We start from the raw sequence: 56909 nt of genomic DNA on the forward strand, positions 1-56909 counted from the left end.
CCTTCTCGCCGCTCGTGGCCCTGCACTTCACGACCGCGTCGTGGCCGGACGAGGACGGCGCGCTGCTCGCGGTGGACTGCTCGGGCGCCCACCGGCTACTGCCGGAGCCGCTGCGCGCGTCGCTCGACGCCGAGGGCGCCCTGCTCTTCACCACGGAGATGCTCGCGGAGGTCGCCGCCGACCTGCCCTGCTTCGACCGGCTGGGCGGTGGCGGCCGCCCGTTCCTGGCGTTCTTCGAGCCGCCGTCGCTGGACGAGCGGGTGATCAACCAGTCGTCGGTGCTGTCGGTGTTCTCGGACCCGACGTTCCAGCTCGAGGAGTGGCTGGAGGAGCATCAGGAGCTCGGCCACCGATGGGTGATCCCGGCCGGGGTCAAGGCCGAGATCAGGCAGAAGCTGGACCAGGCGAACGTCACGGAGCGCGTCCTGCTCCCCGGGCTCGACGGGCTGGCCGACTGGCTGCGCCGCTACTACTCGCCGGACTCCATCGACGACGGGCAGGGCGGCGGCTCGATGACCGGCCGGTAGCCGTCGTAGTCGTCCCACGCGGAGTTCCCGGTCAGCTCCCGCCAGGTGGGCCAGGTACGGCGGGTCGCCTGGCGGACGAGCTCGCCGGGCACGCTGAACGGCGGCGCCTTCCGCGGCTTGACGAGCGCCTGGCCGACGATCGCGTCATGGAGCACGGCGGCGGCGTGCAGGCGGGGCAGCACCGCGTGGATCTCGTCGGCGTACCCGGGCGGGAGGGCGGGTTCGGCGGCCCCCAGGTCGAAGCCGGCGCCGGCCGTCACGAGCGCGATCTCGGGCCGCTTGCGCAGGGCGATCTCGGGGGACAGGTGCAGGGCGATCGCGTCCCAGACGACCTCCACCTTCTCGGGCGGCACGCCCTCGGCGGTGAGGAAGTCGGCGGCCAGGTCGGCGCCGTCGAGGTCGAAGCGCTGGTCGCCGTCGCCCGGCTCGCTGAGCCCGGTGTCGTGCAACACGCAGGCCAGGAACAGCAGCTCGTCGTCGTAGTCACGGCCGGGCCGCAGGTCCTGCCGCTCGCCGATCAGGCGCCCGTAGAGATAGGTGCGCATGCTGTGGTTGAAGATCGCGGGCTCTTCCAGGTCGCGGGCGAAGCGCGTCGCGTTCCGGGTCAGGTCGTTCCAGGGGAACGGGAGGCTGCCGTACAACGCCGTCACGCCCCTTCCGCCGCGCCGGGGCGGACGATCATCAGCACGACGACCACCGTCCACACCACGTTGTAGCCGCCCGCGAGCATGGACAGGGTGCGCAGCGGCGCGCGGTCGCCGGGCGTGGCGAGGGCGTCGCGCTGGCGCGGGTGGATCTGCACCGCCAGCAGCAGGCCCGCCGCCGCGGTGAGGACCATGGCGAGGACGACCCAGATCTCACCGGTACGGCCCTGCGCGAAGGCCAGCACGATCCCGGCGGCGGGCACGACGAGCCCGGCCAGGCTGTAGCCACGCGTGATGCGGTGCAACGCCACGGCCACGGCCCGGCTACGCCCTTCCTGGGCGGCCGCGTCCCCGTCCGCGCCCGCGGCGATCGGCACGTATCGCGGGAACAGGCTCGTGGCGACGGCCGAGCCGCCCACGAACACGATGCCGGCGACCACGTGGATCGACAGCAGCAAGTGCTCCATGTGTTCCTCCTCCAACCTTCAGGTGGCCTGAAGCGTAGCACGCACCTTCAGGCATGCTGAAGGCATGGCGCGATCTGTGGGGTAGCGGTCGTTGACGCCATCGCCCGGCGGCCAGCAGGGTGAAGGGGTGAACCAGCGCCGCGTCGTCTTCGTCGTCTTCGAGGGCTTCCAGTCCCTCGACCTGACCGGCCCGTACGAGGTGTTCCAGCAGGCCGGCAGGCTGGCGGGCGGCTACGCCTGCGAGATCGTGGCCCCGTCCCCGGGCCTCGTCCACACGGGCAGCGGCCTGCCCGTGCACGCCGGTCACGGCATCGCCACGCTGTCCCCGGAGGGCGTGGACACGCTGGTCGTCGCCGGCGGCACCGGCGTCTACGAGGCCAGGAACGACCCCAGGCTGACCGCCTGGGTCGCCGCCGCCGGCGCCGGGGCCCGCCGGGTCACCTCCGTCTGCAGCGGGGCCTTCCTGCTGGCCGCGGCCGGGCTGCTCGACGGCCGCCGGGTCACCACGCACTGGGCGCGCGTCGACCAGCTCGCCCGGGAGCACCCCGGCGTGACGGTCGACGGCGATCCGATCTTCGTCAGGGACGGGCGCGTGTGGACGTCGGCCGGGGTGACCGCCGGCATGGACCTCGCCCTCGCGCTGGTCGAGGACGACCTCGGCGGCGACGTCGCGCTCGAGGTGGCCCGCCGGCTGGTCATGTACCTGCGCAGGCCGGGCAGCCAGTCGCAGTTCAGCGTGGCGCTGTGGTCGGCGCAGCCGTCCACCGACCCCGTCCGCGCCGCCGTGTCGGCCATCCACGCCGACCCCGGCGCCCGGCACGACATCCAGGAGCTCGCCGCGCACGCCGGGCTCAGCCCGCGCCACCTGCAACGGCGCTTCACCGCCGAGCTCGGCGTCCCACCCGGCTCGTACGTCGAGCGGGTACGCGTCGAGGCGGCCCGCCGCGCCCTGGCGGAGAGCGACGACCCGGTCGAGGTCATCGCCCGCCGCTGCGGCTTCGGCACCGCCGAGACCCTGCGCCGCACGTTCCACCGCCGCGTGGGCGTCGCGCCCTCCGACTACCGCGACCGATTCCACTCCATCGCCAAGGGAGGCGACCTGTGACCACGTACGGACTGCTCATCTTCGACCAGGCCGAGGAGCTCGATTTCGTGGGCCCCTGGGAGGTCTTCACCGTGTCCGCGGCCCGGCGCGACGGCCAGGACGCCGCCGTGCTCATCGCCGAGGGCCCCGGCCCCGTGCGCTGCGCCAAGGGCATGCGCGTGCTGCCCGACCACACCCTCGACGACCACCCGCCCCTGGACGTGCTGCTCGTCCCGGGCGGCCGGGGCGCCCGGGTGGTCGAGCCGCACAACCCCGTCGTCACCGGCTGGATCGCCAAGACGGCCGCCCAGGCCACCTGGGTGTGCTCCGTCTGCACCGGCACGTTCCTGCTGCACGCCGCCGGCCCGGCGCGCGGGCGGCGGGTGGCCACGCACCGGGACCACGAGGACGAGCTCGAAGCGCTGGGGGACGTCACCGTCGTGCGGGACGCCCGTTACGTCGCGGACGGCGGCCTGCTGACCAGCCAGGGCGTCTCGGCCGGGATCGACAGCGCGTTGTGGCTCGTCGGCCGCCTGCACGGCCGCGACCACGCCCGGGCCGTGCGGCGGGCGCTGCAGTACGACCCCGCACCGCCGTACCTCGCGGACGAGCCCGTCCCGGACGCCTGACCGCCGGCGCCGGCGCCGGGGCTCAGGGGGCGAACGCGGACCGCACGGCGTCGCCCACCTGCCGCTGGATCGGGTCGGCGCCCGGCCCGAACATCCGCTCGTCCACCCCGGCCACCGCCGCCCGGGCCTCCTGGAGCAGGCGCTCGCCGTCGGGCGTGAGCTCGATCGTGGAGGCGGACCCGGCGCGGGCGGTGTGATCGCGCACCAGCCCGGCCCCGGCGAGCGCCTTCACCGCCGCGTGCACGCTCTGCACCGTGATGCCGGACATCCGCGCGAGCTCGCTGAACGAGATCCCGGGCACGGCCGCGACGTGACCGAGCAGCCCGAGCCGGCTCACGGTGAGGTCGAGCGGCGCGAGGGCGGCGTTGAGCTCGGTCTCGATCCGGCGCGCGAGCGTCAGCACCACGATGGAGGTGCTGGTCACCGGGGCGGCGGGGCGGTCGTTCTCGGCACTCACCCGCCAAGTCTCCCGTACTTCCCCGCCAGGGTGCCGAGCCATGGCGGATGATGACGGCGTGAACGATGACGGCGTGCCGGAGAAGGTGGCCTGGGTCCTCGTACGCGACCACCAGGTGCTGATGACGCGCAGCCACGGCCGCGACGTGTTCTACTTCCCGGGCGGGATGCGCGAGCCCGGCGAGTCCGACCGCCAGACCCTCGTCAGGGAGATCGACGAGGAGCTGCTGACGGCCATCGACGGGGACACCATGGTGCATTTCGGCACCTTCGAGATCCCGGCCGGCCACCCGGAGCGCGGGCCGTTCCGGATGATCTGCTACACCGCCGACCACCAGGGGCCGCTCACCCCGTCCATGGAGATCGCGGAGAAGGCCTGGTTCGGGTACGCCGACCGGCACCGGGTGTCGTACGTCGACTCCCTGGTCCTGGAGGCCCTGCACGGAAGCGGCCTGCTGCACTGACCGCGCAGGGGGTTCACCCCGTACGGGGTGATCGCTACGCTGGCGCTAGCCCCAGCGCAGGGAGACGACACGTGAGTGCTGCTGAGCCGGACGTGCCCGGTGTTGACCCGACGGTTCCCAGCGTGGCCCGCATGTACGACTACTACCTGGGCGGGAAGGACAACTTCCCCTCCGACCGCGAGGCCGCCGAGAAGATCATCGCGATCGTCCCGGAGGTGCGTGAGACGGCCCGCGACAACCGGGCCTTCATCGGCAAGGCCGTGCGGCTCATGGCCGAGCAGGGCGTGCGCCAGTTCCTCGACATCGGCGCCGGCCTGCCCACCCAGGAGAACGTCCACCAGGTCGCGCAGCGGGTCGCCCCCGACACGCGGGTGGTCTACGTCGACAACGACCCGATCGTCCTGGCGCACGCCCGGGCCCTGCTCGCCGACACCCCCGACACCGTCGCGGTCTGGGGCGACGTCACCGACCCGGCGGCCATCCTGAGCGACCCCCAGATCACCGGGCATCTCGATCTCGGCCTGCCCACGGCGGTGCTGATGTCGGCGGTGCTGCACTTCGTGCCGGGCGACCGGCAGGCGAGCGACATCGTCGCGACCCTGCGCGCGCCGCTCGTGCCGGGCAGCCACCTGCTGATCTCCCACTTCTACACGCCCGACGCGGACGACCCCAAGGTCAAGGCGGGGCAGCAGGTGTACAGGGCGACGAAGCCGGGGGCGCTGGCCGCCCGCTCGCTGCGGCAGATCACCGACTTCTTCGACGGCATGAAGCTGCTGGAGCCCGGGCTCGTACCGGTCAAGTCCTGGCGGCCGGAGTCCGAGCTCGACCGGCTGGCGGAGGCCGACCTGACCGTCCCCGGGCTCCTGGGCGCGGTCGGCCGCCTGTCTTAGGGACTTCCCTAGGTCCTCCCCTGAGGACGGAGCGTGGCCATCGGCATAGTGTCGGCAGCTCTCATCCCCTTTTCTGAAGAAGGTGCCGAACATGGCCACTCCCCGTTCGGAAGAGAGCGAATACAGCTACGTCGACAAGACCAACGGCCATCTCACCGCGTTCGCCCCCAAGCCCGACGAGGCCATGGTGACGTTCGGGCGCCAGGGGGAGATCGACACGCTCAACCGGATCGTCTCCGCCCCCGCGCTCCTGTCGGTCAGCCAGGGCTACAACTTGGAGCGGGGCTTCGCGGCCGTGTACGTCAGCCCCACGAGCATGGGCGAGGTGACCGCGCAGGACGAGGTGACGGACTCGCTCCCGGTGATGATCGACGAGCACGGCGCGTCCCGGTACTTCCTGCCGGACGAGCTCACCGTCCAGTTCCGGGGGGACGTCGACGCGGCCCGCGCCGAGGAGATCATCCGGGAGCACGGCAGCCGCATCCTGGTCCGGCAGCGCACGCCCGGCTACTACACCGTGGCCGTGCCCGAGGGGCGGGGCCTGTTCGCGGCGATCCGCGAGCTGTCGCAGCCGGCGGAGGTGGTCTTCGCCGAGCCCAGCGAGGTGGGCTTCAACAGCGCCCTGCTGTTCGTCCCGGACGACGGCGACTTCGGCCTGCTCTGGGGCATGCGCAACACCGGCCAGGCGGTCAACGGCGCGACCGGCGTCACGGGCGCGGACATCCACGCCTCCGAGGCCTGGGAGCTCACCCGCGGCGACCCCGAGGTGATCATCGCGGTGATCGACACCGGGGCGTCCATGAACCACCCCGACCTGAAGGCCAACTTCCTGCCGCGCGGCACGGAGGACTGGGACTTCGCCGACGGGAACGACCCCGTACCGGAGGACGGGAACGGGCACGGCTCGCACGTCTGCGGCACCTGCGCCGCGGTCAACGACACGAACGGGGTCATCGGGGTGGCGCCGCTCTGCCGTCTGATGCCGCTGCGCGTGGACCTCACGACCGGCATGAACCAGAACCGGGCGGACGCCATCAGGTACGTGGCCGGCCACGCGAACGCCCACCCCGACCGCCGCTACGTCGTCAACTGCAGCTGGCGCATGAACGGCGACCACGCGGGCGTGCGTACCGCCATCCAGGACGCGGTCGCCGCGAACGTGGTCGTGGTCTTCGCCGCCGGCAACAACGGCACCAACACCGACGTCACCCCGCAGTACCCCGGCGTCTACCCCGAGGTGATCGCCGTCGCCGCGCTCGACCAGTCCGACCGCAAGGCGTCGTTCTCGAACTTCGGCACGAACGTCGACGTGTCCGCGCCCGGCGTCAACACCTGGTCCACCTTCCGGGACGGCGGCTACGCCTTCAGCGACGGCACGTCGATGGCCTCGCCGCACGTGGCCGGGGTCGCCGCGCTGGTCTGGTCGCGCAACCGCAACCTCACCAACCACCAGGTACGGCTGATCGTCGAGAGCACGTGCGACAACATCGACGCGACGAACGCCGGTCTCGCCGGCATGCTGGGCGGCGGCCGCGTCAACGCGATGAACGCGGTCACCTCGCCGCTGATCTTCCCGGCGGACGTGGCCTTCACCGCCGACCTGACCGGGGACAGGAAGGCCGACGTCGTCGGGTTCGGCGACGCCGGCATGTACGTCTCCAGGAACCAGGGGAACGGCAACTTCACCGCGCCCCAGCTCGCCGTCGGCAACTTCGGCTACGAGGCGGGCGGCTGGCGGGTGGAGCGGCATCCGCGCTACCTGGCGGATCTGACCGGTGACGGCCGGGCGGACGTCGTCGGGTTCGGCGACGCGGGCGTCTACGTCGCGCTCAACAGCGGCAACGCCACCTTCCAGGCGTTGCAGCTCGCGGTCCCCAACTTCGGCCACGCGGCCGGGGGCTGGCGGGTGGAGCGCCACCCGCGCTTCGCGGTGGACCTCACCGGCGACCGCCGCGCCGACATCGTCGGGTTCGGCAACGCGGGCGTCTACGTCGCGCTCAACAGCGGCAACGGCACGTTCCAGGGGCCGCAGCTCGCGCTCGGGAACTTCGGGTACGACGCGGGCGGCTGGCGGGTGGAGCGCCACCCGCGCTTCCTGGCGGACGTGACCGGCGACCACCGGGCCGACATCGTCGGGTTCGGCAACGCCGGTGTCTGGGTGTCCCGCAACATGGGCGCGGGCCATTTCGACACGCCGCAGCTCGCGCTCGGGAACTTCGGGTACGACGCGGGCGGCTGGCGGGTGGAGCGCCATCCGCGCTTCCTGGCGGATCTGACGGGTGACGGCCGGGCGGACATCGTGGGGTTCGGCGACGCGGGGGTGTGGGTCTCGCTCAACAACGGCAACGGGACGTTCCAGGCGCCGCAGCTCGCGCTCGGCAGCTTCGGTCACGTGGCGGGCGGCTGGCGGGTGGAGCGGCATCCGCGCTTCCTGGCGGATCTGACGGGTGACGGCCGGGCGGACATCGTGGGGTTCGGCGACGCGGGGGTGTGGGTTTCCCTCAACAACGGCAACGGGACGTTCCAGGCGCCGCAGCTCGCGCTCGGGAACTTCGGGTACGTGGCGGGCGGCTGGCGGGTGGAGCGCCATCCGCGCTTCGTCGCCGACCTCACCGGCGACCGCCAGGCCGACATCCTCGGCTTCGGCCACGCGGGCGCGTGGGTCTCGTTCAACAACGGCAAGGGCGCGTTCGGGAGCCTGGACCTGAAGATCGGCAACTTCGGGTACGGCGCGGGCGGCTGGCGCGTGTACAAGCACCCGCGCCTGGTCGTCGGACCCCGCTGACCGGCGGCGGCGCGCCGGCCGGGTCCGCGCGGGGCTCCCGGAGCCCCGCTACGACGCGGCCGGCGTGTCGCAGGGAGAGAACCGCCGGTCCAGCCCGGTCAGGCGCAGCAGCCGCGTCACCCGGGGACCCGCGCCGCTCAGCTGGAGCCGCCCACCCGCGGCCTCCACGGTGTTGGCGGCCCAGATCAGCGTGTTCAGCCCCGAGGAGTCGCAGAAGCCGACCCCCTGGAGGTCGACGACGACGAGCGGCGGCCTGTGGCATTTCATCGCCTGGGCCAGCCCGTTGCGGAACTCCTCCATCGTGGCCAGGTCCAGATCCCCTTCGGGACTCAGGACAGCCGCACCGTCACGCTGAGTGACGATCCAGGTGAAGCCGGTACACTGCGCGTTTGCCATTCCACCCCTCCGCTCCAACGGTTCGCCGTCCTTATATTTGCATAGTGCAATAAAAGGCGTAACCCGCTCCCAGGACAGGATTGGCATACTGGCGACCCGCCGATCACGCCCCTCCCGCCCTCGTGGTGGGAATCAACGCTCCCCGGCGGGGTAGCCGAGGGCGGATGCGCATCGAGGAAGGGCGGCCGATCACGGTCGTGGCGTCCGTGGCGTCCGTGGCGTCCGTGGCGTCCGTGGCGGCGGGACGGGGACCGCGGGCCCGCCTCGCCGGTGAGCGAGGGAGTGATCGGTGATCAGGTCCGAGGACGTCAGGTACTACGCGTTATCGATCTTGACGCCGATGCTGCTGCTGGCGGCGGCCACGTACGGCGCGGGCATGGTGGTCATGGGCCGGCCCACCGGCGAGGCGGCCGTCAACCGGGCCCTGGCCGCCGGCCGCACCTCGCTGGGGAACACCCTCACCGACCTCGGCAGCAGCCTGTCGGACACCCCGTACATCGTGGCGCTCACCGTGGCGGCGGTGATCGCCCTCAGGCTCCGGCACGCCGCCTGGCGCGAGCCGATCTTCCTGATCGCGGCAGTATGGAGCCAGTCGCTGATCTTCCTGGCCACCACCGAGCTCGTCGGCCGCCACCGCCCGCCCGTCCGGCACCTCGACGAGGCCCCGCCCACCTCCAGCTTCCCGTCCGGCCACGTCAGCGCCGCCGTCGCGTTCTACTGCGGGCTCGCGCTCATCGTGGCCACGCGCGCCCGCGGCCGGCCGGCCCGGGTGGCGATCTGGGTGCTCGCGGTCGCCGCGGTGCTCGTGGTGAGCTTCTCCCGGCTCTACCGGGGCCTGCACTTCGTCACCGACGTCGTCTGGGGGCTGCTGCTCGGCGCCGGCTGTCTCGTCATGGCCGCCCGCGCGATCCTCCACCGGCCGCGGGTCGCGGCCGAGCCGGGGGTCAGAGCAGGTCCTCGATGAGGATCGGCAGGCGGCGCAGGCGGCGGCCGGTGGCGTGGAAGACGGCGTTGGCGATGGCGGGCGCGACCCCGACCACGGCCACCTCGCCGAGGTTCTTGACCCCCATCGGGTTGAGCACGAAGTCCGGCTCGTCGATGAAGCCGACCTCGATCCGGCCGATGTCGGCGTTGACCGGGATCACGTAGTCCGCCAGGTCGTTGTTGACGAAGCCGCCGTAGCGCGGATCGACCTCGCTGCGCTCGCGCAGTGCCGCGCCGATGCCCCACACCACCCCGCCGCGCACCTGCGCGTCGGCGGTCACCGGGCTGGCCACCCGGCCGCAGTCGGCCACGCTGACCACCCGGGGCACGCGTACGCGCCGCGTGGCGGGCTCCACCCGCACCTCGGCGAAGTGGGCGATGAAGCTGAAGGAGACGTGGGCGGGGTACTCGGGGCCGGCCGGCGCGACCAGGCCCGCCCGCATCCGGTCGATCATCTCCGGCGGCTGGCCGGGCGCCTGGGTGACGGCCTCGACCACGACTTCCTCCCCGCCGGTCGCCCTGACGGCCGCCGCCAGGTCCACCGGCCCCTCGGGCCCGGCGCCCACCTTCCGCCGCAGGTCGCGCAGCGCGGCGTGCACCGCCAGCAGGGTGCTGTTCGTCCCCCACGCGCCCGCGGTCAGGTGATGCGGCACGGACCGGGTGTCGCCGACGTCGACGCGCACGGCGTCGGGGGCCAGGCCGAGATCGCCCGCGACGGCGGCGACGAGGGTGGTCGTGATGCCCTGGCCGAACTCGTGCCCGCCCACCTGGACCAGGACGTGGCCGGCCGCGTCGGCGCGCAGCCGGGCCAGGGTCGGCACCGTGAGCGACGGGTACGCGCCCGCCGCCACCCCCCACCCGACCAGCGTCCCGTCGTCCTCGCGCATGGAGCAGGGGTCCGGCGCGCGCTCCGCCCAGCCGAACAGCTCCGCGCCCCGGCGCAGGCACGCGGTCAGATGCCGGGAGGAGAACGGCTTGCCCGTCACCGGGTCCGCGCGGGCGTCGTTGGACAGGCGCAGCTCGACCGGATCGCGGCCGGTGGCGTGGGCGATCTCGTCGACGGCCGACTCCAGCGCGAACACGGCCGGATGCTCGAACGGCGCGCGCATGTAACCCGGGGTCTGCGCGTCGGTCCGGACGTGCCGCTGCCGGCCCCGGAAGTTGCGGATGTCGTACAGGCGCGAGGTGATCTCGGTGTAGGTCGCGGGGAGCAGGTCGTACCGGGAGGCCTGCTGGTCCACCTCGTGGATCGCGGCGAGCAGCCGGCCCGAGCGGTCGGCGCCGAGGCGTACGCGGTGGCGGCTGGCGGGGCGGAAGCTGGCCGCGTGGAAGGTGTGGGCCCGGGGCAGCACGAGCTTGACCGGGCGGCCGAGCCGGCGGGCGGCGACCGCCAGCGGCGCGATGTGCGGCTGCAGCGAGTTCTTCTGCCCGAACGCGCCCCCCACGTACGGCGCCATGACCCGGACGTCGTCGGGGTCGATGCCGAGCTGCCTGGCCAGGCCGCCGCGCAGCGCCCCCACGCTCTGCGTGCCCTCGTGCACGACCACGGTGTCCCCGCGCCAGTCGACCACGCCGCCGATCAGCTCCATCGGCACCTGGTGCTGCGGGCCGGCCTCGTAGACCTCGTCCACCCGGACGGGGCTGCGGTCGTACTCGCCGTCGGCGTCGCCCACCACGACGTCGGCGAGGAACGGCAGCGGGAGCGCCTCCTGCTGGAGCACGGTCTCGGTGCCTTCGGCGGCCAGCTCCACCGCGAACGGCTCCGTGTCGTACTCCGCCCGCACCAGCCCGGCCGCCTCCGTGGCGGCGACCAGCGTGTCGGCCACGACCAGCGCGATCGGCTGTCCCCGGTAGGCGATGCGGTCGTCCAGCAGCGGCTGCAGGCTCTGGAAGGCGTAGCCGTCGTGCATGATGTAGCCCGCCGGGGTGATGCCCAGGTCGTCGAGGTGCGACAGGATCAGCAGCACGCCGGGGACGGCCGCGGCCCGCGCCGTGTCGAGGCGCGTGATGCGGCCCTTGCCGACGGTGGCGACGACGGGCATGGCGTACGCGAGGCCGGGCGGGGTGCGGTCGGTGCCGTAGCGCGCCGCCCCGGTGACCTTCTCCCTGGCGCCGACGCGCCGGATGCCGTCTCCGATCATGGTACGGCCCTCTCCCCGGCGATCCGCAGCGCCTCGGCCACGGTGCGGGCCCCCAGCTCGACCCGGAAGGCGTTGTGCGTGCCCGGACGGGCGCCCGCGAACGCGGCCTCGCCGGCCCGGCGCGCGCTCCGCCGGTCCAGCACCGCGCCGGCCAGCTCGCGCTCCGCGTCGTGGCAGCGCCAGGGGCGGGTGGCGACGCCGCCCACCGCGATGCGGCACTCCTCGACGGCGCCGCCGCCGTCCAGCGTCACCGCCACGGCCGCCGAGGCCAGCGCGAACGCGTACGACTCCCGGTCCCGGACCTTGTGGTAGGTCGAGCCGCGCCCGGCGGCCGTCACCGGCACGCGGATGCGCGTGACGATCTCGTCCCAGTCCAGCGTGTGCTCCCTGGCCGGCGTGTCCCCCGGCTCCACGTGCAGGTCGGCCAGCGCGAGCGTGCGCTTGCCGCGCGGCCCCGCCACGTCCAGGACCGCGTCGAACGCGATCAGCGCGACCGCCCAGTCCCCGGGATAGGTGGCGATGCAGGCGTCGCTGCCACCGAGCAGGGCGTGCCCCCGGTCCAGGCCGCCGATCGCCGCGCAGCCGCTGCCCGGTTGCCGCTTGTTGCACGGGAAGGCCGGGCCGCCCCGGAAGTACGCGCACCGGGTGCGCTGGAGCAGGTTCCCGCCGATCGTCGCCATGTTGCGCAGCTGCTGCGAGGCGGCCTTGGACAGGGACTCCGCCAGCGCCGGATAGTCGCGCCGCAGCACCGGGTCCGCCGCCACGTCGGCCATCAGCGCCCCGGCGCCGAACGACAGCTCCTGCCCGGCGGTGTCGATGCCGGCCAGCTCGCGTAGGGCGCGGACGTCCACGACGGCGGGCGGGGTCTCGATGTCCAGCTTCATCAGGTCGTACAGCGTGGTCCCGCCGGCCAGCACCTTCGCGCCCGGCCCCGCCTCCGTGAGGGCGCGCACGGCCTCGTCGAGGGTGGCCGGGGCGGCGTAGGAGAACGAGCGCACGGCCTCAGCCCTCCCGCCGGCCGGCGGCCGCGCGCACCGCCGCCAGGATGCCGGTGTACGCACCGCACCGGCACAGGTTGCCGCTCATGTACTCGCGGATCTCGTCGTCGTCGCCGGCGTGCCCTTCGGCGATGCAGGCCAGCCCGGACATCACCTGGCCAGGCGTGCAGTAGCCGCACTGCAGGGCGTCGTGGTCCACGAACGCCTGCTGCAGCGGGTGCAGCTCGCCGCCGGGGCCGGTCACGCCCTCGATCGTGGTCACCGATCCGCCGTTCACCTGTACGGCCGGCAGCAGGCAGGGCACGACGCGGCGCCCGTCCACGTGCACCGTGCAGGCGCCGCACTGCCCGTGATCGCAGCCCTTCTTCGACCCGGTCAGTCCAAGCCGCTCCCGAAGGACGTCGAGCAGCGACTCTCTCGGGTCGAGGTCCAGGCGGACGGCCCGGCCGTTCACCGTGAACCCGGTCGTCACCTCCGAGGTCATAGGCGCCACGCTAATCCGCCACGTCACACCGATCCCCATATGGCATGACAAATGCGAGTCAAGATTCCCGGCGGTTCGCGGAGCTCAGCGCTGGGCGGGCAGCGCCGATCCGGTGAGGCGGCCGGTGCGGCGGTAGACGGCGCACATCACGTCGCGGTCGCCGTCGGCCCAGGTCTCGGCGGTCGGCATGATCGGGTAGTGGTCGAGGCCGTCGACGCGGGTGGCGCCCCACAGCTCGGTGTAGAGCTCGCCGCAGCTCTTCCAGGCGAACGAGGTCAGCGCCGCCCGGTCGTACGGGCCGTCGGGGGCGTGGGTGAAGCCGTACGACTGGTTGTCCGCGCCGCCGGCGCAGGGCGTGTAGAGCACGATCCGCTCGCCCGCCCCCGGCGAGTACGTCGGATCGCTGAAGCACTCGCCGCCCTCGATCAGCAGGAGCCCGGTCGTCTCCGCCGTCATGAAGGTCTCCGTCTTGACGACCGGCTGCGCGGGCGGCACCACGAACAGCGTCCCGAGCGCCGCCACGGCGGGCAGCAGGCCCCACCGGCGGGTCACCGCCATCCGTCCACCTCCCGGCCCGCGCGCATGATCGATCCGATCGCCGATCGTAGGACGCGCCTGGGAAACAACGGACAAACAACCGATTACCGCCATATTTCCGATCATGAATTCATCTGCCGGACAAGCGCGGGACAGATGATCGTCAGAGATGCCTGGGTGAATGCGCTGGCGTCCATCCCGCAACTCGCGGATGGGCGAGTCCGCTTCTCGATGGAGTGAACCAGAAGTGAATCAGCCCACGAAGTCGCGGCCGTTCGGGTCCCGGCAGGCGAAGCTCGCGGCCGTCGGCACCGGCGTGCTGCTGGTCAGCGCGTTAGCCTTCGGCCCGGCGGCGATCGGCGCGGCGGCACCGCCCGTCTATCCCGCGGCCGAGGTGCACAAGCCCACCCCGATCCCGGACCGCATCATCCTCATCCCCACCACCACGCCGGCCACCACCCAGCGCGTGACGTGGCGCGCCGAGGCCACCGCCGACACCGCCATGGCCCAGATCCTCCAGGCGCCGCGCGCGCTCGGCCAGGTCCAGCCGGCCGCGGGCGCGGTGACCGACGTCAGGGCCAGCGCCAGCACCCCGGTCAACACCACGCTCGGGTACGCCTCCACGTACCACACCGTCGAGTTCACCGGCCTGCAGCCGAACACCCGCTACACCTACCGCGTCGGTGACGGCACCAACTGGAGCGCCTGGACCGACTTCACCACCGCCGCCGCCGGCTTCGAGCCGTTCTCGTTCATCTACTACGGTGACGCGCAGAACTACATCGACTCCGCCGTGCCGCGCGTGTTCCGCCAGGCGTTCGCCGACCGGCCGCAGGCCAAGGCGATCGTCAACGCCGGCGACCTCATCGACTCCGCCAACAGCGAGGAGCAGTGGGGCCAGTGGTTCAAGGCCGGCGGCTTCATCGACGGCCAGGTCAACAACATTTCGATCCCGGGCAACCACGAGTACAGCGGCGGCCTGTCGACGTTCTGGCGGCCGCAGTTCCCGTACCCGGACAACGGGCCGGGCAACGCCGAGCTCAAGCAGACCGTCTACACCCTTGACTACCAGGGCGTACGGTTCATCGGCCTGGACACCAACTACCAGAGCAACGCCACGCTGATGGCGGCCCAGACCGCCTGGCTGGAGAGCCTGCTCAAGGACAACCCGAACAAGTGGACCGTGGTGACCTTCCACCACCCCGTCTACTCCACCACGGGCACCCGCAACAACCCGAACGTCCGCGCGCAGTGGGCGCCGCTGCTGGAGAAGTACGGCGTGGACCTGGTGCTTCAGGGCCACGACCACTCGTACGGGCGCGGCAACCAGGTCGTGGCGCGCAAGTCGGCCACCGTGCACAACGGCGTCCCGTACGTGGTGTCGGTCTCCGGCGGCAAGATGTACGCGCTCAACGGCGGCGAGAACTGGACCGGCAACGGCGCCGAGGTGCGCAGCACCAGCCAGAACACGCAGCTGTACCAGCTCATCGACGTCGCCAAGGACACCATCACCTTCGAGGCCCGCTACGCCAACGGCGAGCACCACGACGGGTTCGTGATCCGCAAGAACGACAAGGGCGAGCGCACCGTCAACGACATCCGCACCCCCGAGAACACCGTCGGCGAGCAGGTCATCGTCGACAAGACCTCGGTGCGGCGCCTGGAGACGCTCAAGGTCTCGGCCTTCGGCTACGACCCGGGCGAGAAGGTGGCCATCTGGTGGCGCGAGCAGGACGACGAGGCGCGCCGCGGCGGTGCCTGGAACGGCCGCAACGGCACGCTGATCGGCTACGAGAAGGCCGATGAGCTGGGCCGGATCGAGCAGACCGTCCGGGTGCCCGTCACCGCGAAGCGGGACGCCACGTACGTGGTCTACCTGGACAGCCAGCACCAGAAGATCACCAGCCCCGCCATCACCGTGACCAAGTGATCCACCCCGGGTGGGGCCGTGCCGTCCGTACGGCGGGGTCACGCCGCGCACCTGCGGTTGCCGTGCTCGCCGGTACGGCTCCATCCGGGTTCCGTACAGGAGCTTCCCCTTGACCCTTCCCCTGATCACCCGCCTGCGCGCGCCCCTCACCGCCCTCGCCACGGCGCTCGCCCTCGTCCCCGCGATGGTCCCCGCGATGGTCCCCGTGATGGTCCCCGCGATGGTGGCGCCCGCGCACGCTGCGGCGGTGGCGCACCCGTTCGGGCCGCCGTCCACGGCCAGGATCGCCGCCGACGGCTCCCGGGTGACGCTCACCTGGTTGCCGGCCGAGGACGACTGGGTGGCGCTCGGCCGCTCGGTCGGCGCGTTCGAGGACCCGGCGGCGGGCGCCGACACCACCCTGACCGGCGAGCAGAAGCTGGCCCGCTCCGCCGCCGTACGCGACTACCTGCTCGCCCGCGTCGGGGTGACCCAGGACGGCCGGCCCTGCGCGGGGGAGCTGGCCCCGCTGGAGCGGTTGCTCGCCCAGGGTGCCAGGTTCGGCTTCGAGTGCCCGGAGCCGGTGGTGGCGGTCGACGTCCGGATCGGGGCGCTGACCGATCTGCACGAGGCGTACCGCACCATGCTCACCGCCGAGACGCCCGCCGAGCCGGCGCAGGCGCTGCTCACGGCGGCGGCCGACACGCGGCGGCTGCGGTTCGACCCGGCGGCGGCAGGTGGCGTGCCCCTCGCGGTGCCGGTCATCGCGCTGGTGGCCGCGCTCGGGGCGCTGGCGGCGTTCCTGCTGCGCCGGCGGCGGCGCGGGCCGGACCCGCTCCCCGGATCCGCTCGGGGGCACGCGGACGTGCGCGGATGAACGGCACCACCGGTCCCGAGAACTACCTGATCGCGCTGTTCGACGGCGCGGGCGCGTTCTGGACGGCGCTGGTCGTCGCGCTGGGGGTGGGGGCCTTGCACGCGGTCGCGCCGGGGCACGGCAAGAGCGTGACGGCGGCGTACCTGATCGGCACGCACGGCCGGTACCGCGACGCCCTGCGGCTCGGGGTGGTCGTGGCGCTGATGCACACCGTGTCCGTGCTGGCGCTGGCGCTGGCCTGGGTGGGGCTGAGCAGCGCCGCCGCCGTCGGCACCAAGGCCGTCACCGCGTGGCTGCAGGTGGTCGCGGGCTTGGTCGTCATCGGTGTCGGGGCGCACCTGACGTACCGCCACCTCCGTCACCGGAAGGCCCACCAGCACGGGCACGGGCATGGGCACGGGCATGGGCACGGGCATGGGCACGGACATGGCCATGGGCACGGGCATGAGCTCCCGGAGGATCCGTGGTCGCGGCGCGGGCTGACCGCTCTCGCGCTCTCCGGCGGGCTGGTGCCCTCGCCGTCGGCGTTCATCGTGCTGGTCAGCGGGCTGCTCACCGGGCGGTCGCTGGACGCGGTCGTGCTGGTGCTGGCGTTCGGCGTCGGGATGGCCGTCACGCTGACCGCCGTCGGGATCGTGACGGTGAGCGGGGCGGCGGTGCTGAGCCGCCGGACCCGCCGCCTGGGCCCGCTGCGGACGGTGGCGTCCTGGATGCCCGCGCTGGCGGGCGTCGCCGTGGCCGTCGGCGGCTGCCTCTACCTGGCCACCGCCGTCACGGCCCTGACCCCGTGACGGCCGCTCGCTTCGCCGGTCTACTCCTCCGGGTGCCCGACGCTGATCACGACGTTCCCGGTCTTCTGGCCCGTCTCGACGTACCGGTAGGCCTCGACGATCTCGTCCAGCGAATATCGCCGGTCGATCACCGGCCGGAACTTCCCGGATTCGATGAGTTCCTTGAATTCACGCGCCATCGCCGCGTCATTCTTGGGCAGCGGGAATTTGACCCTCCTGCCGCCGAACAGTGGCGTGATGAGCGCCAGCAACAGGTTCTGCCACATGGGCCCCACATCGGCGGCGATGAAGACGCCGCGAGGTTTCAGCAACCGCCGGCACCGCCCGAACGTGCTCTTCCCGACCGCGTCGATGACGACGTCGTAATCCTGCTCGTCCTTGGTGAAATCCGTGGCTGTGTGGTCGACCACCTTGTCGGCGCCCAGCTTCCTGACCAGGTCGAGCTGCGCGGTCCCGCAGACGGCGGTCACGCGGGCGCCGAGATCGTTCAGCAGCTGCACCGCCGCCGACCCGATGGCCCCGGTGGCGCCGTGGACGAGGACGTCCTGCCCGGCCCGGATCCCCGCCGACCTGATGAGCGAGCGGGCGTAGTGCGCCCCCTCGGTGCTGGGCGCGATCTCCTCGAACGTCAGGTCCTCCGGGATGAGCGCCAGCGTGCCGCTCTGGGGAATCGACATGTACTGCGCGTGGGCCCCGAATCCGGGGTCGTTGTATCCGAACACCCGGTCGCCGACCCGGAAAAGCGTGACGTCGCGGCCCACCGCCTCGACCTCGCCCGCGAACTCGGTTCCGAGAACGGGCACCTTCGGCCTGATGAAGCCGGTGAAGAATCGCCAGAGGAATGGCTTGGCCGCCCGCATGGCGCAGTCCGTGCGGTTCAGCGTGGTCGCCCGGACCTTGACGAGCAGTTCGTCGTCCTTGACGACCGGCTGCTGGATTTCTAAGACGTTGACCACTTCCGGCGGGCCATATCTGGCGCGCACTGCGGCTTTCATGCCCGGATTCTAGCCACCGGATTCAGCCGTCCGCGGCCGCGCTGGTGTAGGCGAGCTCGGCCTCCATCCGCGCCGCCGTCTCCCGGAGGGCGGGCAGGACGTCGCGTACGAGGGTGTCGTCGGTGGCGCGGCCGGCGTGCGTGGCGACGTTCACCGCCGCCACGACGCGCCCGGTCCGGTCCCGGACGGGGACCGCGATGGACCGCACGCCCTCCTCCAGCTCCTGGTCGACCAGGGCGTACCCGTCCGCGGCGGCCTGCCGCAGCAGCGCCCGCAGCTCGGCGGGGGAGGTGACGGTCCGCGCGGACAGCCGCCGGGGCACGATCGTGGCCAGCCGCTCCTCCGGCAGCTCGGCCAGGAGCACCCGGCCCATGGAGGTCGCGTACGCGGGGAGCCGGGTGCCCACGGTGATGTCGATGCTCATCAGGCTCACGGTCTGGACCCGCGCCACGTACACCACGTCGTCCCCGGACAGCACCGCCACCGACGCCGACTCGCGGACCCGGTCCACCAGGTCGGCCAGGTGCGGCTGGACGATCTCGCGGAACGTCAGCCCCGACAGGTGGGCGTACCCCAGCTCCAGCACCCGGGGCAGCAGCACGAACCGGGACCCGTCGGCGGTCGCGTAGCCGAGGTGCTCCAGGGTCTGGACCGCGCGCCGCACGGTCGCCCGGGGCAGCCCCGTCACCTTGGCGCAGTCCGCGAGGGGCAGGCCGCCCCGCGCCGACCCGAGCGCGACCATGACGGCCAGCCCGCGCGCCAGCGACTGCAGGAAACCCATCCCCAGCTCCTGCTTGACGCTCCGGGAGCGATCCACCCCGGAAGCGGTCCGCGGCCGGGTGTCCTCGCCGGTCAGGGCCGCCTCCATCTCCGCGACCGCCTTGCGCAGCGCCGGCAGGCAGTGGTCGCGCAGCCCGGCCGCGGTGTGCCGGCTGGTGTGGCTGACGACGCTGACCGCGCAGACGGCCCGCCCGGTCCCGTCGCGTACGGGCACCGCCACCGCGATCAGCCCCGGCTCGACCAGCTGGTCGTCCTCCGCCCACGGCGCGGCCGGGTCGAGCAGGGCCAGGCCCGCCGCGCACCGGTCGGCGGGCAGCAGGTCGCCGACCCGGAAGGTGACCGACATCGTGCGCCGCCGGGTGAACCGTACGACGAAGCGCACCCCGTCCCCGTCCCGCACCGCCAGCGACACCGACTCGTCCAGCTCCTCGGCCAGCCGCCCGGCCAGGGGCGCGAGCGTGTCGCGCAGCCCGCTGCCCGCCAGGTACGCCTCGCCCAGCTCCATCAGGCGCGGCGCGAGCCGCACGTCGCGCCCGTCCGCCCGCAGGTAGCCGAGGTGGACGAGCGTGGCGAGCACCCGGTCCACCGTGGACCTGGCCAGCCCGGTCGCCCGGACCAGGTCCGTCGCCCGGGCGGGCCGGGCGGGGTCGGCCGCCAGGGCGCGCAGCACGGCCAGCCCGCGCTCCAGGGTTCCGGCCGCTTCCATCGGCTCCTCCAACGGACGAGGGGACCTTTGACAGGTCAGCCACCCATACACATACTGAAACAACATAATAGTGAACAAAAGTTCGCACAGCGAACACGTCTCGAACGGAGCGTCGTGCGGAGAGACAAGGTGGTCGCCACGCCCGCGGAGGCGCTGGCCGGCGTGCGTGACGGCGCGTCGTTCGCCGTCGGCGGCTTCGGCCTCAGCGGCATCCCCAACGTGCTGATCCAGGCCCTCTACGACACCGGCGTGAGCGGCATCGGCGTCGTGTCCAACAACTGCGGAGTGGACGGCGGCGGCCTGGGCATCCTGCTCGCGGCCGGCCGCATCGCCCGCGTGACCGCCTCCTACATCGGCGACAACAAGGAGTTCGCCCGGCAGTACCTCGCCGGCGAGCTGGAGGTCGAGCTCACCCCGCAGGGCAGCCTGGCCGAGCGGCTGCGCGCGGGCGGCAGCGGCATCCCCGCCTTCTACACCCCGGCCGGGGTGGGCACGCCCGTGGCCGACGGCGGCCTGCCGCTGCGCCACAACCCCGACGGCTCGATCGCGCTGGCCTCGCCGCCGAAGGAGGTCCGGGAGTTCGACGGCCGCCCGTACGTGCTCGAACACGGCATCCGTACGGACTTCGCGCTGGTACGCGCCGCCAGGGGCGACCGCTACGGCAACCTGGTCTTCCGCAGGTCCTCCAGGAACTTCAACCCGCTGGCCGCCATGGCCGGGCGCATCACGGTCGCCGAGGTCGAGGAGCTGACCGAGCTCGATCCCGACGAGGTGCACCTGCCCGGCGTGTTCGTGCAGCGCGTCCTCGTGCTCACCCCCGAGCAGGCCGCCGACAAATCCATCGAGAAGCGCACGGTCACCGTGCCTCCGGAGCAAGGGACGGCCGCCGAATGAGCTGGACCCGTGACGAGATGGTCGCGCGGGCGGCAGCCGAGCTGCGCGACGGCGACTACGTCAACCTGGGCATCGGCCTGCCCACCCGCATCCCCGGCTTCCTGCCGCCGGGCGTGGACGTGGTCCTGCACTCGGAGAACGGCGTCCTCGGCGTCGGCCCCTACCCCCGGCCCGACGACGTCGACCCCGACCTGATCAACGCCGGCAAGGAGACCGTCACCGTGCTCCCGGGGGCGTCGTTCTTCGACTCCTCGCTGTCGTTCGGCATGATCCGCGGCGGCCACATCGACGTGGCCGTGCTGGGCGCGATGCAGGTCTCGGCCCGCGGCGACCTGGCCAACTGGATGGTTCCCGGCAAGCTGGTCAAGGGCATGGGCGGGGCCATGGACCTGGTGCACGGCGCGCGCAGGGTGATCGTGATCATGGATCACAACGCCAGGGACGGCTCGCCGAAGGTGGTCAAGGAGTGCTCGCTGCCGCTGACGGGGCAGGGGTGCGTGCATCGGATCGTCACCGACCTCGGGGTCCTCGACGTCACCGAGCAGGGGCTCACGCTCGTGGAACGCGCGCCGGGGGTGAGCGTGGAAGAGCTGCGCGACCGTACAGACGCGGAGGTCCTGGCGTGAGGGACGGCACGAGGGACGGCATGGGGGACGGCATGGAGAACGAGCTGGGGGACGCGGCATGAAGGACGTCTACATCGTCGACGCCGTACGCACCCCGTTCGGCCGCTACGGCGGCGCGCTGTCCGGGATCCGCCCGGACGACCTGGCCGCGCACGTCGTCTCGGCGCTGGCCGAGCGCAACGGGCTCGACCGTGCCGACGAGGTCGTCCTCGGCAACGCCAACGGCGCCGGCGAGGAGAACCGCAACGTCGCCCGCATGGCCGCGATCCTGGCCGGGCTGCCGGTGACCACGCCCGGCGTGACCGTGAACCGGCTGTGCGGCTCCGGCATGGAGGCCGTCATCCAGGCCTACCGGACGATCGCGCTCGGCGACGCCTCCACGGTCATCGCGGGCGGCGTCGAGTCGATGACCCGCGCGCCGTGGGTGCTGCCCAAGCCGGAGAAGGCGTTCCCGGCGGGCGGCCAGGAGCTGGTCTCCACGACGCTCGGCTGGCGGCTGGTCAACCCGGCCATGCCCGCGGAGCACACCGTCGCGCTCGGCGAGGGCGCCGAGCTGATCGCCGACAAGCACCGGATCGGCCGGGCCGAGCAGGACGCGTTCGCGCTGGCCAGCCACCAGAAGGCGGCCAAGGCGTCGTTCGAGCGGGAGATCGTGCCCATCGCCGGGGTCACCCGCGACGAGGGCATCCGCCACGACACCTCCCTGGAGGCGCTGGCCAAGCTCAAGCCCGTCTTCCGCAAGGACGGCGGCACCGTCACCGCGGGCAACTCCTCCCCGCTCAACGACGGCGCCGCGGCGCTGCTCCTGACCGACGAGGCGGGGCTGCGCGGCCGCGAGCCCCTCGCCAGGATCGTGGCCGGCGGCGTCAGCGCCCTGGAGCCGCGCTACTTCGGGCTCGGCCCGGTGGAGGCGGCGGGCCGGGCGCTGGCCAAGGCGGGCAAGCGGTTCGGCGACCTGGCGACCGCCGAGCTGAACGAGGCGTTCGCGGCGCAGGTGCTGGGCTGCCTGGCCGAGCTGCCCGACCTCGACCCCGCGATCGTCAACCCCGACGGCGGCGCCATCGCGATCGGTCATCCCCTCGGTGCCTCCGGCGCCCGCGTCACCGGCACCGTGGCCCACCGGCTGGCCGCCGCCGGGTCGGGCGTCGGTCTCGCCAGTCTCTGCATCGGCGTGGGCCAGGGGCTGGCCGTCGTACTCGAAAGGTAGCGCAATGTCCGAACCCCTCACGCAGGCCGACATCGACCGCGAGATCGCCGAGCTCAGCGCGGCCCGCGCGGGCGAGCCGGCCGACCACCCCGCCCGTGACTACGCCCCCTACCGCAGCACCCTCCTCCGCCACCCCCGGCAGCCGCTGGTCTCGATCAAGGATCCCGAGGCGTCCGAGCTGTCCGGGCCGGTGTTCGGCGTCACCGACGTGACGCAACTGGACAACGACCTCACCAAGCAGCACCTGGGCGAGCCGCTCGGCGAGCGGATCACCGTACGGGGGCGCGTCCTCGACCGCGACGGGCGGCCCGTGCGCAACCAGCTCGTCGAGGTCTGGCAGGCCAACTCCTCCGGACGCTACCTGCACCAGCGCGACGACCACCCGGCGCCGCTCGACCCCAACTTCTCCGGCGTGGGCCGCTGCCTGACCGACGACGACGGCAACTACCTCTTCACCACGATCAAGCCCGGCCCCTATCCCTGGCGCAACCACGTCAACGCCTGGCGGCCGGCGCACATCCACTTCTCGCTGTTCGGCACCGCGTTCACCCAGCGCCTGGTGACCCAGATGTACTTCCCCGGGGACCCGCTGTTCCCGTTCGACCCGATCCTGCAGTCGGTCACCGACGAACGCGCCCGGCAGCGGCTGGTCGCGACCTACGCGCACGACCTGTCCGTGCCGGAGTGGTCGCTCGGCTACCGGTGGGACATCGTGCTCGACGGCCCCGCCGCGACCTGGATGGAGGAAGGCCGGTGAACCCCACCCCCTCGCAGACGGTCGGGCCCTTCTACGGCTACGCGCTGCCGTTCCCCGGAGGAGGCGACCTCGCGCTCGGCGGGATCGTCGTGCACGGCCGCGTCTATGACGGGGCCGGCGATCCGGTGCCCGACGCGCTGCTGGAGTTCTGGCAGGCCGACGAGCAGGGCGACCTGCGCGGCGCCCCCGGCTCGCTGCGCCGCGACCCGACGAACGGGGCCGTCCTCGGGCGGCACGGCGTCGACTTCACCGGCTTCGGCCGCATCGGCACCGACCTCGACGGGCACTGGACGCTGCGTACCGTGGTGCCGGGCAACGGGTACATCAGCGTGTGCGTGTTCGCCCGGGGGCTGCTGCACCACCTGTACACGCGGATCTACCTCGGGCAGGACGACTTCCTGGACTCGCTGCCGCCGGAGCGGCGCCGGACGCTGGTGGCGGTGGCGGAACGGGAAGGGGTCTACCGGTTCGACATCCACCTGCAGGGCGATAAGGAGACGGTCTTCCTTGACTTCGGCTGACCCGGCCCTCTCGCACCACCCACCGCCGGCGGGCGCGGGGGCCGATCTCGGGCTGCTGTCCCCCATGCGGGGAGCGGCCGAGGCCACCGGAGACGCCGCCGTGCTCCAGGCCATGCTGGACGCCGAGGCCGCGCTGGCCCGCGCGCAGGCGGCCCTCGGCCTGATCCCGGCCGAGGCGGCCGGGGCGGTGTCGGCGGCCGCCCGCGCCGAGGCGTTCGACCTGCCGGGCCTGGTGGAGCGGGCGCGCTCGGGCGGGAACCCGGTCATCCCGCTTGTGGAGGACCTCCGCGAGGCCGCCGCGCCGTACGGGGAGCACGTCCACCGGGGCGCCACCAGCCAGGACATCGTCGACACCGCACTCATGCTCGTCGCCCACCGCACGCTGGGCCCTGTCCTGGCCGACGTCGCCCGGCTGGTCGACGGGCTCACCAGGCTGGCCGCCGAGCACAGGGACACCCCGATGGCCGCCAGGACGCTCACGCAGCAGGCCGTGCCCACCACGTTCGGGCTCAAGGCGGCGGGCTGGCGCAAGCTCGCCACCGACGCCCGCGACCGGCTCACCACCGCCCGCCGGTCCCTCCCGGCCCAGCTCGGCGGCGCCGCCGGCACCCTGGCCGCCTTCCGGCCCGCCGCCGGCGCATCGGGTCCGCGGGCCGAGGTGGCGCTGCGGCTGCCGGGGCGGTTCGCGGCCGAGCTGGGGCTGGCCGATCCCGGCCTGCCGTGGCACGTGCTGCGCACGCCGGTCGCCGACCTGGCCGGGGCGCTGGCGTTCACCGCCGGGGCGCTGGGCAAGCTCGCGGCCGACGTGCTGGTCCTGTCGCGTACGGAGATCGGCGAGGTGTCGGAGGGCGTCGGCGGCGGCTCGTCGTCCATGCCGCACAAGCACAACCCGGTCCGGGCCACGATGATCGCCGCCGCCGCCCGCCAGGTGCCCCAGCTCGCCGCGACCCTGTACGCGTCCCTCGCCGCCGAGGACGAGCGCCCCTCCGGCGCCTGGCACGCCGAATGGCAGCCGCTGCGTGAGGCGCTGCGCCTGGTGGCGGGCGCGGCCCGGGACGCCGCCGAGCTGGTCGCCGACCTACGGGTGCACCCCGACCGCATGCGCGCCAACCTGGCCATCCCAGGAGACCCCTCCCCGGCCCCCGCCCTCGTGGACCGCGCCCTGGCCACCCGGACCGCCCAGGCGCCCGACGGGAAAGCCACCCGGGCGGACCGGACACCCGACGGGGAAGCCACCCAGGCGGACCGGACACCCGCCGGTGAGATCACCCACGACCGAGACAAGGCACCACGCTGATGCTGCACTACCGGCTCGACGGCCCCGAGCAGGGGCAGCCGCTCGTCCTGGCCCCCTCATTGGGCACCACGACCCGCCTGTGGGAGCCGCAGCTCCCGGCCCTGGCGCGCACCTTCAGGGTGCTCAGGTTCGACCTGCCGGGGCACGGCGGCTCGAAGGCGCTCCAGGCGGGCACCATGGAGGAGCTGGCCAAGCTGGTCCTGGACGTGGCCGCCGCCGAGGGCATGGAGAGCTTCCACTACGCGGGCGTCTCCATCGGCGGCGCGATCGGCGCCACGCTGGGGGCCCGCCACCCGGGACGGCTCCGGTCCCTGGCCATGATCTGCTCCAGCGCCCGCTTCGGCGAGCCCGGGACCTGGCGGGAGCGGGCCGAGCTGGTACGGGCCGAAGGCACCGCGCCGCTGCTGGAGGCCACCGCGCGCCGCTGGTTCGCCGGACCTCCCGACCGGGCCCTGCTGGACGACCTGCGCGACGCCGACCCCGCCGGCTACGCCGCCTGCTGCGACGCTCTGTCGGGCTACGACCTGCGCGGCGAGCTGGCGGACATCACCGTGCCGACCCTGGTCGTGGCCGGTCGCGAGGACCCGGCGACGCCCCCGCCGCACGCCAGGGAGCTGGCCGACGGCATCCCGGGCGCCATGCTGGTGGAGATCCCGGGCGCCGCCCACCTGGCGACCGCCGACCAGCCGGCCCGCGTCACGCAGGCGCTGCTCGCGCACCTGCCCGCCGTCCCCGGCATGCAGGTACGCCGGGAGGTGCTCGGCGACGCTCACGTGGACCGCGCCGTGGCCCGTACCACCGGCTTCACCAGGGACTTCCAGGACCTCATCACCCGCTACGCGTGGGGCGAGATCTGGACCCGCCCCGGCCTGGACCGCCGCACCCGCAGCTGCGTCACGCTCACCGCGCTCGTCGCCCGGGGGCACCTCGACGAGCTGGCCATGCACGTACGCGCCGCCCTGCGCAACGGGCTCACCCCCGACGAGATCGGCGAGGTGCTGCTGCAGAGCGCCGTCTACTGCGGGGTCCCGGCGGCCAACGCCGCCTTCGCCGTCGCCCAGCGCGTGCTGGCCGAACCGGAGGTTCCCGGGGAGTAGCACAGCACGCGGGCCAGCCTATGATGGGCCAATGACCTCGCCCCCTGCCGCCGCCGAACGCCAGCGGGACGCCGACCGCACGAAGGCGGAGATCCTCGAGGTCGCGCAGCGCGAGTTCGCCCGCTACGGCTACGCCGGGGCCCGCGTCGACGAGATCGCCGCCCGGATGCGCACCACCAAGCGCATGATCTACTACTACTTCGGCAGCAAGGAGCGGCTCTACATCGCCGTGCTGGAGAAGGCGTACGCGGAGGTGCGGGCCGCCGAGCGCACGGTGGACGTCGAGCACCTGGCGCCGGTCGAGGCGATCCGCACGCTGGCCGAGCTGACGTTCGACCACCACGACGCGCACCGCGACTTCATCCAGCTCGTCGCGATCGAGAACATCCACCAGGCCGAGCACATCCGCAAGTCGGAGGTCCTGGCCGGGCTCGGCACGCCCGTGCTCGACCTCATCGAGCGCATCATGGACGCGGGGCAGGCGTCGGGCGACTTCGTCACCGAGGCCGACGCCATCGACGTGCACATGCTGATCAGCTCGTTCTGCTTCTTCCGGGTGGCCAACCAGCACACGTTCGGCGCGCTGTTCGGACGCGACATGACCGCCCCCGAGCACCGGGACCGGCAGCGGCGGATGGTCGGCGAGATGATCGTCGCCTACCTGTGCGGCCGGGGCGCCCGCCCCTGAGCCGCCCCCTCACGGCCGCGTCAGGCGCCTGCCGAGCCGCTGGGCCGGCGACTCGATCAGGTGGTAGGTCAGCATGCTGAGCGGGACCAGGGCGAGGAGGAACGTCGCCAGGTCGGGGAGCACGTGCAGCAGGATCGGGTGCAGCAGGTAGAGGGAGAAGCTGATCACCCCGAGATATGACAGCCAGCGCGGGAAGGCCCGGCGGCGCAGCGCGTACGCCCCCGCGAAGACGCCGAACGCCAGCACGATCGCCGGCGCCCAGGCCGGATCGTCCTTGGCGAAGATCCCGCAGCCCAGCACCGCCGCCACCGCGACCCCGGCGGCCCGCCAGGAGATCGCCCCCTGCTCGGCCCGGTGCACCGCCGTCCCCGCGAACATCGTCGCCAGGATGATCACCCCCTGCCAGGTCCCGCCCCGGCTGCCCAGGACCACCAGCGCCAGCCCCAGCAGGCCGCCCGCGAGCGCGGCCACCGTACGCGTCCGGCCGCGGCCCAGCGCGGTCACCGCGACGGCCGCGACGACCGCGAGGCCGAGCAGCGCGGCGGCGAGGTCGGCCCGGCCGCCGATCACCGCCTTCGGCAGCAGCAGCCCCAGGGGCACGGCCGTCAGCGCCAGGGAGACGGCGACCCCCGCCGACCTGTGCGCCTGCCGCACCGAGAACAGCGCGACGCACATCAGGTAGAACGCCATCTCGTACGAGAGCGTCCACGTCACGCTGATCACCGCGGGCAGGTTGAGCAGTTCCTGCGACATCGTCAGGTTGCCGAGCGCCACCACGGGCCACGGGCGCTCGGCGAGCCCCGGCGGTAACGGCAGCACGCCCGCGTACGCGAGGAGGAGCGCCAGGCCGCAGGCGGCCAGCAGCAGCGGCAGGAGGCGGAAGGCCCGGCCGGTCCAGAAGGCGCGCAGGTCGCCGCGCCGCTCCAGGGACGCGGGGATGATGTACCCGCTGACCAGGAAGAACACGAACACGCCCCACGTGCCCAGGTCGATCCGGCGATCCACCTCCGCCCAGACGCCCGGGAGGAACGTCCAGCCGGCGTGGTGCATGGTGACGGCCAGCGCTGCCGGTCCCCGCAGGGCGTCCAGCCAGGCCAGCCGGGCGGGGGCCAGGAACATCTGCCGCAGTCTAGGCCATGTGTGACATATGTGATCTGAGCAGTCAGGGCTAACCGAGGGCGCCAGCGGGGGTCATGGGAATGCGGTGAGTGGAAGACGGCCGGCACCCGGAGGTGGCCGCGTTCACCGCCGACTTCGGGCTGGACGGGATCATGCTGGGCAACCAGTTCGGCCTGGTCGGTTTCTGGCACCCGGACAACGCCCCGCCGCTCACCCCCGAGCGGTCGGCCGGAATCGAGCGGTTCTTCCTGCGGCTGCGCGCGGCCATGGGCGACGGCCTGGTCTACTGGATGGACACCTACTGGCGGGCGGAGGTGGAGCGGTCGGCCTGGGGCATGACCGACGCCGCCTACCACGCGCTCGACGCGATCCTGGTCAGCACGTTCGCCGTGCTCGTCGAGCGGACGGAGATCGTGCCCAACCTGCTGAGCAAGGCCGCGCTGGACGGCCCGCGGCCGCTGCTCGGGCTGGACTTCGTCGATCCCTGGTACTGGTGCCGGACCTACCTCGACGACCGGCGCACCTACCTCTACCAGCGGGAGGTGCTGGCCGCGCACGCCGGGTCCGTGGCCGGAGTCTCCTTCTTCGCCAACGACACCTTCGGCCACTTCGTCCCGAAACCGGAGCTGGCGCTCACCTTGGAGGTCGTCAAGAACGCCCGGACTAGGGGATTCCCCGGGACCCTCCCTGAGGCGCGGTCCCGCGCGTCCGCCTAGCATCCGGGCCAGGGTGGGGGAGAACCCCACGGGCGGACGGGGACGTGAGCCGCGTTGGCAGAGGCAGGCGACGAGCGCGCGATCAGCGACGACGTCCAGCGGATGCGGGCCGGCATCCGCGCGCGGATCGCCCGGGACGCCCGCCACGCGGGGCAGGGGCTGAGGCGCCTGACCCCGGCGGCGTTCATGGCGCTGCTCTGTGCCGCGGCCCTGGCACCCGTCGCCGCCGCCGGACCGGCGGGCGCCGTCGTGCTCGCCGGGATCAACGTCCTCGGGTCAGTCGGGGCCAACGTCCTCACCGAGGTGGTGCTCAAGGCCATAGACCGGCTGCGGGGCGGCGGGCATGCGCCCGCGGACGTGGTGGAGAAGGAGCTGGCCAAGCGACTGGAGGAGGCCCTGGCCGGCGGGGACTCGCGGGCGCAGGCGCTGCGGAACGAGATCGCGGTCGTGCTGCGCGAGGTGGGCGCGGTACGCACCGCCATGGAGGCGGCCGTCGCGACCGGCGACGCAGGGTTCCAGGACCGCGTGACGGAGCTGCTTACCGGGCTGAGCGCGGACTTCGACGAGTTCGCCTTCGTCCTGGGGGCCGTGAGCGACAGCATGGCCGTCATCCAGCGGGCCCTGGACGAGCAGGCGGCCGCGTATCGGGCCGATCGCGATCGGTTGCGGGTCCAGTCGACCGACCTACGGCTGATGAGGGAGAAGATCTCCGAGATCGAGCGGCGAACCCGGGCCGGCCCTGACGCCGACCACATGCCCGCCGTGTGGGCGGGTGGCTGTCCGTACCGGGGGCTCTGGCCGTTCGAGGCGGAGCACGCCGAGGTCTTCTACGGCCGGGAGCGCCTGACCGCCGAGCTCGTCGGCAAGCTCACCGAGGCGCTGGACGGGACCGGCATGGTCGTGGTGACGGGGGCCTCCGGTGCCGGCAAGTCGTCGCTGCTGCGTGCCGGCCTCATCCCGGCGCTCGCCCGGGGCGCCCAGCTACCCGGCTCGGAGCACTGGCCGAGCCTGCTGCTGACGCCGACCGAGACACCCCTGAACGAGCTGGCCGTCCGGCTGGCGCTGCTGGGCGGCGTGGACGCCCTCACCGTAAGGCGAGGGCTGGAGGAGCACCCTGGACGGGCACATCTGCTGGCCAGGCAGGCGCTGCTCGACGATCCGGCGGGACCCGCGGCGCGGCGTCTTGTCGTGGTGGTCGACCAGTTCGAGCAGGTTTTCACCGCCGTCGACAACGGCGGCGAGAGCGAGGCCGAAACGTTCGTCACCGCGCTGACCGCGATGTGCGCCCCCAGCGCGGCGGCCGGGGAGCCGCCCGCGGTCGTCGTGCTCGGGGTCCGAGGAGACTACTGGGGCCGGTGCGCCGCCTACCCGCAGCTCGCCCCGGCGCTGGAAGAAGGCCATTTCCTCGTCGGCCCCATGTCGGAGTCCGAGCTGCGGCGCGCCGTCACCGGCCCGGCGGACACCGCCGGTCTCGAACTCGAGCCGGGCCTCGTCGACGCCGCCCTCAGCGATCTGCGCCCCACGCGGGGCGGCGGCGCCTACGGGACGGGCGCGCTGCCGCTGCTCTCCCAATCCATGCTGATCACGTGGCGCAAGCGCGCCGGCAACCGCCTGACCAGCCAGGGGTACGGCGCTTCCGGCGGTGTCACGGAGGCCGTGCAGCGGAGTGCGGAGGCGGCCTACGACGACGTCCCGCCCGAGGAGAGGGCGCTCGTCCGCGAAGTCTTCATTCGGATGACCGCGGTGACCAGGGAGGGCCTGGCGGTTCGCCGTGAGGTGAGCCGTGCGAGCCTGCGGTTGGGAAGCCACGGCGCGGCGGTGGACGCCGTGCTCGACGTGTTCACCGCCCAGCGGCTGGTCATACTGCACCACGAGACGGCGGAGATCGCCCACGACGTCCTCCTGCACGCGTGGCCGCGGCTGCGGGGCTGGTTGCGCGAGGAGGAGAGCGAGCGCGGGCTCTACAGCCAGCTCGTCGACGACGCCGTGGAATGGCAGGGGCGGCTGGACGAGTCATTCCTCTACCGCGGTGCCCAACTGGCTGCGGTTCTGGGGGCCGCGTCGCGCTGGCGGGCCTACCCCGCGCGCTACCCGGAGCTGTCCGGCTTCGCCGGGGAGTTCCTGAACGCCTCCCGCACCGCCGAGGCCGACCGCCTGCGGGGCCGCCGCCGGGTGCGTGGCCTGCTGGCCCTGCTCCTTGCCGCCGCCGTGGCCGCGGGAGGGTTCGCCACGGAGCGGGGTATGTCGGCCGCCCGGCAGAACGAGCTGCGGATCGGCCGGCAGGCTGCCGCCGACGCCGCCGCGTTCCGTGGTGTCGACCCGGTCCGGGCCCTGCTCCTCAGCGTGGCGGCGTGGCGGCTGGCGCCCGAGGAGCCGGATTCCGTGGCCGCGCTGTACAGCTCGCTGGCGCAGCGTGAGGCCCACATGCTGCACCCGCCGGTCTCCACCGGCGGCGCCCTGTACGACCTCGGCCGGAACGGGGCCGTCCTGGCGATGGTGCGCGACGGCCGGCTGTCGAGGTGGGATGTGGCGAGCGGGAGGAGACTTCCCATCCCCGAGCCGGACGTGGGCCGGGACGTCACCGCGATCGCGCTCAGCCCGGACGAATCCACGCTGGCCGTCGCCTCGGCGCGGTCCGTCCGTCTGTGGGATCTGCGCACCGGTCAGCCGTACGGCCGCGAGTTCGGCCTGGCCGGCGCCGGACGGCTGGCTTTCAACGCCGGCGGCGGCGTGCTGACCCTCGTGAAGTCCCTGAACGGCGGGCAGGCCTGGGACCTCGCTGACCTGGGCGAACCGGTGTGGGAGAGCGCCGACCCCGCGCTGGAGGGGATGGAGGTCTCCCCGGACGGTCAGAACGTGGTGCTGGTCTTCGGCAAGAAGCCCTATCGGCTCCTCGACCGCCGGTCTCGTCCGATACCAGCATTTGACGGGGCGAAACCTGACGCTGGGGGTACCGCCGCCTTCACCCCCGACGGCGGGACGGTGGCGGTGAGCGTGGACCGGTCCGTCAGGTTCTGGAACCTCCGGGCCGGTCGGTGGTCGGGCGCCGACCTGCCGTACGTGGAGCCCTATGACATCGCCTTCAGCGCCGGCGGCGACTATCTGGCCACCTATGACGAGGCGGCGCTGACGCTGTGGCGGCGCGACGGGCACAAGGTGCTGTCCCGCTTCGCGCGCGACATCGACGGCAGACCTCGGTTCGATCCGGTAGCCGGCACGCTCGGCTTCCGGCTGCGCACCGGTGAGGTCGTTCAGCTCGACGTCAAAGCGCTCATCTCTACCGGGCCGCTGCTTCCCCGTACCGAGACGGCCGCGATCGATCGGCTGGCCCGGGTCGCGGTCTTCCAGGGCGGGGGCACGACCGTGCTGGCCGGTCCGCACATGAGCGCCCGGCGGCTGGACGCGCCGGCGTGGTCCGCGGTGTCGGCCGCGTTCGCCCCTGACGGCCGGTCGCTGGCCCTGGGCGCGCTCGACCGGACCGAGGTACGGATCTGGGACGTCGCCACCGGACGGGCGCAGCGGACGATCACCGTCCATGGGGCCGGCGGCGTCGGCGGCCTGGCCTTCAGCCGGGACGGTGCGCGGCTGGCCGTGGCGCCGAAGAACGACTCGTGGGAACGGGTGGAGCTGTGGGACCGCCACCGTCAGGACGCTCCGCCGGTCACCCTCGACCAGCGAGGCAGCTGGCAGATGACGTTCAGCCCGGACGGCCGGCTGCTGATCGTCAACAGTCCCTACGCCAACGGTGTCGTCGAGCTCGTCCCCCGGCCGGCGGCTGATCCGTATCACCGCCAGCTCTTCGGCTCCGACGGCACGGGCGGCCGGCCCCTGGCGATCGACCCCGGCAGCCGCGTCATCGCGGCCGGCGGGCCGAGCTCCGGCATCACCCTCTGGGACGCCGTCACCTTCCGCGATCTCCGGAACCTGCCCATGCCGGAGCAGGATCCCGAACAGCTCGTGTCCGCCGCCTTCTCACCCGACGGGCGCATCCTCGCCGCGGGCGGTGTGAGCGGCCGGATCTGGTTGTGGGACGTCGCCGGCGGCATCCCGCTCGGCGCGCCGATACCGCAGCACGCGGGCGACGTGCTCGCGCTCGCATTCACCGCGGACGGCGACCACCTCTACAGCGCCGGCACCGACGGCGTCCTGCGCAGCCTGCCGATCGCCCCCGCGCACGTGGCCGCAGAGGTGTGCCGGCGCGCGAACAGCACCCTGGACGAGGCCGCATGGACGCGGCTTTTCCCCCAGGCGGACTACAGAACGGTCTGCTGATCACGGTTAGGAGGGTAAGACGGCATGACGAACGAGATTCATTTCGAGAAGATCCCGGAAACCGTCGTCCTGGAGGCCGCCGACAAGAAGGTGGAGTTTCACGTCCGCGCCCCGGCTGCGAGCACCATCCAGGGCCGGCTCGTACCGCCCGAGGGCGATCCCATAGAGGTGGGGAAGCCGTCGGACGGCGACGACTGGCACGCCGAGCACTCGCTCTCGCCGGACGCGCCAGTCGGCCTGTGGGTGCTGCAGATCCGGGCGGACGAACTCGAAGCCGAGGCGGAGTTCGAGGTCAGGTGGGGCTGGCTCAGACGGCCCGTACGGATCTCCTTCGGCGCCAGCGTGCCGGAGGTCGTATACGGAGAGATGCTCGACGTGGGCGGGGTCGCGGAGACGTTGATCGACGATGAGTGGCGGCCGCTCGCCGGCAACGTCGTCTCCATCATGTTCCAGCCGCGCGACCGGAACGAGCGCAGCGAGCTCGACACCGCCGTCACCACGTCGTCGGGCGAGTTCGGCGTGCAGGTCGACCCGGACGAAAGCGGGTTCCTCTGGGCCGAACTGGGCCTGCTGACCGGACCCGGTCCAGGAAGCGCCAGCGTGGCCATCGCCATCGGCGTCATCCCAGGTGTGGTCGCCATCGGCGTCACCTTCGGCCCTCATCACATGACGAGGAGCGCCGACGGCCGGTCTCTGCGGCACAGAGTGACGGTCAGCGGTCCGGGCGGCTCCACCGGGACGATCAGCGTCCGGTACGCCCCAGGACGCCGCCGCCCGGACCAGGACGACGTCGGGCAAGGAGTCGTCCAGGTGCAGGCGGGGCTCGGCGGCAACTACAACACGCAGATCGGCTACCGGAAGGGATGGTGGCGCATCGTGCACCAGGGCGCTCGCACCGCGTATCGCCGCTGGAAGAAGGGCCCGTGATCCTCAGGGTGAGGCACGCTCGCGTGCCTCACCCTGTGTTCGGCCTGAGCCTGTCTCAGACGTCGACGAACGAGAACCGATCCAGCGGCGGGCCGTAGACGAGCTGGGAGCCCGTGCGATCCACCTCGCTGATCTCGAGGTCGGGAGAGCCGACGCCGCCGCAGAAGTAGTGCATGACGGACCTGGGGTCGTAGACGGCCAGCTCGATGGTCTCCGTACCGGGCTCGTCGGGACAGGCAGCCGGGGCGCCGGAGTGGATCTGCTCGTGCCGGAAACCGAGAATGTGGCCCAGCTCGTGCCGGAGCACACCGACCGGGTCGTACGGGCTGTCGTGATACGACGGGTCGATGAACAGCCTTCTGCGACGCGGGGGTTCGTTCGGGAAGAAGGCCGCTGCGATGAAAGCGCCATCCGCCTCGATGTGCCGGACCGGGAAAACGACTCCCGGAGGGTGCGCCTCGTTGCTCTCGTCGGCTTCGGAGACGTGGGTGAACCGCACGCCACAGGTCGCTTCCCAGGCCTCGGCAGCGCTGAGCATGTTCGCGACCACGACCGCGTACCAGTCGTCGCTGGGGAATGTGGGTTTCCGCACGCAATAGGTGAGATCGGTGCCCGGCGCCCAACGGACGATCCTTTCGTTCCGCAGGATTCCGATGAGGGCGCTGCCCCGCAGCAGCGAGGAATTGAGCTGGGCACCGCCGAAGCCGGCGGGGACCGAAGCGCCGGCCGCCTGGCGCTCGCGCAGCGCCTTCTGAGCCTGTTCGTACAATCCCAGTTGGTCGGCGTCGAGGACCAGATCGCCTTCGACACAGTGCAGTTCTTGCCCGCCCTCGGGTTCGATGAACGTTTTCATGTCGTCCTCGTCAATCCCTGTCGGATTCGGTGAGCAGGCCGGGCTGGAATCGTCGTGCCCAGGCCATGACGAGCTGGTCCAGGTCCTTGAGTTGATCGCCTCCGACGACCCACAGAGTTTCCTGGTCGATGCGCACGGTCGGCCATTGTGAGATCCATTCCTGGAAATCCGGCCGGCTCGCGACCAATTCCCGAAGGTCCTTCTTCTGCCGTCGCAGACGATGCTCCGGTGTTTCGCTCATGACGCCACCATCGCCGACGGTCAGGCCTTCGCTCACTTTAGGCTCGTGCCTGGCACGCCGGTATCAGGGCCGGTCCCAGGGAAAGCCCTAGGATCGCTGATCCCTGATCCGGAACGCGGTCACACGATCGGGGCATGCCGTACTGACCGCCGGCCGCTCCGGGAAAGCGGGGATGAGGCACCCGCTGAGGCGGCCCGAACCTTCAGAGGGGCGAGGTCTGGAGGATCTCCGGCAGGCCCGCCATCGCCTTCCGGTGGTCGTCGGCCGTCCGCCGCCCCTCGGCGAACGCCGCCTCGAAAGCCGCCGCACCGAGCCGCTCCCGCAGCGCCTCGACCAGGCCGTGGCTCTCCGGGGCCGAGGGGGCGAGCCGGTCGGCGGCGCCCAGCAACGCCGCGGCCCGCCCGAAGTGGCCGCCCGCCTCGTCACCGGACGCCGTCAGGCGGCGGAGGCCCGTCTCGTGATCCGATGCCGCGAGCAGGCGCAGGCCCGTCTCGTGATCCGATGCCGCGAGCAGGCGCAGGCCGGTCGCGGTGATGCGGACGTCCCCGAGATCGGCGGCGATGCGGGTGCCCTCGGTCAGGTGCCGGCGGGCGCTCTCGTGCTCGCCGCCCGAGGCCGCCGCGCGGCCCAGGCCGAGGAGGCAGCGGGCCGCGCACCGCAGGTCGCCGATCCGCCGGAACTCCGGCAGGAGGGCCGCGAAGCGGGCGATCGGGTGGTTCCCGAGATGCTGGTCGAAGGTGGCGAGGTAGATCTCGGCGTGCAGCCGCTCGTGGTCGTTGCCGCCGGTCCGGGCCAGCCGCGCGGCCTCGGCCAGCCAGCCGGGTACGTCGTCGAGGTGGATGCGCTCCTCGATCGCCCGGACAGCCATCTGGTTGAGGCAGTTGGCCTGCTTGACGTGGTCGCCGAGCCGGCCGAACAGGTCGGCGGCCTGCGCGAGCCGGGCCAGGGTGGCCGGCACGTCCGAGGCGTAGACGTGGGCGGACAGCGCCAGGGCGCGATGCCAGTCATCGCCCAGCCGCTCGAACATCCCGGCGGCCTCGACCGCGTGATCCAGCGCGGCGGCGCTCCGCTCGCCGTACCTCAGGGTCCAGCCGAGGGCCAGCAGCGCGAGCGCCCGGTCGTGTTCGGCGTCGCTTCCGGCCGTCGCGTGGGCCGGGGCGCGGTCGTGTTCGGCGTCTCTCGCGACCATCCTGTGGGCCAGTGCGGCGAACTCCCGCGCTCGTTCCGTGTCCTGGTAGCAGAGCACGACGGCGCAGGTGATCGCGGCCCGGAAGCCCAGCGCGCCCCCCGGCAGCGGTCGCCGGAGCAACTCGTCGAGCCAGTCGAACAGCTCGCCGCTGCAGCCGACGACCTCCCACGCCGTGCCGATGCCGGCGATGAACTCCCAGGCGGCGGTGGTGTCGTCCCGGTCGAGGGCCCAGCGCAGGGCCGCCGCCAGGTCGGCCGAGCGGCGGTTGAGCCACCGCAGCGCGCCGGCCTGGTCCCGGCCGCGAAGGTCGGGCACCGTGGAGACGGCGTGTCGCAGATGGTGGCGGGCGTGGTGCTCGTGTGCCGTCCCGGCGCCGCCACGCGCGGCCAGCCGCCGGTGCGCGAACTGGCGGACGCTCTCCAGCAGGCGGTATTCGGTGCTCTCGTCCCGGCGGTGGACGGAGATCAGCGACCGGTCCAGCAGGCGCGAGAAGGTCCGGACCAGGTGGGCGTACTCCAGCGGCGGGTACGCGACGACCCGGGCGGCCGTGTCGTAGTCGAAGTCGCCGGGGAACACCGAGCAGCGTTCGAGCAGCAGCCGCTCCTCCTCGCTCAGCAGCTCGTAGCTCCAGGCGAGGGCCTCCTCCAGGGTGCGGTGGCGGCTCGGGGAGCCGTGCGCGCCATCGGTGAGGAGGGCGAACCGGTCGTGCAGCCGGGCCAGCAGCTCGGCGGGCGTGAAGAACCGTACCCGGGCCGCGGCCAGCTCGATCGCCAGCGGCAGGCCGTCCAGGCGGCGGCAGATGGTCGCGACCTGCCGGGCGTTGCCCGGGGTGACGGCGAACCCCGGGGAGGCGGCCGCGGCGCGGTCGGCGAACAGCCGGCCGGAGCCGGACTCCAGCACGGCGTCCGGCCCGTCGATCTCGGCGGGCAGGGGCAGCGGCGGGATCTCGTAGACGACCTCCCCCGTGAGGTGCAGCGCGCCGTGGCTGGTGGCCAGCACGTGCAGGTGGTCGGTGGTGGCCAGCAACTCGGCGAGCAGGGCCGCCGCGGTGGCGGTCACGTGCTCGCAGTTGTCCACGATGAGCCAGTGCCCGCCCCCGGCGAGGGCCTCGCGGATCAGGCGGCGAAGCCGGTGCTCCTGCCCGACGACCCCGAGCGCGTCGGCGAACGCCCGCTCCACGGCGCCACCGGCGCTCACGGGCGCGAGGTCGATCAGGGTGGCGGGCGGCAGCGCGGTCACCGAGTGCGCCAGGTGCAGGGCCAGCCGGGTCTTCCCGGTGCCGGCGGGGCCGGTCAGCGTCACCATCCGGTACGCCCCCAGCAACCCCCGCACCTCCTCCAGCTCCCGGACCCGGCCCACGAACGACGACAGCGGCGTGGGCAGGACCCTCCTGGACTCGTGGCCGGAGCGGAGCCGGGCCGCGGCCGCCACCAGGGCCAGCCGGTTGGTGCCGCCGAGCTTGCGCAGCAGCGACGACACGTGGCTCTCCACCGTCCGTTCCGACAGCCGCAGCCTGGCGGCGATCTCCTGGTTCTGCAGGCGGTCGCCCACGAGCCACAGGACCTCCGACTCGCGCGGGGTCACGCCGGCAGCGTGCAGATCGGGTAAGGCGTCCGAACCCATATCTCGGAGTATGCGGGTACGGAGCCGATTTCCGTACCGAGCACGGATGCGGGCCCGCGGGGCGCCGGGATGGAATGAGGCCTGACGCGAACGACGACGAGGAGAGACCATGGCAGGCAAGGCCGTCATCAGCTTGACCACCGGATTGGAGGACCCCGAGCGGGTCACGGTGGCCCTCCTGGTCGCGGTCGGCGCGGCCGAGCTGGGCCGGCCGACGCTGATGTTCCTCACCAAGGAGGCGAGCCGGCTGGCGCTGGACGCCGTCGCCACCGGCGTCGCCTGCGACGGCTGCCCGCCGCTGGCCGACCTGATGGCGCGGTACGCCAAGGCGGGCGGGACGTTCCTGGTCTGCCCCATCTGCTTCGACGCCCGCGGTCTCGACCAGAGCCGGCTGATCGAGGGCGCCGAGCTGGGCGGCACCGTACCCATGTGGCAGTGGATCGGCGACGACGGCGCCACCACCTTCAGCTACTGAGCGCCGTCATGACCGGATTCCTCGAGCCCGCGGAGCTCACCCCGCAGGTACGCCGCCTCTTCGACGACGACCTGGCCGGCACCGGCTACGTCATGAACCTCACCAGGCTGTGGGCCCATGACCCCGCCGCCATGGAAGGGCTGTTCACCCTGCTGCGGCACGCCGCCGAGTCGGGCGGCCTCGACGTGCGCACGCGTGGCGTCCTGGTGGCGGCCTGCGCCTCCGCCATGGGCGACTCGTACTGCTCGCTGGCCTGGGGGAGCCGGCTGGCCGAGGCGGCCGGCGCGCCGGCGGCCTCCGGGGTGCTGCGGGGGGACGACGACGGGCTGACCCCGGGCGAGCGGGCGATGGCGGGCTGGGCGCGGAAGGTGGCGCGCGATCCCAACGGGACCGGCCCGGCGGACGTCCAGGAGCTGCGCGACGCCGGCCTGCCGGACGGGCAGATCTTCGCGATCACGCTGTTCGTGGCGTTGCGCGTGGCGTTCTCGACCGTCAACGACGCGCTCGGCGCCCACCCGGACGCCGAGCTCCGCACCACCGTCCCGCCCCCTGTCCTCGCCGCCGTCGCCTACGGTCGCCCCATCGCATCCCGGACCCCCGCCACGGCTGGCGACCCGTAGGCCCGCCGGCCGTACGATCGGGGCATGCTGCATGGCCGGGAACGGGAATGCGGGATCCTCGCGCGGCTGCTCGACGGCGCTCGCGACCGGCGCAGCGGCGTCCTGGTCGTCCGCGGCGAGGCGGGCGTCGGCAAGTCCTCGCTGCTCGGCTTCGCGGCCGAGCGGGCGGCGGGCCTGCGGGTGCTGCGGGGCGGCGGGGTCGAGTCGGAGTCGGAGCTCCCGTACGCGGCGGCGCACCAGCTGCTGCGGCCCGTGGCCGACCGGCTCGCGGCCATCCCCGCCGGGCAGGCGGCCGCGCTGCGCGGCGCGTTCGGGCTGGGTGAGCCGGTCGAGGGAGACCGGTTCCTGGTCTCGATCGCGGTGCTCAGCCTGCTGTCCGAGGTGGCCGAGGAGGGGCCGCTGTTGTGCCTGGTCGACGACGCCCAGTGGCTCGACGGGGCCTCCGCGGGCGCGCTGGCTTTCGTGGCGCGGCGGCTGGAGGCCGAGGGGATCGTGCTGCTGTTCGCCGTACGCGACGAGGAACCGGGTCTCCCGCACCGCGCCGTGCGCGACGAGGAACCGGGCGCCTCCCGGCACCTGGCCGGGCTGCCCGAGTTGCGCCTGCGCGGGCTGGAGCCGGAGGCGGCGCGGGCGCTGCTGGCCGAGCGTACGGCGGTCGCGCTCGCGCCCGAGGTGGCCTGGACGCTGGTGGCCAGCACCGCCGGCAACCCGCTCGCCCTGCTCGAACTGCCCGGCTCGCTGTCGGCCGAGCAACTCGCCGGCCTCCGCCCGCTGCCCGAACGGCTGCCCGTCGGCGAGGTGGTCGAGCAGGTCTTCCTCGACCGGGTGCGGCGGCTGACGGCCCCGGCGCAGACCCTGCTGCTGGTCGCCGCCGCCGAGGAGAGCGGCGACGTCGGCCTCGTGCTCCGGGCGGCGCGGACGCTGGAGGTGCCGCCGGAGGTGCTCGACGAGGCGGAGACGGCGGGCCTCGTCCGCGTCGAGGGCGGCGTCATGTCCTTCCGCCACCCCCTCGTACGCTCGGCCGTCTACCGGGGCGCGACGTTCCTGCGGCGCAGCGCGGTGGAGCGGGCCCTGGCCGCGGCGCTGCCGGACGAGGACGCCGACCGGCGGGCCTGGCACCTGGCGGCCGCGGCGACCGCTCCGGACGAGGCGGTGGCCGCCGAGCTGGAGAGGTCCGCCGAGCGGGCCACCCGGCGCGGCGGCCACGCCGCCGCCGCGAGCGCGCTGCACCGCGCCGCCGCCCTCACCCCGACGGCCGGGTCCCGCGCGCGGCTGCTCACGCTCGCCGCCGAGGCCGGATGGCTGGCCGGGCAGCCGGACCGGGCCCGCGCGCTGGTGGACGAGGCGGCCGGGCTCGCGGCCGACCCGCTGCTGCGCGCCCGGGGCGAGCACGTACGGGGGGCGATCGAGGGTCTCTGCGGCCGGCCCGACACCGCGTACGCGATGCTCGTCGCCGCGTCGGAGCCGGTCGCCGCGCTGCACCCGGGCCAGGCCGCGCGCATGCTGACCGAGGCGGGCCGGCTGGCCTGGACCGTCGCCGACCTGCCGAAGCTGGCCGAGGCCGACCGGCGGCTGGCGAGCCTGCCGCGCGGCGAGGGTGCCGTCACCGACGGCACCAGGCTGGTGGGCGGGCTGGCCGCGCTCCTGGAGGGGGACGCCGCGCGGGCCAACCCGTCGCTGCGCGAGGGCAGCGAGCCCGCGCAGGACCAGGCCGACCCGCTGAGCCTGGGCATGGCCGCGGCCGCGGCGATGTTCGCCGGGGTGGACGCCACGGCGCTCGACCTGTTCACCAGGGCCGCCGTCCGCGCCCGCGCGGCCGGCGCGGTCAGCGTGCTGCCCCTGATGCTCGCGCCGTTCGCGGCGCTGCAGATGTGGACCGGCCGGTTCGCCGCCGCCCGGGCCACCGCCACCGAGGGGCTGCGGCTCTCGCTCGACACCGGGCAGGAGAACACGGCCGCCCACCACCGCGCGGTGCTCGCCTGGATCGCCGCCGCGCAGGGCCGGGCCGCGGAGTGCCGTACGGAGGCGGGGGCCGCGCTGGCGCACGCCATCGGGCAGCGGCTCGGACCGCCCGCCAGTATCGCGGCGTGGGCGCTGGCCCTGCTCGACCTGGGGGAGGGGCGGAAGGCGGAGGCGTTCGACCGGCTGAGCGCGATGGCGGACGCCGGGCCGGGGGAGGGGCATCCGGCCGTGAAGATCTTCGCCGCGGCCGATCTCGTCGAGGCCGCCGTACGAACCGACCGCCCCGACCGCGCCATGGCGGCCCTGGACCTGCTCCGGGGCTGGGCCGGGCCGTCCCGGGCACCGTGGGCGCACGCGCTGGTGGCCCGCTGCCGGGCCCTGGTCGAGGGCGCCGACGCGCCGGAGCTCGCCGAGGCCCGCTTCACCGAGGCGCTGTCGCTGCACGCGACCGCCGGCCGGCCCTTCGACACCGCCAGGACGGCGCTGCTGTTCGGTGAGGCGCTGCGCAGGCGCCGGCGGCGGGCCGAGGCGCGGCGTCACCTGCGTGCGGCGGGCGAGACGTTCCAACGGCTGAACGCGGCGCCCTGGGCGGAGTCCGCCCGGGTGGAGCTCCAGGCGACCGGCGAGACCGCGCGCAAGCGCGACCCCAGCACGATCGCCGACCTGACGCCGCAGGAGCTGCAGATCGCGCGACTGGTCGCGGAGGGCGGGACGAACAGGGAGATCGCGGCGCACCTGTTCCTCAGCCCGCGCACCGTCGACTACCACCTGCACAAGGTGTTCGTGAAAGTGGGCATCTCGTCGCGAGCCGAGCTGGTGCGGCTCTCCGTGGAGGATCCCGGCCGCCTGGGCGGAGGTCGTTGACCGCCGGGACTGTGTACTTCACCGATTCGACGGGGCACGTCCGGGCGGAGGGTGGTGGCAACGAACCCGGAGGGAAGATCCCCGATGAACCCGACAGACGTGATCGTCGTAGGCGCCGGACCGACCGGTCTCATGCTGGCGTGCGAGCTCGCCCTGGCCGGCGTGCGCTGCAAGATCCTGGAACGGCGCGCCGAGCAGCCCAACATCACCCGGGCGTTCGCCGTGCACGCCCGCACCCTCGAACTCCTCGACGCCCGGGGCCTGGCGGACGACCTGCTGCCCCGCGGCGTCCCTGTGCGCCGGCTCCAGCCCGCCCCCGGCGCCGCCCTCGACCTGAGCACGCTGGAGACCAGGTACCCGATGGTCCTGATCGTCCCGCAGAGCGGCACGGAACACCTGCTGGAGGATCGCGCCCGCGAGCTGGGCGTGGAGATCGTCCGGGGCGCGGAGGTCGTCGGGCTCCGGCAGGACGCCCGGCAGGTGGTTCTGGAGCTGGCCGGCGGGCGTACGGAGGCGGCCGGCTACGTCGTCGGCTGCGACGGCGCGCACAGCAGGGTCCGCGGCCTGCTCGGGATCGACTTCGCCGGCAAGCAGTACGAGACGCACATCCTGCTCGCCGACGTGCGCCTCGCCGAGCCGCCCGAGGACGCCCTGTTCGCCGCGAACGGCCCCGAGGGCGTCGTCCTCATGATCCCGTTCGGCGACGGGTGGTTCCGCGCCATCGCCTGGGACCGGCTGCGCGAGCAGGTGCCCCTGGACGTGCCGCTGCCGATGGCGGAGATGCGCGACGCCTTCCTGCGCATCGCGGGCACCGACTTCGGCATGCGTGAGCAGCGGTGGAGCTCGCGCTTCCTGAGCGAGCGCCGGCAGGCCGGGCGGTACCGCGCCGGCCGGGTGTTCCTCGCCGGGGACTCCGCCCATGTGCACTCGCCGCTGGGCGGGCAGGGCATGAACACCGGCATCCAGGACGCCATGAACCTCGGCTGGAAGCTGGCCGCCGCCGTGCGCGGGCAGGCGCCGGACGGGCTGCTGGACACCTACGAGCGCGAGCGGCACCGGGTGGGCACGCAGGTGCTCGCCCTGACCGACGCCTTCAACCGCCTCGTGCTCGGCCGCTCGGCGATCCGCCGCGCGCTGCGGGCCCTGACGATCCGGCTGCTCCTGCGGTTCGGCCGCTCCCGCCGGCTGCTGGCCGGCCGGCTGACCGGGCTGGGCATCGGCTACCCGCCCACGACCCGGCACGCCCACCCGTGGACCGGGCGGCGCGTGCCCGACCTCCCGTGCACGGACGGTCGGCTGTACGAGCTGCTCCGCGACGGCCGCCACCTGCTGGTGGACGCGACGGGGCGGGAGGCCGTCGCGGCGGCGGTCGGGCAAGCGGTCAAGGTCGCCCGGTACGCGGGCCCGGCCGTGCCCGGCCTGCCGGCCGCCGTCCTGGTCCGCCCGGACGGGTATGCCGCCTGGGCCGGCGAGGACCGTACGGACCTGCCCGAGCTGGCGAAGGTGGCGGTCGGGCGGTGCGGCGGCCCCTCACCGCGCACCCACCCGGCCAGCTCGTGAGACCCGGCCCACCACGCCGCACGGAAACGAGCCGCAGGCCCCAGGACCAATGACCTGGCTCCGGATGCCCTTGTCAAATAGCAGGTATCCAATCAAGCCCGGCTCTTCTCTCTTTACCGTGACCATGCCTCCCGAAGGAGATGTTTTTGTGAAGAGACCTCTCGCAGGCACCAGTGTCGTCGCGGCCGTCGCGCTGGCCGGCGGGCTGCTGGCCGCCTCCCCGGCCGCGGCCGCGACGGGCGAGCGGGCCGTCACCTCGGTGACGTTCACGGCGGAGTCCGCCGCCGCGCGCCCGGGCAACGGCCGGATCCTCTACGACCGGATCAGCGGCGGCCTGGGCACCCTGAAGATCAAGAACGGCACCTCCAAGGACGGCGTCGTGGCTCTGGTCAGGGGCAGGACCAAGGCCATCAGCATCTACGTCCGCGCGAAGTCCACGGCGAGCATCAAGGACGTCAGGGACGGTACGTACCGGATCTACTTCACCACCGGTTACCGCTTCAGCACGTCGAAGGGCCGGTTCACCAGGGCCGCCGCCTACCAGCGGTTCAACGACCGCCTGAAGTTCGTCACCACCTCCAGGTCGACCACCATCTGGACCCTCACCCTCAACCCGGTCAGGGGCGGCAACGCGAAGACCAGCTCGGTCAACCCGAGCGACTTCCCCGCCTGACGCCGGGGCGGCGCGCGAGCAGCCCGCCTCGGGCCAGGAAGCACCGCGGGTCCAAGGAGCAGCCGGACGGCGGGTCCACCGGGCCGGGCCGCTTCCCTCCGAGGACGGTCTCCTGCCGGGCCCCCGCGCGCCGCGGGGCCCGGCACGGGCGCCGCCGCTCCCGGATAACCGGTTGCGCCCGCCCGTAGACTGATCGCATGGCTTCGCCCCGCAGAATTTCCTAGCAAGGACACCCGCTTCCACGCCACCCGTGTGTCCTCTAGCTTCTCCGGAGCGCAATCCCATGCTTACCTTCCGTGGCGTCGACGTGCGTGCCGGCGCCGGCCTCCTGATCTCCGGCGTCACCGCGCACGTCGCTCCCGGCGACCGCATCGGCCTGGTCGGCCGCAACGGCGCGGGCAAGACCACCCTCATGAAGATCCTCGCCGGGCGGCTCCAGCCCGCGGCCGGCGACATCGTCCGCACCGGGCCCGTCGGCTACCTGCCGCAGGACCCGGCCGCCGCCGATCCCGGCATCGCCGTCCTCGACCGGGTCCTGTCCGCCCGCGGCCTGGACCAGGCCATGCGCGCGCTGCGCGACGCCGAGGCCGCGCTCGCCGAGTCGGGCGACGAACGTTCGATGGCCCGCTACGCCAGGGCCGAGGCCGAGTTCCAGGCCCGCGGCGGTTACCCGGCCGAGGCCGGGGCCGCCCGCGTCGCCGCCGGGCTCGGCCTGCCCGACCGGGTCCTCGACCAGCCGCTGGGCACCCTGTCCGGCGGGCAGCGGCGCCGCGTCGAGCTGGCCCGCGTGCTCTTCGCCGAGCCGGGCGTCATGCTGCTCGACGAGCCCACCAACCACCTGGACGGCGACTCCGTGGCCTGGCTGCGCACGTTCCTGGTCGGCTACTCCGGCGGGCTGGTGCTCATCAGCCACGACACCGGACTGCTGGCCGACGTGATCAACCGGGTCTGGCACGTGGAGCAGGGCGCGCTGGAGGTGCACAACACCGGCTGGCACGCCTACCTCGCCGACCGCGAGGCCGACGACCGGCGCCGGGCACGGCTGCGGGCCGCCGCCGAGCGCAAGGCCGCCACCCTGCACGCCCAGGCCGACCGCATGCGCTCCAGGTCCGCCACCGCGGTCCGGGCCAAGGACATGGCCCGCCGCGCCGACCGCATGCTGGCCGGGGCCCGGCCGGTCCGCCGCGCCGAGAAGGTCGCGCGCATCCGGCTGCCCGAGCCGGCGCCCAGCGGCAGGACGCCGCTCGGCGCGATCAGCCTGGCCAAGTCCTACGGGAGCCTGCCGGTGCTGTCCGGGGTGGACCTCGCCGTCGACCGGGGCAGCCGGCTGGTGGTGCTCGGGCTCAACGGCGCCGGCAAGACCACGCTGCTCAAGCTGCTGGCCGGGCGCGAGCGGCCGGACTCGGGACGGGTCGTGCACGGCCACGGGCTGCGGCTCGGCTATTTCGCCCAGGAACACGACACCCTGGACCCGGCGCACACCGTCGGCGGGCACCTGGCCGCCGCCCCGCAGCTGACCGACGGCGAGGCCAGGACGGTGCTCGGCTCGTTCCTGTTCGGCGGCGACGACGTGGACAAGCCCGTCGGCGTGCTGTCGGGCGGTGAGAAGACCCGGCTGGCGCTGGCCGGGCTGGTCAGCTCCCGGGCCAACGTGCTGCTGCTCGACGAGCCGACCAACAACCTCGACCCGGCGTCGAAGGCCGAGGTGCTGGCGGCCGTGGCGGCGTACGAGGGGGCGGTGGTGATGGTCACGCACGACCGCGAGACCGTCGAGGCCCTGCGGCCCGACCGGGTGCTGCTGCTGCCCGACGGCGTCGAGGACCTCTGGAACGACGACTACGCCGACCTGATCGCCCTCACTTGACGGCGCCGCCGGTGATCCCGGCGATGATCTTCCGTTGCGCGACGGCGAACACGACCAGCAGGGGGACGCTCATCAGGATGATGTAGGCGAAGATCAGGTGCCAGTTGTTGAGGTAGAGGCCGGCGTTGGCGACCTGGAACAGGTTCAGCGGCAGCGTGTCGACGCGGCCGCCGACGACGAAGAAGGCGTAGAAGACGTCGTTCCAGACGTACAGGCAGATGAGGATGGTGGCGGTGGCCAGCACCGGCCTCAGCAGCGGCAGGATGACGGAGACGAACACCCGCACGGGGCCGGCGCCGTCCATGCGGGCCGCCTCCTCCAGCGACACCGGCACGGTGCGGACGAAGCCGGTGACGAAGAAGATGACGGTGGACAGGTAGATGCCGACATAGACGCCGATCATCCCGGCCGGGCTGCCGGCCAGGCCGAGCTGGCGCAGCAGGAGCACGATGGTGACGACGGCGGGCGGCAGCACGATGCCGCTGATGGCCAGCGCGTACAGCGCCGCGGTGAGCCGCCCGCCCCGCCGGGCGAGGACCCACGCCGCCATCGAGCCGAGCGCGAGCACCAGCACGACCGACGGCGCCACGATCAGCACGCTGCCCAGGAACGCGGCCGGGATCTCGCCCTGCTGCCAGACCTGCGCGAGGTTGTCCCACAGCCGCCAGCGCGACGGGAGGGACAGATCCGGCGACAGGGCCTCGCCCTGCGACTTGCCGGCCGTGACGACGATCAGCCACAGTGGCACGCCCATCACGGGCACGACCAGCGCCACGACGGCGAAGGGCCGCAGCCGCGCGGCCAGTCCCCGCGCCGCCGCGGGCCGCACGCGCCCGCTCCGGGCGGCGCCGAAGACAGGGACGCTCACAGGATCTCCTCCCTCTTGCGCAGGACGCGGATGACCGGGAAGGCCAGCAGGGCGACCATGAGGAACAGCACCAGGCTCATGGCCGTGGCCTGGGCGAACAGCCCCTGGCCGAAGGTGCGGTAGATGAAGATGTTCAGGATCTCGGTGCTGCGGGCGGGCCCGCCGCCGGTGAGCGCCTGGACGACGTCGAAGCCGTTCATGGACCCGAGGAGCGCGGTGGCCACGTTGAACGTGACCGCGGGGGCCAGCAGCGGGAAGCGTACCGACCAGAACGCCTGCCGGGCCGAGGCACCGTCGATGCGGGCGGCCTCGGTGACGTCCTCCGGGACGGTCTTGAGCCCGGCCAGGTAGATGAGCATCGACAGGCCCATCCACTTCCAGGCGTGGATGACCGCGGCCAGGACCAGGGTCCAGGTGGTGCTGCCCAGCCAGGCGATCCGCACCTGTTGCCCGGTCAGCGCCGAGAGCAGGTCGTTGAGGCTGCCGTCCGGCTTGAGCAGGGCCTGGAAGACGTACCCGACGGCCAGGGCGGACATCAGCACCGGGATGAGGAAGGCCAGGCGGGCCGCGCGGTTGAGCCAGGTGTCCTTCTCCAGCAGCACCGCCAGGCCGAAGCCGAACAGGTTCTGGAACAGCGCCACCAGGACGGCGTAGATCAGCGTGATGCGCAGCGCGCCGAACAGGGTGCCGTCCGACAGCAGGTAGGCGAAGTTGTCGAACCCGGCCGGGCGGATCTCGCTCTTGAAGCTGGACCAGTCGGTGAAGGCGTAGACGAAGTTGAACAGGGTCGGCAGGAAGAAGAAGACGAACAGGATCGCGAACGCCGGCGCCAGGAACCACATCGGGTGGGTGCTCGCGCGGGCCGCCGCGGGCCTGATTGGTGTACCGGTCGGCACGAGCGGCTCCTTGCTGGGTCGTGGATCAGAAGCCGGTGGCCCCGGCGGCCTTCGCGAGCTGGGCGAACTGCTTCTGGGTGGCGGCGGCCACCTGCTCGGGGGTCAGGCCGCCGGTGATCATGTCGGACAGGTTCAGGTACAGGTCGGGGTTGGCCACGGCCAGCGCCTGCATGGACCCGACCGCCTGCCCGAGCGAGGCGTGCACGTCGAGCAGCGCCTTCGGCACGCCCTGCGGGGTGGGCACGTCGGCGCGCAGCGAGACGGTCTTGCGGTCGGCGACGAACCCGGCGTAGCCGGGCCCCATCCAGTACGCCAGGAGCTGCCGTGCCGCCGCCTCCCGCCGGGCGTCACCCGTGCGGAACGCGACCAGCGCGTTCGACTGGTCCGGGATGAAGGTGCCGACGTTGCCGGACGGCGAGATGGGGAAGAAGCCGATCCTCTCGTCCAGCTCCGCGGTGTCCGCCTTGGCCTGGAGCTGGCCGAAGAACGAGTTCACCTGCACGACCATGGCGGCCTTGCCGGACAGCAGCGCCGCCCCCTGGTCCTCGAACCTGGCGGTCTTGATGTCGGAGTTGAACAGCCCCTCGTCGATCAGCGCCTTGTACTTCTTGATCGCGTCCAGGATGGTCTTGTCCTCGAACGTCTCCTTGCCGGTGTTGACCCGCTCCCACAGCCCGTCGCGGGCCGCGTCGGCGAGCTGGACCTGCACCCACCACTGGGTGGCCCACTTGTCGGCGGCCATCTCGAAGAACGGGGTCACCCCCTTGCCCTTGAGCGTCCGCGCGACCTCCACCATCTCGTCGAACGTCTTCGGCGGCTCCTTGACGCCGTTGGCCGCGAAGACCTCCTTGTTGTAGTAGACGCCCTCGACCGCCGGGCTGGTGATGAGCGCGGCGTAGCGGGTCCTGTCCAGCAGGCCCGTGATGTCGCGCAGCTCCGGCGACAGGGACGCGACCCAGGGAGCGCCGTCGAGCGGCTGGAGGTTGGCGCGGGCGTTGAGCGCGGTCAGCATCGACGCGGTCGGCTGCCAGAAGGCCAGGTCGGGCTTGTCGCCGGTGGCCACCTTGGTTTGCACGCCCTGCTCGTACGGGTCGGGGATGGTGACGACCTCCACCGCGGCGCCGGTCGCCTGGGCGAAGGCGTCGGTGACGGCCTTGGGCATGGTGTTGCTGTTCTGCGCGGCCCAGATGGTGAGCGTGACCCCGTCCAGGCGGGCGGCGGGGGAGGGCCAGGCGGCGGGGGCGGAGCCGGTGGTGGACCCCGTGGATCCAGCCGGCGGCCCGGCGGAGGGATCGCTGCAGGCCGCGACTGCCAGGGCGAGGGCCATCGCGGCGGCGACACGCTGGAGGAGTTTCACGGTTCGGTTCCTCGATCCAGGTCGGCTGGGGGGCTACAGGGGACGGAGGTGCAGGATTCGGGCGGTGGGCGCGGGGACGGTGGCGGTGACGGCGAGCTTCCCGGTACGCGGGTTCCACTCGTGGCTCCAGCCGCCGGCCGCCGCCGGGTAGGCGATCTCCACGCTCACGTCCCGTCCCGCCAGGTGGGGGAGTTCGAGCACGGCGGTGTCCGCGGCCCCCGGTCTGCGCCAGATCCCCAGACGGGTGACCTGTTCGGTCCGCAGGCCGAGGGCCAGCCACGGGTCCTCCCAGCCGGGCAGGCCGAGCGGCCAGCACGGCGTGGACCGCGGCAGGTCCAGGCGCAGGCTCTGATGGAGCCGTACGCCGTCGCTGACCAGGGTGCGCTGGGCGTCGTCCATGCGGTGGAGGTTGCCCGACAGGTAGAGGCGGCCCAGGATGCCGGTGCACATCGTGAAGGCGATCTCCTCGGCCGTCATCTCGGGTTGCGGGTAGGCCCAGTTGGCGGCCTGCTCGGGCAGCACCGACAGGGGCGCGGCGACCGCGATCGGCGGGTAGCGCAGGAAGTCCTGCTGGTCGCTGGTGGACTGCAGCTGCAGGCGGGCCAGCATCGCGTAGTCCATGCGCATCGCCCCCGAGCCGCAGTTCTCCAGCACCAGGCGCGGGTGCCGGTCCAGGACGCCCTCCAGCCAGGCCAGGTGGGCCCGGTTGTGCGCGAGCAGGCCGGCGCCGGCGCTGGCGGCGTCCAGGTCGGTGCCGGGGCCGGGGTCGATGTTGTAGTCGAGCTTGAAGTAGCCGATGCCCAGCTCCTCCACCAGGCGGTCCACCACCTGGTCGAGGTGCGCGCGGGCAGCGGGGTGGCGCAGGTCCAGGTGGTGGCGGCCGTGCTCGGCGATCCGTACGCCGCCGCGCTGCAGGAACGCCTCCGCGGGCAGCTTGTCGGCCATCGGGCTGCGTACCCCGATCACCTCGGGCTCCAGCCACAGGCCGGGCGTCATGCCGTGGCCCGTGATGCGGGCCAGCACCTCCTCCAGGCCGTGCGGGAAGCGGGTCTGGGAGGGCTGCCACTCGCCCACGCTGTCCCACCAGTCGCCGCCGTCGTCGTACCAGCCGGCGTCCACGCAGAACACCTGCGCCCCGGCCGCGGCGGCGGCGTCGATGAGGGGCAGCAGCTTGTCCGTGGTCGGGTCGCCCATCAGCGTGTTCATGTAGTCGTTGAACACGACCGGCAGCGCGGGCCGGTCGGGGTGGGGGCGCAGCAGCGCCCGCCGGTACGCGGTCAGGGCCGCCACCGCCCGCTCGAAGCCGGGTCCCTCGCCGGCGTCGCCGTCGTTGCCCTCGTCGCCCTCGTCGCCCTCGGAAACGGCGATCGCGACGGGCACGGTGGTGAACGACTCGCCGGGCGCGAGCAGCTCGCTCCACTGGTGGTCGAGGTCGGTGGGGCCGGACAGGGCGACGTACGCGCCGTCCAGCCGCTCGCCCGTCTCCCACCGCCACGGCCCGTTGTGCTCGATCTGCCACAGCCAGGTCCGGCCGGTACGCCGGTCGCTCAGCCCGCCCATCGGCACGTGCCGCCCGCTCGACCAGGTGCCGGAGCTGGTCAGCGCGAACACGCCCTTGCCGTGCTGGCCGTGCCCGGCCAGGCCGAGGTCGGCGACGTGCTCGCGCAGCGGGCGCCTGGTCCAGCGGCTCTCGCCCAGCCACTCGCTGTCGGCGTACAGGACGTCCAGGTCGTTCACCGGCCGCCCGAGGAAGCCGGCGGCGAACGAGGTGACGGCCAGCAGCGGCACCGGCCTGTCGCCGGTGTTCGTCACCCGCACGCGCGCCTGCACGGCCGCCACCCCGTCGGGGGAGCGCAGGATCATCTCCGCGTCCAGCCCGGCCGCCTCGTCCCGCAGCCGTACGCGCAGCTCGTGCCATCCGCCGGCGCTCGACTGCTCGGCTCCGGCGTAGCGCAACCGGCAGCCCACCGCCGTCTCCGACAACCGCTGCGACGCCCTGGCCCGCCCCTCGCCCGGCACCAGCACCTCCACCAGCGGCTGAGACGGGCGCGCCGGCGTCCGGTCGGGACCCGCCGACAGCTCGCGCAGCGCCACCGGGCGATCCGGGTGGATCTCCAGGATGGCGGTCAGGCCGGCATGGCCCCAGCGCAAGGTCTCGACGATGTCAGCAGGCATCAAGCGGCTCTCTTTCGGGCGAAGTTGATGTGACCGGTCACATCCATGGCCACAGTGTGAGCGGTCACACGCCACTCGCAAAAGCCCCCTTTGCGGGATCGTTACGAACGCATTTCGCCCGGCGCCCTTACGGCGCGGGGCTCCCGGATGTTCCTCAGGCGCGGGGCGGGGGAGCGGTGGACTCGCGCAGCACCAGGGTGGGCGGCGTGAGGGCGAGCTCAGGCTGTGGCCGCCCGGTGAGCTCCGCCACGGCCGCGCGGAAGCAGGCCCTGCCCAGGCCGGCGAAGTCCATCCGTACGGTGGTCAGGGCGGGCGTCCAGTACGCCGAGCCCGGGATGTCGTCGAACCCGACGATGCTCACGTCACCGGGCACGTCCTTGCCCGCGTCGTACAGTGCCCTGCGCACCCCCTGCGCGATGTCGTCGTTGCCGCACAGGATGGCGGTGACGTCGGGGGCGGCGGCCAGCCGCTGCCCGGCCGCGTACGCGGACCGGACGTCCCACCCGCACGCCAGCACCCCGGGGATCTCGGCCCCCGCCTCCCGCAACGCGTCCCGCCACCCCGCCAGCCGCCCCCCAGCCACCAGCTGACCGCCAGAAGCGCCCCCGACCAGCAGCTCTCCAGAGACCGGCGGGACGTCAGAAGGGCTGCCCGCCCGTCCACCACCGCCCAGCGGGTCGCCGGGGAGGCCGCTCGGCGACTCGTCGCCTGCCACCGTCCTGCCTGTCGCGACCGGGGCACCCTCGGAGGGGATGGCCACGTGGTGCACGGTGCGGTGGCCCAGCGCGAGCAGGTGTCGCGTGGCGTCGGCCGCCGCGCGCCGCTCGTCCAGGGCGATCGCGACCCGCCCCCGGTCGGGTGCGGCCGGCTCGGTGGCGGCGACGGCGGGCACGTGCTCGGGCAGCGCCTCCAGCACCGCGATCCCCAGGGGATCGAACGCGATCACCACCACGCCCCCCGCGCTGGCGTCGCTGACGTAGTCCACGGTCTGCTTGACCTCGGCGGGCTCGGCCGACTCCACGACCCTGATGCCCATCGCCATGCCCTCGGCCCGGGCGGCCTCCTCCAGGCCCTGCAGTGTGGCGGCGTACCCGTACAGCATGGTGTTGGACGTCACGACCGTGATGCCGCGCGCCCGCCCCAGGCTCAGGGCGCGCGCCGCCCGGCTGGGCCGGAACCCGAGCCGCTCGATCGCCGCCAGCACCGCCGTACGCGTCTCCGGCCGCACGCGCGGCGACTCGTTCAGCACGCGCGAGACGGTCTGGTACGAGACCCCGGCGGCGGCGGCGACGTCCCGGATGCTGGGTGCGGCTCCGCCGCGAGCGGCGGTGCGGGGCGCGCGTCGAGGAGTCGGAGTCACGATCACATGGTAGGACGGCCCACGAACCGGACGCCGCGCCCGGCCCCGCCAACCCCGACCCGACCTCCTTCGGGAGCTCGCGGCCGCTCCCGGAACGTCGGCCCGCTCCGCCGGACGCCGGTTTCGCCCTCCCCGCGCCTGGCGGCCGTCGCATGCAGCCGCGCAGGACCGTTCGAACGGGCGAGCGTGCCGTCGGGCGCCGCTCCAGTGCCGGGGCCTTCGGGCGGCGCGGGCGCGCTGGAGGTGGTGGTCAGGCGTAGTGGCGGTAGATGGCGCGGGCGGCGCAGGCGGGCTTGGCGGAGCCGTCGATCTCGACGGTGAAGTCCATGGCCATCTGCACCCCGTTGCCCGGGACGTCCTCGACGGAGACGACCTGGCCGGCCAGCCGGATCTTGGCGCCCACTCTGACCGGGCTGGGGAAGCGGACTTTGTCCAGGCCGTAGTTGATGCTCATGGTCACGCCCTGGATGTCGAGCAGTTCGCCGAAGAGCGGGATGATCAGGGCGAGGGTGAGGTAGCCGTGTGCGATGGTGCCGCCGAAGGGTCCGTTCCGGGCGCGTTCGGGGTTGGTGTGGATCCACTGGTGGTCGCCGGTGGCCTCGGCGAAGGTGTCGACCCGCTCCTGGGTGATCTGCAGCCAGGCGGTGCGGCCGAGGTCGCGGCCGGTCAGTGCCTTGATCTCGGCCAGGCCGGTGGCGGTGGTGGTCATCGCTGGGTCTCCTTGGCGGTGAGGCCGAGCAGGCGGGCGGCGTTGTGCTTGAGGATCTTGGGGCGGACCTCGGGTTTGATGTCGAGGCCGGCGAAGTCGGCCAGCCACCGGTCCGGGCTGATCACGGGATAGTCGGAGCCGAACAGCACCTTGTCCTGCAGCAGGCTGTTGGCGTAGCGGGTCAGTTGCGGCGGGAAGTATTTCGGCGACCAGCCGGACAGGTCGATGTGCACGGTGGGTTTGTGGGTGGCGACGGCCAGGGCCTCGTCCTGCCAGGGGAACGACGGGTGGGCGAGGATGATCTTCAGGTGCGGGAAGTCGACCGCCACGTCGTCGACGAGCATCGGGTTGGAGTGCTTGAGCCGGATGCCGGCGCCACCGGGCACGCCGGCGCCGATGCCGGTCTGGCCGGTGTGGAACAGGGCGATCGCGCCGAGCTCCTCGATCACGTCGTACAGCGGGTAGGCCATCGGGTCGTTGGGGTCGAAGCCCTGGATGCTGGGATGGAACTTGAAGCCGCGGACCCCGTGCTGTTCGACCAGGCGGCGGGCCTCGCGCGCGCCGGCGCGGCCCTTCCACGGGTCGATGCTGGCGAACGGGATCAGCACGTCGGCGTGCGCGGCGCAGCTGTCGGCGATCTCCTCGTTGGCGATCCGGCGATGGCCGGTGGCGTGCTCGGCGTCCACGGTGAACACCACCGCGGCCATCGCGCGCTGCCGGTAGTAGGCGGCCATCTGCTCGATCGTGGGGCGCTCGTGCGAGCCGAAGTAGTCGGCCGAGGCGCCGAACAGCTCCGGGCTCAGCGACACGTGCCCGTCCGCGGCGACCTCGGCGTGGGTGTGGACGTCGATCGCGACCAGCTCGTCGACGTTCACGCGACCGGTTCCCGCATCCGTACCGCGACCTCGGACTCCGCCGCCGCGGCCTTCCCTGACAGATCCACGAACGTCACCTCATCGGAAATGTGGGGCATTCCTGCAACCTCCGTCACAGCTTTGCCCAATAACCGGCGCCCGTCTACCCTCGATCCGTGACCTTCCGCGAGGGAGACGACCCGCCGCAGCCCGCGTCCCCGCGGCCGCAGTCGTTGATGTTCAGCTTCCTCGGCGTCTACGTGCTGGGCCGCCGCGTCGCCGTCTACTCCGGCAGCGTCATCGACGTGTTCGCCCGGCTGGGCCTGACGGAGGAGGCGGTGCGCTCGACGCTCACCCGCATGGTCAAGCGGGGGCTGCTGGCCCGGCACCGCCAGGGGCGCAAGACGTACTTCGGGCTCACCCCGCATGCCGCGGACATCCTGGAGGACGGCCGCCGGCGGGTCTGGGAGACCGGCGCGGTCAACCGCGACTGGGACGGCTCCTGGACGCTGGTCGGCTTCTCCCTGCCCGACAGCCGCCGCAGCACCCGCCACGACCTGCGCTCCCAGCTCGTCTGGGCCGGATTCGGCCTGCTGCACAACGGCATGTGGATCGCGCCGGGCACCAAGGACGTGAGCGCCATCGTCACCGAGCTGGGCCTGCGCGACCACGTCACCGTCCTGGCCGTCCGCGCGACCGGGCCGACCGAGTCGGCCGACCTCGTACGCAGGGCCTTCGACACCGAGCAGATCGCCGGCCGCTACCACGCCTTCCTCGACCGCTGGGACACCCCCGGCCCGCAACCCGCGCTGCCCGACGACCTGGCCCGGCAGCTCCTGCTGCACACCGACTGGCTGCAGCTCGTCCGCCAGGACCCGCACCTGCCCGCCGAGCACCTGCCGCCGGACTGGCCGGCCATCCGGGCCGAGCAGGTCTTCCACACGCTGGCCCGCGCCTACCGGCGGCCCGCGGGCCGGCTGGCCGACACCGTCCTGGACGAGCTGCCCCTCCACCCGTGACCGCGTACGTGGTGGTCCTGCGCGGGATGGGGACCCTGGGGCGTGAGCGCCGAATACGTGGGCAGGGTCCTTGGTGACCGCGATCAGCTACTCGAGGGACGCCGACATGACCTCTTCACCCGGTCCTCACCAGCCGGAAAGGCCTCGTGACGCCGTCCCGGCCGATGCGCGGGAGCCGTCGGTGGAAACCGAGATCGGGCGCGTCAAGGAGCCCGCGAGGCTGTTGCGCGTGAGCACCATGGCGCGCTCGCTGCTCGACGAGGCCCGCGGGCTCTCCCTGGACGAGCACGCCCGTGATCAGCTCCGGCACATTCACGCGCGGGTGGTCGCGGAGATCGCCGACTCGGTGGCGCCGGAGCTGCGGGACGAGCTGAACCGGCTGCTGCCCCCGCCCTCGGAGACCCTCACCCAGGCGGAGATCCGGATCGCGCAGAGCCAGCTCGTGGGCTGGCTGGAAGGGGTCTTCCAGGGGATCAGGATCGGGCTGACCCTCCAGCAGGCCCGCCCGGCCCCGCACCCCGGACCGGGCACGGACACCGGCCCCTACCTCTGACCGCCTGCCCCCGGCCTTCGACCCCCGGTTCAACTACCGGTGGCCCGGCCCGGCTTGCCGCCGATCGCCTCGGAAGGAGCGGGCGCGCCGCGAACCGCGCGGCCGGCCGAGGGGAACAGCGGGCGGCGCGTGGCGGTCAGGAGAGGCAGCGGTGGGTGGCCTCGATGAGGTGGCGGGCGCGGTCGTCGCCGCCCTCGATGAGCTCCGTCATGCGGTTGGGGACGTAGGCGAAGGCGAGCTCGTTGTCCGGGTCGGCGTAGGCGAAGACGCCGGTGACGCCGGGGTGGCCGAAGGCGGTGGGGGAGGTGGTGGCGGGCCACATGGGGCCGCCGGGCAGCATGAAGCCGCGGCCGTAGGAGGTGTGGCAGCGCAGGACGAGGTCCATGCCGGCGGCCTCCACGGTACGGGCCCGGTCGGTGGCCTGCGGGCGTAGCAGCCGGATGCCGTCGACCTCGCCGATGAGGGCGGCGTACAGGCGGGCGAGCGCGGTGGCGTTGCCGGTCCCGCCGCAGGAGGGGATCTCGGCCGAGGGCAGGCCGGCGAGCAGGTTGCCGGTCAGGGCGAGGCTGCCGAAGGTGGAGCGGTGGAAGAGGGAGGCCGGGTCGCAGATGGCCTGGTTGAGCTCGCGGAGCTGCGGGTCGGCGCGGCCCTGGAGGAGTTGCTGCGGGGTGGGCGGAAGGAGGGCGGCCAGGCGGCGGTGCCGGCCGGGCGGCGGGCCGACGTGCAGGTCGAGGCCGAGCGGGGCGGCGATCTCGGTGGCGAAGAACCGGCTGGTGGACTGGCCGGTGACGCGCTGGATGATCTCGCCGACCAGCCAGCCCATGGTCAGGCAGTGGTACCCGTGCGCGCGACCGGGATGCCAGGCGGGGCGGGCGGTGGCCAGGGCGTCGGTGACGGCGGTGCCCTGCCGGAGGTCGGTCAGCGTCAGGGGCGGGTCGACGGTGACCACGCCTGAGCGGTGCCCGAGCACCCACCTCAGCGGGATCCCCGCCTTGCCCCGGGCCGCGAACTGCGGCCAGTAGTCGGCCACGGGCGCGTCGAGGTCGAGGATGCCCCGGTCGACCAGCAGCATGGCGGTGGCGGCGATCAGGCCCTTGGTGGCGGAGGCCAGGAGGGTGATCGTGTCCGGCCGCCATTCGGGGGCGTCGTCCTGGGCGCCGGTCAGCCCGCCCCACAGGTTCACGACCGCCTGCCCGCGGTGGTAGACGGCCACGCAGGCGCCGAGCTCCCGGCCCTGGGCGAAGTTGTCCTCGAACGCCTCGCGTACGGCGCCGAACCGGGGCTCGCACATCCCGCGGACCTGGCTCACGGACCCCTCCTCACGACCCCTGACGTCTGGGCGCGGGGGTTCGAGGGGGAATGTGCTGCTGACCCGAGAGGGACCCCCTACCCCGGGCGTTTCCTGCGAAACGGGCTCCCCAGGCGACGGGCACCCCGGCCGGACGCGCGGGACGCGCTGGAGGGCCCGCCGGGCGGTCAGGCGAAGGGGCTCCAGGGGAGGACCCGGCCGAACCGGACCAGCTCGCCGT

Annotated in this window: 53 protein-coding genes (1 of these 53 running past the window's edge); 30 read left to right on the forward strand and 23 right to left on the reverse strand. The window is 73.3% G+C overall.

The window, feature by feature from the left end:
• Nucleotides 1–527: hypothetical protein (locus ACTWPW_RS20010; RefSeq protein ID WP_443169546.1), on the forward strand; the 527-nt coding region annotated here is incomplete at its 5' end.
• Here ACTWPW_RS20010 and ACTWPW_RS20015 read toward each other — a convergent pair.
• Both ACTWPW_RS20015 and ACTWPW_RS20020 read right to left on the reverse strand, forming a co-directional pair.
• Nucleotides 470–1177, reverse strand: a complete 708-nt coding sequence (locus tag ACTWPW_RS20015; RefSeq protein ID WP_375114470.1) for an HD domain-containing protein — start codon at nt 1175–1177, stop codon at nt 470–472. The genes ACTWPW_RS20010 and ACTWPW_RS20015 overlap by 58 nt on opposite strands.
• Nucleotides 1174–1638, reverse strand: coding sequence for a hypothetical protein (locus ACTWPW_RS20020; RefSeq protein WP_443169547.1), 465 nt, complete (start codon nt 1636–1638; stop codon nt 1174–1176). The genes ACTWPW_RS20015 and ACTWPW_RS20020 overlap by 4 nt, the downstream gene beginning before the upstream one ends.
• A gap of 127 nt (nt 1639–1765) precedes the next feature.
• Between ACTWPW_RS20020 and ACTWPW_RS20025 the strand changes: the two genes are divergently transcribed.
• Entirely contained in the window at nt 1766–2743 is a 978-nt protein-coding gene (locus ACTWPW_RS20025) for a GlxA family transcriptional regulator (RefSeq protein ID WP_443169548.1), read from the forward strand.
• Entirely contained in the window at nt 2740–3351 is a 612-nt protein-coding gene (locus ACTWPW_RS20030; RefSeq protein ID WP_443169549.1) for a DJ-1/PfpI family protein, read from the forward strand. The genes ACTWPW_RS20025 and ACTWPW_RS20030 overlap by 4 nt, the downstream gene beginning before the upstream one ends.
• 22 nt (nt 3352–3373) lie before the next feature.
• Here ACTWPW_RS20030 and ACTWPW_RS20035 read toward each other — a convergent pair whose 3' ends face one another.
• Entirely contained in the window at nt 3374–3808 is a 435-nt protein-coding gene (locus ACTWPW_RS20035) for a MarR family winged helix-turn-helix transcriptional regulator (protein ID WP_375114466.1), read from the reverse strand.
• A 40-nt stretch (nt 3809–3848) separates the two neighbouring features.
• On the opposite strand from ACTWPW_RS20035, the gene ACTWPW_RS20040 reads away from it, so the two are divergent.
• The 3 genes from ACTWPW_RS20040 (at nt 3849) to ACTWPW_RS20050 (ending at nt 7946) form a co-directional block, all read left to right on the forward strand.
• A complete protein-coding gene (locus tag ACTWPW_RS20040; protein WP_375114465.1) occupies nt 3849–4271 on the forward strand; it encodes an NUDIX hydrolase in 423 nt (140 codons plus the stop codon).
• Nucleotides 4272–4342: 71 nt separating this feature from the next.
• On the forward strand, nt 4343–5161 hold the full coding sequence (locus ACTWPW_RS20045; RefSeq protein WP_443169550.1) for an SAM-dependent methyltransferase: 819 nt from the start codon (nt 4343–4345) through the stop codon (nt 5159–5161).
• Between the two features lie 91 nt (nt 5162–5252).
• Nucleotides 5253–7946, forward strand: coding sequence for a S8 family serine peptidase (locus ACTWPW_RS20050; RefSeq protein ID WP_443169551.1), 2694 nt, complete (start codon nt 5253–5255; stop codon nt 7944–7946).
• Nucleotides 7947–7994: 48 nt separating this feature from the next.
• Here the strand turns inward: ACTWPW_RS20050 and ACTWPW_RS20055 are convergent, their stop codons facing one another.
• Entirely contained in the window at nt 7995–8342 is a 348-nt protein-coding gene (locus ACTWPW_RS20055; protein WP_375114462.1) for an STAS domain-containing protein, read from the reverse strand.
• 289 nt (nt 8343–8631) lie between these two features.
• Between ACTWPW_RS20055 and ACTWPW_RS20060 the strand changes: the two genes are divergently transcribed.
• Entirely contained in the window at nt 8632–9306 is a 675-nt protein-coding gene (locus tag ACTWPW_RS20060) for a phosphatase PAP2 family protein (RefSeq protein WP_443169552.1), read from the forward strand.
• Here the strand turns inward: ACTWPW_RS20060 and ACTWPW_RS20065 are convergent.
• From ACTWPW_RS20065 to ACTWPW_RS20080, 4 genes are all read right to left on the reverse strand, one after another.
• Complete coding sequence (locus tag ACTWPW_RS20065) at nt 9287–11467, reverse strand: xanthine dehydrogenase family protein molybdopterin-binding subunit (protein WP_443169553.1); 2181 nt, start codon at nt 11465–11467, stop codon at nt 9287–9289. The two genes, ACTWPW_RS20060 and ACTWPW_RS20065, sit on opposite strands and share 20 nt — an antisense overlap.
• A complete protein-coding gene (locus ACTWPW_RS20070; RefSeq protein ID WP_443169554.1) occupies nt 11464–12465 on the reverse strand; it encodes an FAD binding domain-containing protein in 1002 nt (333 codons plus the stop codon). Before ACTWPW_RS20070 ends, ACTWPW_RS20065 begins: the two co-directional genes overlap by 4 nt.
• Nucleotides 12466–12469: 4 nt before the next feature.
• Nucleotides 12470–12949: a (2Fe-2S)-binding protein gene (locus ACTWPW_RS20075; RefSeq protein ID WP_443169555.1), complete on the reverse strand. Its 480-nt coding sequence runs from the start codon at nt 12947–12949 to the stop codon at nt 12470–12472.
• An 84-nt stretch (nt 12950–13033) separates the two neighbouring features.
• Nucleotides 13034–13507: a hypothetical protein gene (locus tag ACTWPW_RS20080; protein WP_375114457.1), complete on the reverse strand. Its 474-nt coding sequence runs from the start codon at nt 13505–13507 to the stop codon at nt 13034–13036.
• A 24-nt stretch (nt 13508–13531) separates the two neighbouring features.
• Between ACTWPW_RS20080 and ACTWPW_RS20085 the strand changes: the two genes are divergently transcribed.
• The 4 genes from ACTWPW_RS20085 (at nt 13532) to ACTWPW_RS20100 (ending at nt 17063) form a co-directional block, all read left to right on the forward strand.
• Nucleotides 13532–13726 (forward strand): hypothetical protein, encoded by a 195-nt coding sequence (locus ACTWPW_RS20085; protein ID WP_443169556.1) that lies wholly within the window; start codon nt 13532–13534, stop codon nt 13724–13726.
• Between the two features lie 7 nt (nt 13727–13733).
• Entirely contained in the window at nt 13734–15416 is a 1683-nt protein-coding gene (locus tag ACTWPW_RS20090) for a fibronectin type III domain-containing protein (protein ID WP_443169557.1), read from the forward strand.
• 109 nt (nt 15417–15525) lie between these two features.
• The gene (locus tag ACTWPW_RS20095) at nt 15526–16272 is read left to right on the forward strand and encodes a hypothetical protein (protein ID WP_443169558.1); all 747 of its coding nucleotides are present in this window, start codon (nt 15526–15528) and stop codon (nt 16270–16272) included.
• Nucleotides 16269–17063 (forward strand): nickel/cobalt transporter, encoded by a 795-nt coding sequence (locus ACTWPW_RS20100; RefSeq protein ID WP_375114453.1) that lies wholly within the window; start codon nt 16269–16271, stop codon nt 17061–17063. Before ACTWPW_RS20095 ends, ACTWPW_RS20100 begins: the two co-directional genes overlap by 4 nt.
• Nucleotides 17064–17083: 20 nt before the next feature.
• Here the strand turns inward: ACTWPW_RS20100 and ACTWPW_RS20105 are convergent, their stop codons facing one another.
• On the reverse strand, nt 17084–18058 hold the full coding sequence (locus ACTWPW_RS20105) for an NAD(P)-dependent alcohol dehydrogenase (protein WP_443169559.1): 975 nt from the start codon (nt 18056–18058) through the stop codon (nt 17084–17086).
• Nucleotides 18059–18080: 22 nt separating this feature from the next.
• Entirely contained in the window at nt 18081–19544 is a 1464-nt protein-coding gene (locus ACTWPW_RS20110) for an IclR family transcriptional regulator domain-containing protein (protein ID WP_443169560.1), read from the reverse strand.
• A gap of 114 nt (nt 19545–19658) precedes the next feature.
• Here ACTWPW_RS20110 and ACTWPW_RS20115 point away from each other — a divergent pair, with 114 nt between their 5' ends.
• Genes ACTWPW_RS20115 through ACTWPW_RS20150 form a run of 8 tightly spaced genes read left to right on the forward strand, consistent with a single transcriptional unit; the run spans nt 19659 to nt 26631 of the window.
• Entirely contained in the window at nt 19659–20438 is a 780-nt protein-coding gene (locus tag ACTWPW_RS20115) for a CoA transferase subunit A (RefSeq protein ID WP_443169561.1), read from the forward strand.
• Nucleotides 20435–21064: a CoA transferase subunit B gene (locus ACTWPW_RS20120; protein WP_375114449.1), complete on the forward strand. Its 630-nt coding sequence runs from the start codon at nt 20435–20437 to the stop codon at nt 21062–21064. Before ACTWPW_RS20115 ends, ACTWPW_RS20120 begins: the two co-directional genes overlap by 4 nt.
• A gap of 58 nt (nt 21065–21122) precedes the next feature.
• Nucleotides 21123–22271 carry a thiolase family protein gene (locus ACTWPW_RS20125; protein ID WP_443169562.1) on the forward strand — a complete coding sequence of 383 codons (1149 nt, stop codon included), beginning with the start codon at nt 21123–21125 and terminating at the stop codon, nt 22269–22271.
• Nucleotides 22272–22275: 4 nt separating this feature from the next.
• Nucleotides 22276–23028, forward strand: coding sequence for a protocatechuate 3,4-dioxygenase subunit beta (gene pcaH / locus ACTWPW_RS20130; protein WP_375114447.1), 753 nt, complete (start codon nt 22276–22278; stop codon nt 23026–23028).
• A complete protein-coding gene (pcaG, locus tag ACTWPW_RS20135; RefSeq protein ID WP_375114446.1) occupies nt 23025–23549 on the forward strand; it encodes a protocatechuate 3,4-dioxygenase subunit alpha in 525 nt (174 codons plus the stop codon). Before pcaH ends, pcaG begins: the two co-directional genes overlap by 4 nt.
• On the forward strand, nt 23536–24846 hold the full coding sequence (pcaB, locus tag ACTWPW_RS20140) for a 3-carboxy-cis,cis-muconate cycloisomerase (protein WP_443169563.1): 1311 nt from the start codon (nt 23536–23538) through the stop codon (nt 24844–24846). Before pcaG ends, pcaB begins: the two co-directional genes overlap by 14 nt.
• Nucleotides 24846–25943 carry a bifunctional 3-oxoadipate enol-lactonase/4-carboxymuconolactone decarboxylase PcaDC gene (pcaDC, locus tag ACTWPW_RS20145; protein WP_443169564.1) on the forward strand — a complete coding sequence of 366 codons (1098 nt, stop codon included), beginning with the start codon at nt 24846–24848 and terminating at the stop codon, nt 25941–25943. The genes pcaB and pcaDC overlap by 1 nt, the downstream gene beginning before the upstream one ends.
• Before the next feature lie 31 nt (nt 25944–25974).
• Nucleotides 25975–26631: a TetR family transcriptional regulator gene (locus tag ACTWPW_RS20150; RefSeq protein ID WP_375114443.1), complete on the forward strand. Its 657-nt coding sequence runs from the start codon at nt 25975–25977 to the stop codon at nt 26629–26631.
• A gap of 9 nt (nt 26632–26640) precedes the next feature.
• Here the strand turns inward: ACTWPW_RS20150 and ACTWPW_RS20155 are convergent, their stop codons facing one another.
• Nucleotides 26641–27750 (reverse strand): acyltransferase family protein, encoded by a 1110-nt coding sequence (locus tag ACTWPW_RS20155; protein ID WP_443169565.1) that lies wholly within the window; start codon nt 27748–27750, stop codon nt 26641–26643.
• An 89-nt stretch (nt 27751–27839) separates the two neighbouring features.
• Between ACTWPW_RS20155 and ACTWPW_RS20160 the strand changes: the two genes are divergently transcribed.
• The 3 genes from ACTWPW_RS20160 to ACTWPW_RS20170 are packed head-to-tail and all read left to right on the forward strand — an operon-like array spanning nt 27840 to nt 33665.
• Nucleotides 27840–28466, forward strand: coding sequence for a hypothetical protein (locus ACTWPW_RS20160; RefSeq protein WP_443169566.1), 627 nt, complete (start codon nt 27840–27842; stop codon nt 28464–28466).
• Nucleotides 28467–28520: 54 nt separating this feature from the next.
• Nucleotides 28521–32738 (forward strand): nSTAND1 domain-containing NTPase, encoded by a 4218-nt coding sequence (locus tag ACTWPW_RS20165; RefSeq protein ID WP_443169567.1) that lies wholly within the window; start codon nt 28521–28523, stop codon nt 32736–32738.
• Nucleotides 32739–32762: 24 nt separating this feature from the next.
• Nucleotides 32763–33665, forward strand: a complete 903-nt coding sequence (locus ACTWPW_RS20170) for a hypothetical protein (protein WP_443169568.1) — start codon at nt 32763–32765, stop codon at nt 33663–33665.
• A 55-nt stretch (nt 33666–33720) separates the two neighbouring features.
• On the opposite strand, the gene ACTWPW_RS20175 is transcribed toward ACTWPW_RS20170, so the two are convergent.
• The 3 genes from ACTWPW_RS20175 to ACTWPW_RS20185 form a co-directional block, all read right to left on the reverse strand.
• Complete coding sequence (locus tag ACTWPW_RS20175; RefSeq protein WP_443169569.1) at nt 33721–34518, reverse strand: hypothetical protein; 798 nt, start codon at nt 34516–34518, stop codon at nt 33721–33723.
• Between the two features lie 10 nt (nt 34519–34528).
• Nucleotides 34529–34795, reverse strand: coding sequence for a hypothetical protein (locus ACTWPW_RS20180; RefSeq protein ID WP_443169570.1), 267 nt, complete (start codon nt 34793–34795; stop codon nt 34529–34531).
• 166 nt (nt 34796–34961) lie between these two features.
• Entirely contained in the window at nt 34962–37571 is a 2610-nt protein-coding gene (locus ACTWPW_RS20185; protein WP_443169571.1) for a LuxR C-terminal-related transcriptional regulator, read from the reverse strand.
• A 109-nt stretch (nt 37572–37680) separates the two neighbouring features.
• On the opposite strand from ACTWPW_RS20185, the gene ACTWPW_RS20190 reads away from it, so the two are divergent.
• From ACTWPW_RS20190 to ACTWPW_RS20215, 6 genes are all read left to right on the forward strand, one after another.
• The gene (locus ACTWPW_RS20190) at nt 37681–38046 is read left to right on the forward strand and encodes a DsrE family protein (protein WP_375114434.1); all 366 of its coding nucleotides are present in this window, start codon (nt 37681–37683) and stop codon (nt 38044–38046) included.
• Between the two features lie 8 nt (nt 38047–38054).
• A complete protein-coding gene (locus ACTWPW_RS20195) occupies nt 38055–38666 on the forward strand; it encodes a carboxymuconolactone decarboxylase family protein (protein ID WP_443169572.1) in 612 nt (203 codons plus the stop codon).
• Nucleotides 38667–38690: 24 nt separating this feature from the next.
• The gene (locus ACTWPW_RS20200; protein WP_443169573.1) at nt 38691–41492 is read left to right on the forward strand and encodes a helix-turn-helix transcriptional regulator; all 2802 of its coding nucleotides are present in this window, start codon (nt 38691–38693) and stop codon (nt 41490–41492) included.
• Between the two features lie 84 nt (nt 41493–41576).
• On the forward strand, nt 41577–43052 hold the full coding sequence (locus ACTWPW_RS20205) for an FAD-dependent monooxygenase (protein WP_443169574.1): 1476 nt from the start codon (nt 41577–41579) through the stop codon (nt 43050–43052).
• A 148-nt stretch (nt 43053–43200) separates the two neighbouring features.
• Nucleotides 43201–43725, forward strand: coding sequence for a hypothetical protein (locus ACTWPW_RS20210; protein ID WP_375114430.1), 525 nt, complete (start codon nt 43201–43203; stop codon nt 43723–43725).
• Between the two features lie 283 nt (nt 43726–44008).
• Nucleotides 44009–45589, forward strand: a complete 1581-nt coding sequence (locus tag ACTWPW_RS20215) for an ABC-F family ATP-binding cassette domain-containing protein (RefSeq protein WP_443169575.1) — start codon at nt 44009–44011, stop codon at nt 45587–45589.
• Here ACTWPW_RS20215 and ACTWPW_RS20220 read toward each other — a convergent pair.
• The 7 genes from ACTWPW_RS20220 to ACTWPW_RS20250 form a co-directional block, all read right to left on the reverse strand.
• Complete coding sequence (locus ACTWPW_RS20220) at nt 45582–46457, reverse strand: carbohydrate ABC transporter permease (protein ID WP_443169576.1); 876 nt, start codon at nt 46455–46457, stop codon at nt 45582–45584. The genes ACTWPW_RS20215 and ACTWPW_RS20220 overlap by 8 nt on opposite strands.
• Nucleotides 46454–47353 carry a carbohydrate ABC transporter permease gene (locus tag ACTWPW_RS20225; protein WP_375114427.1) on the reverse strand — a complete coding sequence of 300 codons (900 nt, stop codon included), beginning with the start codon at nt 47351–47353 and terminating at the stop codon, nt 46454–46456. Before ACTWPW_RS20225 ends, ACTWPW_RS20220 begins: the two co-directional genes overlap by 4 nt.
• Before the next feature lie 25 nt (nt 47354–47378).
• A complete protein-coding gene (locus ACTWPW_RS20230; RefSeq protein ID WP_443169577.1) occupies nt 47379–48710 on the reverse strand; it encodes an extracellular solute-binding protein in 1332 nt (443 codons plus the stop codon).
• Nucleotides 48711–48743: 33 nt separating this feature from the next.
• A complete protein-coding gene (locus ACTWPW_RS20235; RefSeq protein ID WP_443169578.1) occupies nt 48744–50885 on the reverse strand; it encodes an alpha-galactosidase in 2142 nt (713 codons plus the stop codon).
• 154 nt (nt 50886–51039) lie between these two features.
• A complete protein-coding gene (locus ACTWPW_RS20240) occupies nt 51040–52245 on the reverse strand; it encodes a LacI family DNA-binding transcriptional regulator (protein ID WP_443169579.1) in 1206 nt (401 codons plus the stop codon).
• A gap of 250 nt (nt 52246–52495) precedes the next feature.
• Complete coding sequence (locus tag ACTWPW_RS20245; protein WP_364113901.1) at nt 52496–52954, reverse strand: MaoC family dehydratase; 459 nt, start codon at nt 52952–52954, stop codon at nt 52496–52498.
• Nucleotides 52951–53829 carry an amidohydrolase family protein gene (locus tag ACTWPW_RS20250; protein ID WP_443169580.1) on the reverse strand — a complete coding sequence of 293 codons (879 nt, stop codon included), beginning with the start codon at nt 53827–53829 and terminating at the stop codon, nt 52951–52953. Before ACTWPW_RS20250 ends, ACTWPW_RS20245 begins: the two co-directional genes overlap by 4 nt.
• 155 nt (nt 53830–53984) lie before the next feature.
• On the opposite strand from ACTWPW_RS20250, the gene ACTWPW_RS20255 reads away from it, so the two are divergent.
• Together ACTWPW_RS20255 and ACTWPW_RS20260 are read left to right on the forward strand one after the other, a co-directional pair.
• Nucleotides 53985–54827, forward strand: coding sequence for a PaaX family transcriptional regulator (locus ACTWPW_RS20255; protein WP_443169581.1), 843 nt, complete (start codon nt 53985–53987; stop codon nt 54825–54827).
• Nucleotides 54828–55008: 181 nt separating this feature from the next.
• Complete coding sequence (locus ACTWPW_RS20260; protein WP_375114420.1) at nt 55009–55380, forward strand: proteasome activator; 372 nt, start codon at nt 55009–55011, stop codon at nt 55378–55380.
• 136 nt (nt 55381–55516) lie between these two features.
• Here the strand turns inward: ACTWPW_RS20260 and ACTWPW_RS20265 are convergent, their stop codons facing one another.
• Nucleotides 55517–56689 carry a serine hydrolase domain-containing protein gene (locus ACTWPW_RS20265; protein ID WP_375114419.1) on the reverse strand — a complete coding sequence of 391 codons (1173 nt, stop codon included), beginning with the start codon at nt 56687–56689 and terminating at the stop codon, nt 55517–55519.
• A gap of 167 nt (nt 56690–56856) precedes the next feature.
• Nucleotides 56857–56909, reverse strand: partial view of an SDR family NAD(P)-dependent oxidoreductase gene (locus ACTWPW_RS20270; protein ID WP_375114418.1) — the 3' end only. 793 nt of this gene lie beyond the right edge of the window; only the last 53 of its 846 coding nucleotides appear in the window; its start codon lies beyond the right edge, outside the window — the gene reads right to left on this strand; it ends in the stop codon at nt 56857–56859.

The organism is Nonomuraea sp. KM90 (assembly GCF_052246675.1).
Taxonomy (GTDB): Bacteria; Actinomycetota; Actinomycetes; order Streptosporangiales; family Streptosporangiaceae; genus Nonomuraea.

Excerpts from the sequence above, each read along its gene's own strand:
- ACTWPW_RS20020 (WP_443169547.1), bottom strand. The coding sequence starts at position 1,638 with ATGGAGCACTTGCTGCTGTCGATCCACGTGGTCGCCGGCATCGTGTTC.
- ACTWPW_RS20040 (WP_375114465.1), top strand. The coding sequence starts at position 3,849 with ATGGCGGATGATGACGGCGTGAACGATGACGGCGTGCCGGAGAAGGTG.
- ACTWPW_RS20050 (WP_443169551.1), top strand. The coding sequence starts at position 5,253 with ATGGCCACTCCCCGTTCGGAAGAGAGCGAATACAGCTACGTCGACAAG.
- ACTWPW_RS20055 (WP_375114462.1), bottom strand. The coding sequence starts at position 8,342 with ATGGCAAACGCGCAGTGTACCGGCTTCACCTGGATCGTCACTCAGCGT.
- ACTWPW_RS20065 (WP_443169553.1), bottom strand. The coding sequence starts at position 11,467 with ATGATCGGAGACGGCATCCGGCGCGTCGGCGCCAGGGAGAAGGTCACC.
- ACTWPW_RS20075 (WP_443169555.1), bottom strand. The coding sequence starts at position 12,949 with ATGACCTCGGAGGTGACGACCGGGTTCACGGTGAACGGCCGGGCCGTC.
- ACTWPW_RS20080 (WP_375114457.1), bottom strand. The coding sequence starts at position 13,507 with ATGGCGGTGACCCGCCGGTGGGGCCTGCTGCCCGCCGTGGCGGCGCTC.
- ACTWPW_RS20085 (WP_443169556.1), top strand. The coding sequence starts at position 13,532 with ATGATCGATCCGATCGCCGATCGTAGGACGCGCCTGGGAAACAACGGA.
- ACTWPW_RS20100 (WP_375114453.1), top strand. The coding sequence starts at position 16,269 with ATGAACGGCACCACCGGTCCCGAGAACTACCTGATCGCGCTGTTCGAC.
- ACTWPW_RS20105 (WP_443169559.1), bottom strand. The coding sequence starts at position 18,058 with ATGAAAGCCGCAGTGCGCGCCAGATATGGCCCGCCGGAAGTGGTCAAC.
- ACTWPW_RS20110 (WP_443169560.1), bottom strand. The coding sequence starts at position 19,544 with ATGGAAGCGGCCGGAACCCTGGAGCGCGGGCTGGCCGTGCTGCGCGCC.
- ACTWPW_RS20120 (WP_375114449.1), top strand. The coding sequence starts at position 20,435 with ATGAGCTGGACCCGTGACGAGATGGTCGCGCGGGCGGCAGCCGAGCTG.
- ACTWPW_RS20125 (WP_443169562.1), top strand. The coding sequence starts at position 21,123 with ATGAAGGACGTCTACATCGTCGACGCCGTACGCACCCCGTTCGGCCGC.
- pcaH (WP_375114447.1), top strand. The coding sequence starts at position 22,276 with ATGTCCGAACCCCTCACGCAGGCCGACATCGACCGCGAGATCGCCGAG.
- pcaDC (WP_443169564.1), top strand. The coding sequence starts at position 24,846 with ATGCTGCACTACCGGCTCGACGGCCCCGAGCAGGGGCAGCCGCTCGTC.
- ACTWPW_RS20150 (WP_375114443.1), top strand. The coding sequence starts at position 25,975 with ATGACCTCGCCCCCTGCCGCCGCCGAACGCCAGCGGGACGCCGACCGC.
- ACTWPW_RS20155 (WP_443169565.1), bottom strand. The coding sequence starts at position 27,750 with ATGTTCCTGGCCCCCGCCCGGCTGGCCTGGCTGGACGCCCTGCGGGGA.
- ACTWPW_RS20170 (WP_443169568.1), top strand. The coding sequence starts at position 32,763 with ATGACGAACGAGATTCATTTCGAGAAGATCCCGGAAACCGTCGTCCTG.
- ACTWPW_RS20175 (WP_443169569.1), bottom strand. The coding sequence starts at position 34,518 with ATGAAAACGTTCATCGAACCCGAGGGCGGGCAAGAACTGCACTGTGTC.
- ACTWPW_RS20185 (WP_443169571.1), bottom strand. The coding sequence starts at position 37,571 with ATGGGTTCGGACGCCTTACCCGATCTGCACGCTGCCGGCGTGACCCCG.
- ACTWPW_RS20190 (WP_375114434.1), top strand. The coding sequence starts at position 37,681 with ATGGCAGGCAAGGCCGTCATCAGCTTGACCACCGGATTGGAGGACCCC.
- ACTWPW_RS20195 (WP_443169572.1), top strand. The coding sequence starts at position 38,055 with ATGACCGGATTCCTCGAGCCCGCGGAGCTCACCCCGCAGGTACGCCGC.
- ACTWPW_RS20200 (WP_443169573.1), top strand. The coding sequence starts at position 38,691 with ATGCTGCATGGCCGGGAACGGGAATGCGGGATCCTCGCGCGGCTGCTC.
- ACTWPW_RS20205 (WP_443169574.1), top strand. The coding sequence starts at position 41,577 with ATGAACCCGACAGACGTGATCGTCGTAGGCGCCGGACCGACCGGTCTC.
- ACTWPW_RS20215 (WP_443169575.1), top strand. The coding sequence starts at position 44,009 with ATGCTTACCTTCCGTGGCGTCGACGTGCGTGCCGGCGCCGGCCTCCTG.
- ACTWPW_RS20235 (WP_443169578.1), bottom strand. The coding sequence starts at position 50,885 with ATGCCTGCTGACATCGTCGAGACCTTGCGCTGGGGCCATGCCGGCCTG.
- ACTWPW_RS20245 (WP_364113901.1), bottom strand. The coding sequence starts at position 52,954 with ATGACCACCACCGCCACCGGCCTGGCCGAGATCAAGGCACTGACCGGC.